This window comes from Paenibacillus tianmuensis, from assembly GCF_900100345.1.
GTDB classification, from domain to species: Bacteria; Bacillota; Bacilli; order Paenibacillales; family NBRC-103111; genus Paenibacillus_G; species Paenibacillus_G tianmuensis.
On the sequence record NZ_FMTT01000032.1, the window covers coordinates 1 to 57,671 of the forward strand.

The 57,671-nt window shown below is 52.0% G+C and carries 46 protein-coding genes and 2 pseudogenes (1 of these 48 running past the window's edge); 43 read left to right on the forward strand and 5 right to left on the reverse strand.

Annotated features, from left to right (window positions below):
- The 11 genes from BLO51_RS18890 to rbsK form a co-directional block, all read left to right on the forward strand.
- The coding region (locus tag BLO51_RS18890; RefSeq protein WP_174551273.1) for an S-layer homology domain-containing protein at window positions 1-2,196 on the forward strand (2,196 nt) is incomplete at its 5' end.
- Window positions 2,197-2,299: 103 nt separating this feature from the next.
- A complete protein-coding gene (locus BLO51_RS18895) occupies window positions 2,300-3,439 on the forward strand; it encodes a response regulator (protein ID WP_090674347.1) in 1,140 nt (379 codons plus the stop codon).
- Window positions 3,440-3,584: 145 nt separating this feature from the next.
- Entirely contained in the window at window positions 3,585-4,289 is a 705-nt protein-coding gene (locus BLO51_RS18900) for a FadR/GntR family transcriptional regulator (protein ID WP_090674349.1), read from the forward strand.
- 109 nt (window positions 4,290-4,398) lie between these two features.
- On the forward strand, window positions 4,399-5,766 hold the full coding sequence (locus BLO51_RS18905) for an acyclic terpene utilization AtuA family protein (protein ID WP_090674351.1): 1,368 nt from the start codon (window positions 4,399-4,401) through the stop codon (window positions 5,764-5,766).
- Between the two features lie 6 nt (window positions 5,767-5,772).
- Complete coding sequence (locus tag BLO51_RS18910) at window positions 5,773-6,084, forward strand: DUF4387 domain-containing protein (RefSeq protein ID WP_090674352.1); 312 nt, start codon at window positions 5,773-5,775, stop codon at window positions 6,082-6,084.
- A gap of 20 nt (window positions 6,085-6,104) precedes the next feature.
- Entirely contained in the window at window positions 6,105-7,007 is a 903-nt protein-coding gene (locus tag BLO51_RS18915; protein ID WP_090674354.1) for an ABC transporter permease, read from the forward strand.
- A gap of 12 nt (window positions 7,008-7,019) precedes the next feature.
- On the forward strand, window positions 7,020-7,904 hold the full coding sequence (locus BLO51_RS18920) for a carbohydrate ABC transporter permease (protein WP_090674355.1): 885 nt from the start codon (window positions 7,020-7,022) through the stop codon (window positions 7,902-7,904).
- Window positions 7,905-7,934: 30 nt separating this feature from the next.
- The gene (locus BLO51_RS18925) at window positions 7,935-9,386 is read left to right on the forward strand and encodes an extracellular solute-binding protein (protein WP_090674357.1); all 1,452 of its coding nucleotides are present in this window, start codon (window positions 7,935-7,937) and stop codon (window positions 9,384-9,386) included.
- Between the two features lie 57 nt (window positions 9,387-9,443).
- Window positions 9,444-10,601 (forward strand): ADP-ribosylglycohydrolase family protein, encoded by a 1,158-nt coding sequence (locus BLO51_RS18930; RefSeq protein ID WP_090674358.1) that lies wholly within the window; start codon window positions 9,444-9,446, stop codon window positions 10,599-10,601.
- A 29-nt stretch (window positions 10,602-10,630) separates the two neighbouring features.
- Window positions 10,631-12,736: an ADP-ribosylglycohydrolase family protein gene (locus BLO51_RS18935; protein ID WP_174551274.1), complete on the forward strand. Its 2,106-nt coding sequence runs from the start codon at window positions 10,631-10,633 to the stop codon at window positions 12,734-12,736.
- A 37-nt stretch (window positions 12,737-12,773) separates the two neighbouring features.
- Window positions 12,774-13,664, forward strand: coding sequence for a ribokinase (gene rbsK, locus BLO51_RS18940; protein ID WP_090674360.1), 891 nt, complete (start codon window positions 12,774-12,776; stop codon window positions 13,662-13,664).
- 50 nt (window positions 13,665-13,714) lie between these two features.
- On the opposite strand, the gene BLO51_RS18945 is transcribed toward rbsK, so the two are convergent.
- Window positions 13,715-15,412 carry a methyl-accepting chemotaxis protein gene (locus BLO51_RS18945; protein WP_090674361.1) on the reverse strand — a complete coding sequence of 566 codons (1,698 nt, stop codon included), beginning with the start codon at window positions 15,410-15,412 and terminating at the stop codon, window positions 13,715-13,717.
- Between the two features lie 331 nt (window positions 15,413-15,743).
- Between BLO51_RS18945 and essC the strand changes: the two genes are divergently transcribed.
- From essC to BLO51_RS18980, 7 genes are all read left to right on the forward strand, one after another.
- The gene (gene essC, locus BLO51_RS18950; protein WP_090674363.1) at window positions 15,744-20,363 is read left to right on the forward strand and encodes a type VII secretion protein EssC; all 4,620 of its coding nucleotides are present in this window, start codon (window positions 15,744-15,746) and stop codon (window positions 20,361-20,363) included.
- Entirely contained in the window at window positions 20,356-20,607 is a 252-nt protein-coding gene (locus tag BLO51_RS18955; RefSeq protein ID WP_090674364.1) for a methyltransferase, read from the forward strand. The genes essC and BLO51_RS18955 overlap by 8 nt, the downstream gene beginning before the upstream one ends.
- Before the next feature lie 28 nt (window positions 20,608-20,635).
- Window positions 20,636-20,938 carry a WXG100 family type VII secretion target gene (locus BLO51_RS18960; protein ID WP_090674366.1) on the forward strand — a complete coding sequence of 101 codons (303 nt, stop codon included), beginning with the start codon at window positions 20,636-20,638 and terminating at the stop codon, window positions 20,936-20,938.
- Between the two features lie 27 nt (window positions 20,939-20,965).
- Window positions 20,966-21,268: a pore-forming ESAT-6 family protein gene (locus BLO51_RS18965; RefSeq protein WP_090674368.1), complete on the forward strand. Its 303-nt coding sequence runs from the start codon at window positions 20,966-20,968 to the stop codon at window positions 21,266-21,268.
- 81 nt (window positions 21,269-21,349) lie between these two features.
- Window positions 21,350-21,541, forward strand: a complete 192-nt coding sequence (locus tag BLO51_RS18970) for a hypothetical protein (protein ID WP_090674369.1) — start codon at window positions 21,350-21,352, stop codon at window positions 21,539-21,541.
- Between the two features lie 23 nt (window positions 21,542-21,564).
- Window positions 21,565-22,347 (forward strand): hypothetical protein, encoded by a 783-nt coding sequence (locus tag BLO51_RS18975; RefSeq protein ID WP_090674371.1) that lies wholly within the window; start codon window positions 21,565-21,567, stop codon window positions 22,345-22,347.
- Window positions 22,348-22,360: 13 nt separating this feature from the next.
- On the forward strand, window positions 22,361-23,935 hold the full coding sequence (locus tag BLO51_RS18980) for an Mbeg1-like protein (RefSeq protein ID WP_090674372.1): 1,575 nt from the start codon (window positions 22,361-22,363) through the stop codon (window positions 23,933-23,935).
- A 92-nt stretch (window positions 23,936-24,027) separates the two neighbouring features.
- Here the strand turns inward: BLO51_RS18980 and BLO51_RS18985 are convergent, their stop codons facing one another.
- Window positions 24,028-24,894, reverse strand: coding sequence for a TIGR02452 family protein (locus BLO51_RS18985; protein ID WP_090674425.1), 867 nt, complete (start codon window positions 24,892-24,894; stop codon window positions 24,028-24,030).
- Between the two features lie 23 nt (window positions 24,895-24,917).
- The gene (locus BLO51_RS18990) at window positions 24,918-25,412 is read right to left on the reverse strand and encodes a riboflavin biosynthesis intermediates N-glycosidase (RefSeq protein WP_090674427.1); all 495 of its coding nucleotides are present in this window, start codon (window positions 25,410-25,412) and stop codon (window positions 24,918-24,920) included.
- Window positions 25,413-25,939: 527 nt separating this feature from the next.
- Here BLO51_RS18990 and BLO51_RS18995 point away from each other — a divergent pair.
- From BLO51_RS18995 to BLO51_RS19035, 9 genes and pseudogenes are all read left to right on the forward strand, one after another.
- On the forward strand, window positions 25,940-27,205 hold the full coding sequence (locus BLO51_RS18995; RefSeq protein WP_090674374.1) for a class I SAM-dependent methyltransferase: 1,266 nt from the start codon (window positions 25,940-25,942) through the stop codon (window positions 27,203-27,205).
- A gap of 3 nt (window positions 27,206-27,208) precedes the next feature.
- The gene (locus BLO51_RS19000; protein WP_090674376.1) at window positions 27,209-29,794 is read left to right on the forward strand and encodes a metallophosphoesterase; all 2,586 of its coding nucleotides are present in this window, start codon (window positions 27,209-27,211) and stop codon (window positions 29,792-29,794) included.
- Window positions 29,795-29,960: 166 nt separating this feature from the next.
- On the forward strand, window positions 29,961-30,851 hold the full coding sequence (locus BLO51_RS19005; protein ID WP_090674377.1) for an Rpn family recombination-promoting nuclease/putative transposase: 891 nt from the start codon (window positions 29,961-29,963) through the stop codon (window positions 30,849-30,851).
- A 180-nt stretch (window positions 30,852-31,031) separates the two neighbouring features.
- Window positions 31,032-31,932, forward strand: a pseudogene (locus BLO51_RS31240) (Rpn family recombination-promoting nuclease/putative transposase).
- A gap of 210 nt (window positions 31,933-32,142) precedes the next feature.
- Window positions 32,143-32,577 (forward strand): annotated as a pseudogene (locus BLO51_RS30445) (DIP1984 family protein).
- Window positions 32,578-33,314: 737 nt separating this feature from the next.
- A complete protein-coding gene (locus tag BLO51_RS19020) occupies window positions 33,315-34,430 on the forward strand; it encodes a slipin family protein (protein ID WP_090674379.1) in 1,116 nt (371 codons plus the stop codon).
- A gap of 286 nt (window positions 34,431-34,716) precedes the next feature.
- Window positions 34,717-35,439 carry an amino acid ABC transporter ATP-binding protein gene (locus tag BLO51_RS19025; protein ID WP_090674381.1) on the forward strand — a complete coding sequence of 241 codons (723 nt, stop codon included), beginning with the start codon at window positions 34,717-34,719 and terminating at the stop codon, window positions 35,437-35,439.
- Between the two features lie 41 nt (window positions 35,440-35,480).
- On the forward strand, window positions 35,481-36,284 hold the full coding sequence (locus tag BLO51_RS19030) for an ABC transporter substrate-binding protein (RefSeq protein WP_090674382.1): 804 nt from the start codon (window positions 35,481-35,483) through the stop codon (window positions 36,282-36,284).
- Between the two features lie 28 nt (window positions 36,285-36,312).
- Complete coding sequence (locus BLO51_RS19035) at window positions 36,313-37,029, forward strand: amino acid ABC transporter permease (RefSeq protein ID WP_090674384.1); 717 nt, start codon at window positions 36,313-36,315, stop codon at window positions 37,027-37,029.
- On the opposite strand, the gene BLO51_RS19040 is transcribed toward BLO51_RS19035, so the two are convergent.
- Window positions 36,996-38,651, reverse strand: a complete 1,656-nt coding sequence (locus BLO51_RS19040) for a PucR family transcriptional regulator (RefSeq protein ID WP_090674386.1) — start codon at window positions 38,649-38,651, stop codon at window positions 36,996-36,998. The two genes, BLO51_RS19035 and BLO51_RS19040, sit on opposite strands and share 34 nt — an antisense overlap.
- A gap of 197 nt (window positions 38,652-38,848) precedes the next feature.
- Between BLO51_RS19040 and BLO51_RS19045 the strand changes: the two genes are divergently transcribed.
- The 9 genes from BLO51_RS19045 to BLO51_RS19085 all read left to right on the forward strand — a co-directional run bounded on the left by BLO51_RS19045 (window position 38,849) and on the right by BLO51_RS19085 (window position 48,840).
- Window positions 38,849-40,114, forward strand: a complete 1,266-nt coding sequence (locus BLO51_RS19045) for a Glu/Leu/Phe/Val family dehydrogenase (protein WP_090674388.1) — start codon at window positions 38,849-38,851, stop codon at window positions 40,112-40,114.
- A 25-nt stretch (window positions 40,115-40,139) separates the two neighbouring features.
- Window positions 40,140-41,504 carry an aspartate aminotransferase family protein gene (locus BLO51_RS19050; protein WP_090674390.1) on the forward strand — a complete coding sequence of 455 codons (1,365 nt, stop codon included), beginning with the start codon at window positions 40,140-40,142 and terminating at the stop codon, window positions 41,502-41,504.
- 11 nt (window positions 41,505-41,515) lie between these two features.
- The gene (locus BLO51_RS19055; protein WP_090674392.1) at window positions 41,516-42,211 is read left to right on the forward strand and encodes a CoA transferase subunit A; all 696 of its coding nucleotides are present in this window, start codon (window positions 41,516-41,518) and stop codon (window positions 42,209-42,211) included.
- On the forward strand, window positions 42,196-42,861 hold the full coding sequence (locus BLO51_RS19060; protein ID WP_090674394.1) for a CoA transferase subunit B: 666 nt from the start codon (window positions 42,196-42,198) through the stop codon (window positions 42,859-42,861). Before BLO51_RS19055 ends, BLO51_RS19060 begins: the two co-directional genes overlap by 16 nt.
- Window positions 42,862-42,875: 14 nt before the next feature.
- The gene (locus tag BLO51_RS19065) at window positions 42,876-44,060 is read left to right on the forward strand and encodes a thiolase family protein (protein WP_090674395.1); all 1,185 of its coding nucleotides are present in this window, start codon (window positions 42,876-42,878) and stop codon (window positions 44,058-44,060) included.
- Window positions 44,061-44,077: 17 nt separating this feature from the next.
- Window positions 44,078-45,355 (forward strand): peptidase, encoded by a 1,278-nt coding sequence (locus BLO51_RS19070; protein WP_090674397.1) that lies wholly within the window; start codon window positions 44,078-44,080, stop codon window positions 45,353-45,355.
- A 79-nt stretch (window positions 45,356-45,434) separates the two neighbouring features.
- Complete coding sequence (gene gabT, locus BLO51_RS19075) at window positions 45,435-46,805, forward strand: 4-aminobutyrate--2-oxoglutarate transaminase (protein ID WP_090674398.1); 1,371 nt, start codon at window positions 45,435-45,437, stop codon at window positions 46,803-46,805.
- 30 nt (window positions 46,806-46,835) lie between these two features.
- Window positions 46,836-48,260, forward strand: coding sequence for an aldehyde dehydrogenase family protein (locus BLO51_RS19080; RefSeq protein WP_090674400.1), 1,425 nt, complete (start codon window positions 46,836-46,838; stop codon window positions 48,258-48,260).
- A 376-nt stretch (window positions 48,261-48,636) separates the two neighbouring features.
- Window positions 48,637-48,840 (forward strand): hypothetical protein, encoded by a 204-nt coding sequence (locus BLO51_RS19085; RefSeq protein ID WP_090674401.1) that lies wholly within the window; start codon window positions 48,637-48,639, stop codon window positions 48,838-48,840.
- Between the two features lie 35 nt (window positions 48,841-48,875).
- Here BLO51_RS19085 and BLO51_RS19090 read toward each other — a convergent pair whose 3' ends face one another.
- Complete coding sequence (locus tag BLO51_RS19090; RefSeq protein ID WP_090674403.1) at window positions 48,876-49,232, reverse strand: helix-turn-helix domain-containing protein; 357 nt, start codon at window positions 49,230-49,232, stop codon at window positions 48,876-48,878.
- Window positions 49,233-49,494: 262 nt separating this feature from the next.
- Between BLO51_RS19090 and BLO51_RS31245 the strand changes: the two genes are divergently transcribed.
- The 7 genes from BLO51_RS31245 to BLO51_RS19125 all read left to right on the forward strand — a co-directional run.
- Window positions 49,495-49,926 (forward strand): HEPN domain-containing protein, encoded by a 432-nt coding sequence (locus BLO51_RS31245; protein ID WP_425415819.1) that lies wholly within the window; start codon window positions 49,495-49,497, stop codon window positions 49,924-49,926.
- A 530-nt stretch (window positions 49,927-50,456) separates the two neighbouring features.
- The gene (locus tag BLO51_RS19105; RefSeq protein WP_090674408.1) at window positions 50,457-52,676 is read left to right on the forward strand and encodes an McrB family protein; all 2,220 of its coding nucleotides are present in this window, start codon (window positions 50,457-50,459) and stop codon (window positions 52,674-52,676) included.
- Entirely contained in the window at window positions 52,648-55,062 is a 2,415-nt protein-coding gene (locus BLO51_RS19110) for a restriction endonuclease-like protein (RefSeq protein WP_090674410.1), read from the forward strand. The genes BLO51_RS19105 and BLO51_RS19110 overlap by 29 nt, the downstream gene beginning before the upstream one ends.
- 13 nt (window positions 55,063-55,075) lie before the next feature.
- Window positions 55,076-55,225: a hypothetical protein gene (locus BLO51_RS29335; protein WP_167670260.1), complete on the forward strand. Its 150-nt coding sequence runs from the start codon at window positions 55,076-55,078 to the stop codon at window positions 55,223-55,225.
- 71 nt (window positions 55,226-55,296) lie between these two features.
- Window positions 55,297-55,554, forward strand: coding sequence for a hypothetical protein (locus BLO51_RS19115; RefSeq protein ID WP_090674412.1), 258 nt, complete (start codon window positions 55,297-55,299; stop codon window positions 55,552-55,554).
- 71 nt (window positions 55,555-55,625) lie between these two features.
- A complete protein-coding gene (locus BLO51_RS19120; RefSeq protein WP_245719736.1) occupies window positions 55,626-55,940 on the forward strand; it encodes an aspartyl protease family protein in 315 nt (104 codons plus the stop codon).
- Between the two features lie 133 nt (window positions 55,941-56,073).
- On the forward strand, window positions 56,074-57,671 hold the 5' portion of the coding sequence (locus BLO51_RS19125) for a TOTE conflict system archaeo-eukaryotic primase domain-containing protein (protein WP_090674414.1). It continues 859 nt past the right edge of the window; 1,598 of the gene's 2,457 nt are visible here — the first part of the coding sequence; the start codon lies at window positions 56,074-56,076; the stop codon falls past the right edge of the window.

The following is a 57,671-nucleotide window of genomic DNA, read 5'->3' on the forward strand; positions in this document are numbered from 1 at the left end:
GCATTGAAAGCGCTGGAAACAGCACGAAACGGTCTTGTCCTTGTAAGTGCAAGTGTGGACAAAGCCGCACTGCAAGCGAAAGCGAATCAAATTGATAGTGAAAACCTGAAAGAAGCCGACTATACGCCGACAAGCTGGCAAGCGTTGCAAAGTGCGCTGGCTAACGCGAAGAAGGTGCTGGACAATCCAAACGCCACGCAAGCGGAAGTTGAGACGGCTTTGGCTAAACTGACTGAAGCGCGCAAGCAATTAGACCTGTTGGATGCCGTGCTTGGTAATCTGGATGTTGTCGATTTGAAGAACGGCAAGCCAGTCGTATTGTCCCCGGTGTTTGACGGAAAGAAATCGAATTATGAAGCAGTGGTATCGAATGCCGTCTACGGTGTTGGCATCGCTCCGCAAGCGCTCCATCCGAATAGCAAGATGACGGTCACTTTGAACGGCCAAGAGGTTAACGCAAAGGATTGGGGCAGTCTGCCTCTCAAGGAAGGCAAAAATGTGATCAAGGTGGAAGTGGCCGATCCGAACGGGAAGAAGAAGACGTACACGATGGAAATTTTGCGCGTCTCCAGCAAGCTGGCTTCGCTGACACCTTCTACCGGAAGCCTCAATCCGGCCTTCGATCCGGACAAGGAAGCCTACACGATGAGCGTACCGAGCAGCGTTTACCAGCTTGGATGGACACCGGTGACGCTTGATCCGAAGGCCACTGTTGAAATTAGTGTCAACGGCGGGGCGTTTACAACCTTGACCAATGGAAAGGCAAGCCCGGATTATGGGCTGAATGTCGGCGCCAATACGATCGTCGTCAAAGTAACCGATCGGAACGGCGTAGTCAAGCAATACACGGTTACCGTAACAAGAGCGTATGACTCCAACTCCAACACCACATCGAGCGGAAGCAGTGGCAGTTGGGGAGGCGGTGGCGGAAGTGTTTCTAAACCGGCTGGTATCGGAACGAGCGTGAACGGCAAGGACGTTTCGTTCGCCAAGGGAACGACGGAGCGATCCGATGGCCGCACGCATACGAAGATTCAAGTCGATGCAAGCAAGCTGAACGATCTGTTGTCGCAAGGCAACGGACAGAAACTCGTCATCCGCATTCCGGAAGGCGATGCCCGGGTGGATGGCTTGACGGGAACGACCGTCAAGCGGTTGGTCGACACCGGCTCGAGCCTGGAAATTAGCAGCCCGCTCGGGATCTACCGGGTTCCTGGCAACCAGTTGGACTTGAATGCCATCGCGAAGCAATGGAATAATGCAGCGCTTGGCGATATTGCGGTCCATGTTGACATTAAGCGTGCTTCGGCCGTACAGATCGAAACTGCCCGCAGCAAGGCAACGGCAGAAGGGTATCAGCTGCTCGTTGATCCGGTCAATCTCGATTTGACCTTCACCCGTGAGGGACGGACGGTTAGAGCGGGACAATTGAACGGATATGCCGCGAAATACATTGCGCTGCCCGAAGGCGTCGATCCGAATCGAATCACGACAGGCGTTATCGTGTACCCGGACGGAACCGTATTCCATGTTCCGACGGTCGTTACGAAAATTGACAACCGATATTTTGCAATGATCAACGATTTGCGTAGCCATGGCACGTATTCCGTCATCTGGAATCCGCAGGACTTCGATGATGTAAGAAACCATTGGGCCAAAGCGGAAGTGAACAACATTGCAGCGAGACTGGATCTTGAGGGAACGGGGAACAATACTTGGTCGCCGGATCGCAATGTGAGCCGTTCTGAATTTGCGGCTATTGTCGTCTCCGGTCTGGGTCTCTTGCGCCAGGATGTGCCGCAGAGCACATTCCATGACGTGCTTTCGTCGGCCTGGCACCATAGTGCCGTAACCATTGCCAACGAATTCGGCATCGTGCTTGGCTATGAAGACGGCTCGTTCCGAGCTGATCAGCAGATCACCAGAGAGCAAGGGATTGCCATGATTGCCCGCGCTTATCGCGTGATCAATTCGCAAAAAGACATCAATTCGAGTGAGCTTGATGCGCGACTCTCGGCGTTCGGCGATGCGAAGAACGTTTCTTCTTGGGCGAAGGAAGCTGTAGCTATGATGGTTGCAGCCGGAATCGTCGAAGGAAAAGACGGTCAACTGCTGAAGCCGCAAGACAGCATGACGCGTGCGGAAACTGCCGCGCTTATTCAAAGGCTGTTGAAAGTAACGCATCTTATCGATTGATCCGTAAGCTAAACGACCACCGCCGGCGCTTCGAAACCGGCGGTGGTTGTTCTTTATAAAGTCTTAAGCCGAAATGCGAAATGGAAAAGGAGCGAGATCAAGGTTGAGAGCGATCCTGGTCGACGATGAACGATTGGCTTTGAGGCATCTCAAGCAAAAGCTGGAATGCGATGTGGGTGGTGTTGAAGTCGTCGAAACGTGTATGGACCCGAGCCAAGCGGTTGACATGGCGATCAAGCATCGGCCCGATGTTGTATTTCTCGATATCCAGATGCCTGGGATCAATGGTTTACAGTTGGGAGAACAGCTGCAATTGGCCGTTCCCGACATCGAGATTATTTTTGTGACCGGTCACGACCAGTATGCGATTCACGCTTTTAAACTCTACGCGCTGGATTATATTTTGAAGCCTGCTCGAACGGATCGTTTGCAGCAGACGGTACAGCGTTTGAGAGGAAAGCTGAAGGCGAACAAAGAAACTGGCCGGGAATCCCAAGCGCCGTTGATTTGCTGTTTTAATCAGATCCGATTTCAACTTCCCGGCAACGATTCACAAACCGTTAAATGGCGTACGAGCAAGGCACAGGAGCTGTTTGCCTACTTGCTGCATCATCGGTACCGAACGGTGGACAGAGGCACGTTAATTGAGCTTCTATGGCCGGATTTTGATGTGTCCAGAGCGGCACAGCAGCTGTATACGACGATTTACCATATCCGTCAAACCTTGAAAACGAGCGGGATGGGAACGGTATCCATCGCCAGCGCAGATTTGGAGGCCGGATACAGGCTTACCGTGGGCGAGGTAAGAATCGACACGGAGGAATGGGAAGCTCGCGTCAAGCAATTGGGAGTTCTCGACGTTCATACGATGGAGGCGCACGAGCATGTTCTCCAGTTGTATCAAGAGCACTATCTCGGAGACTACGAGTACCTGTGGGCCGAACACGAACGGGAACGGCTTCGCCTGCTGTGGCTGCACCATGCGAGAAGCTTGAGCGGATTTTATAGGGGACAAGGAAGAATACAAGCGGCCATTCAGGTCAATCTACGCATTCAAGAGCTGTTCCCGGATGAGGAGGAAAGCTACTTCATTCTGATGAAGCTCTATGATGCATTGGGGGACAGAGGCAGGGTCGAAGAACAATATTGGCTTCTGACCTTGAGAATGGAGCGGGAACTGGAGTCGACGGTCCATACGGATATTGCCTCATGGTATCAACGATGGAGGCAGCGTGATGTTTGAAGAAGATCAGGGGCGCCCCCTGGTCTTCAAGCTTAAAGCTATTCTTTTCTTGACACGCCTAATTATTGCGCTTAGTATAATGGTGTGGGCAATTGGGTGATCCAATTATCCGAAAGTAACGTAATTCGTGGAAAGGTAACGGACAATGACTATTAAGAAAATAAAATACCACCGGGTTTATGAAGATGTCATTGAGCAGATTGAAAATATCATTCTCGAAGGCAACCTTGCTCCGGGGGACGTGCTGCCTACGGAACGCGAGTTGGCCCAGGCGTTCGGCATCAGCCGCGGCACGCTGCGCGAAGCTTTCCGCATTCTGGAGCGGGAGGGACTGATCGAAACCCGTCCGGGAGGCGGCCGTTTCCTCAACAGAAATCTGACGAAGGCGGAAGATACGAAGCGCATCCTCGAAAATATCGAGCGGGCGACGATTATCGAGCTGCTGGAGGCAAGGGAAATTTTCGAGACGGGAATCGTGGAGCTGGCGGCGATACGGGCGACCGAGCAGGATATTGCGGAAATTGAAAGCGCTCTTGAGCGCTGGGGGACGATTGACAGCAGCTCCGACGATCCCGTCAATCCCGATCAGGCGTTCCATCTCTCGATCGCCAAAGCGACGCATAACGTCGTACTGGTGAATCTGATCGATCTGCACATTGATCTTTTGCAAAAAACGCTGACCAAGACGGTCGATATCCCCGGTCGCAAAAGCGAAGTGTACAAGGAGCATTACGCCATTCTTCAAGCGATCAAGGAAAAAGATCCGGCGAAAGCTAAAGCGGCGCTCCTGCATCATCTCCAGCAGGTGAAGCAAAATATTTCTGCGAACAAAGCGGAGTCAAACGGATGATCAGCATCCTTTTGACGTTTTAATTGGATCACCCAATTACCCAATATCCAAAATTTGTGTGTGTTTGTGAAATACAGATCATTGTTAGCGGATAAGGCGGAGGAGTCATATGGCAAAAGACGAGTTCAAAATTTTGGCCCCTTGCGGGATGCTGGGTTACGGGTTTCCGAAGTCCTCCTTTATGAACGGGATGGCTTGCGGCCCGGATGCAATCGTGGTGGATGCCGGCTCTACCGATGCAGGGCCTCATAAATTAGGCGCAGGCACGGCGATTGTTAGTAAGCAAGCCTGCAAGAAGGATCTCGAAATCATCATTAGCGAGGGCGTCAAAGCAGGTATCCCGATCATTATCGGGTCGGCCGGAGGAAGCGGCGCGGAGGTTCATGTGGAGTGGACCCGGTCGATCGTTCTGGAGATTCTGGAAGAGCACGGGATTCGCGGTCTCAAGCTAGCGACCATCTGGGCGGACATTCCCCGCGACGTGGTGGCGGCGAAGCTGGAGGCAGGCCAGTGCGAGCCGCTGGGCCTGACCGTTGCGCCGCTGACGCCGGAACGGCTTGCGGCGACCGACCGCATCGTGGCGCAGATGGGGCACGAACCGATTATTGCGGCACTGGAGGAAGCGGCAGACATTATTATTTGCGGCCGCGCGTACGACCCGTCGCCCTTCGCGGCCGTCGCCATGCATCATGGCTACGATCCGGCGCTTGCTTACCATCTCGGCAAAATTTTGGAGTGCGCGGCGCTGTCCGCCGAGCCGGGAACGACGAAGGATTGCATGCTCGGTACCTTGAAAGCGGATTCGTTTATCGTGCAGCCGCTCAATGAAGCCCGCAAATGTACCGCGGTGTCGGTGGCGGCGCACACGTTTTATGAGAAGGACCATCCGTACATTTTGCACGGGCCGGGCTTGGTGCTCAATCTGGAGCATTGCGTCTTTACCGAGCTTGGGAACGGCAGCGTCGAAGTGCGCGGCAGCCAAATCGCCGAGACTCCGGTGTACAAGATCAAGCTGGAAGGCGCGATGAAAGTGGCTTACCGCACGTTTGTCATCGCAGGGGTTCGTGATCCGCTGCTGATTGCGAAGATTGAAGAGGTTGAAGAGCTGGTCAAGCAGCAGGTGTGCGACTATTACAGCGAGGTTTCGCCGGACGACTATAAGATCCATTTTATCAACTACGGCCTCAACGGCGTGCTGGGGGAGCTGGAGCCGCAGCACAAACCGGCGCATGAGCTGGGCGTCGTGTTCGAGGTCGTCGCCAAGACGCAGGAGCTGGCCAATGCGGTATGCAGCTCGGTGAGATCGACGTTCTTGCATTACGGGTATGAAGGAAGAAAAGCGACCGCAGGGAATTTGGCGTTTCCGTTTGCGCCCAGCGATGTACCGTTTGGCGCGGTATACGAGTTCTCCGTTTACCACCTGATGGAAGTCTCGGACGGATTCGAAATGTTCCGGACCGATTATGAAGAGGTGTAAAAAGCGATGAAATTATTCGATGCGGCGGCCGTTCTGCGCAGCAAAAACAGCGGCCCCTTTGAAATTACGGTTGACGTGCTGTTCGACGATCCAATCATTTATTACAAGATCAAAGAGCAAGGCCTGATCAATAAAGAGCTCGTATCGCGGCTCTACAATATTGAGCAAGATCACATTACGCAGATCGTCTTCTTCGATCAGGCGCTCGGGTTCAAAATTACGTTTGCGAGAAAAGTTTCGTCAGGCACCTTCCTGGACCGGGACGTGTACGGGGCGCAGCAGCATGCGCCGTTGATGGAACTGGAGATCAACTTGTGATCCGTCAGGAGGTGTAACGGATGAAAGCGTATTCGAAGCTGAATCGAATATGGGCCGATAAAATGCTTTATCTCATGCTTCTCCCGTGTCTGGCGTATTTCGTCATCTTCCATGTGTGGCCGATTATCGGGATGAAGCTGGCTTTTTACGAATACCGCATTCTCGGAGACAACGTGTACGTGGGACTCAAATATTTCCGCGAGCTGTTCAGCACGCCCATTTTTTCCAACGTACTGGCCAATACATTAATCATTAGCGCGATGAAAATGTTTCTAATTTTTCCGATCCCGATTCTGTTCGCTCTGATGCTCAACGAGTTCGCGAACGGCAAATTTCGCAAGGCGGTGCAGGTCGTTTCGTACTTGCCCCACTTTCTGTCGTGGGTCGTTATCGCGGGCATTTGGTTCGAATTTCTGTCCCCGTCCACGGGTGCGGTGAACGATCTGATCAAGGCGCTCGGCTTTCCGCCTCAAGATTTCCTGACGGATAAAGGAAGCATCCGGTGGGTGTTGATTGCCAGCGAAGCCTGGCGCAGTATCGGCTGGGACTCGATTATTTTTCTGGCCGCGATTATGGGCATCAGCCCAAGCTTGTACGAAGCGGCTTATGTCGACGGAGCGTCGCGCTGGCACATTGTCACCCGAGTCGTGTTGCCGCATTTGTACGTTCCGATGGTCACGATCTTTATCCTCAATGTCGGCTTCATTATGAATGCCGGACTCGATCAGGTACTGAACTTCACCAACGATTCGGTCAACAGCCAGATCGATATTATCGATACGTACGTATACCGTGTCGGCTTGATCAACGGGCAGTATTCGTTCGCTACAGCGGCCAATCTGTTCAAGAGCCTGATTGGCGTCGTGCTCGTGCTGTCCACTCATTTTATATCGAAGAAATTGACCTCGAAAGGCGCATGGTAAGGGGGTGCCAAGATGGTTGGCAAAAAAATAACCGTTTCCAAAACGTTGATCGGCCTGCTGCTGACGCTGCTGACACTGACGATGTTCGTGCCGATTGTAAACTTGTTCGCCAGAGCGTTATCGCATCCCGACCAGGTTCATCAGCTGAAAGGCTACGATCTGCTGCCCAAGGGGATCTCGCTGATCAACTTTCAAGTCGTTCTCGGCAATCCGATTGTCGGCAAGGCGCTGATGAATTCGCTGTTTATTACGGTGGTGGGCACCGGCTTATGTATCTTTTTTACGACGATTGCCGCCTACGTCTTAACGCGAAAAAACTTGGTCGGCAAAACCCCGATCATGATTTTTCTGATCGTCATCATGATTTTCGAGCCGGGGATCGTTCAGGAATATATGGTCATGAAGGATCTGCATCTGCTCGACAGCTTATGGTCGATGGTGCTGTACCGGATGATCAATGTGTACTACTTGATTATAATGATGCGTTTTTTGGAAGAAATTCCGGAGTCCCTGCTGGAAGCGGCCAGAATCGACGGCGCTGGGCATATGACCTTGTTTATCCGCATCGTTATGCCGCTGGCGCGCATACCACTGCTGACGATCGGGATGTTCTACGCGATTGCGAAGTGGAACGAGTTTTTCAAATCCAGCATTTTCTTGTCCAGCCGCGAGAATACCGTGCTGCAGGTGCTGCTTAGACAATTTGTCGTGGAGCGGGACACTTCGGCGCTGGTCGGCGCAGCGAATCTGCTCCAAAACAACAATATCGCGCAGCTCGACTTCTCTTCGCTGAAAGCGGCTACAATTGTCATCGCCATGATTCCGATTCTCATGCTCTATCCTATTATTCTGAAGTATTACACCAGCGGAGTAATGGATGGCGGCGTCAAAGAATAAACCACACAAGACATTGGGGAGGAAATAGTAATGAGAAAAATGTTCACCCTGCTCGCTGCAAGCTTGCTGGTCGTCTCCGCCGCGTGCAGCTCCGGCAGCTCGAAAGCTCCGGGCGATTCGGCCGCGGCGCCGTCCGGCGACCAGCCGGTCACGATTACGATTGTCGACAAGGACCTGCAGCCCGACGATAAATTTCTCAAAGGCATCGAAGAAGGCATGAAGGCCGAAGGCAAAAACGTGAAGCTGCAGCTCGTTCCCGTGCAGAGCGGCACCTACTCCGAGAAGCTGGGCCTGCTGTTGCAAAGCGGCAACATTCCCGATCTGATTTATTTCCAAGGTGGCGATTACCAGTTCGCGGTCACCCAAAAAATTTTGGAAGACTTGACGCCGTACATCGAAAAATCGACGCATGTGAAAGCGTCCATGAACCCGTACAACCAGGAAAGAACGAAGAACTATCCATATCTGGTGTGGCTGTCGCCAACGAGCAGCTCGGTTCCGGTCGTGCGTCAGGACTGGTTTGACAAGACGGCATCGGGCAAGGAATTGCTGGTTAATCCAACCGTGGACAACTACTATACCTTCTTCAAAGAGCTGAAAGAAAAGAACGGCACCAAATTCGCCTATACGACAGCCGGTACGCTCGACGAGCTTGACGCCATGTTCGGGCAAGCGTTCGGACTGACCTCCACTTGGCTGAAGGGCGAGGACGGCAAGTACGCATTCGGCAAAACGACCTCCTTCGAGAAAGACAAGCTGGAGTTTTATGCGAAGCTGTACAAGGACGGCCTGCTCGATCCCGAGTTCCTGACCAAAAAATGGGATACAAAGGAAAAAGCGTTCTACGACGGTCAAGCGGCGGTTATCGCCGGGACGCAAGGGAAAGTCATCGACCTTTACAACACGAAATCGACGTCTCAGAACGGAGCCGCCGCGAAGGTAATGCCTCTGCCGCCGGCAAAAGGGAAAGGCCAAGGATACACCCCGGTTGACGTGAGCAAGGAGAGCCGCGGCTTCGCGATTGCCAAGACCGCGAAAAATAAAGAGATGGCGTTCGCCGTCTTGGAGTACCTGGCCAGCCCGAAAGGCCAACTGCTGGATAAGCTCGGCATCGAAGGCGAGCAATACACCGTCGTCGATAACAAAATCAAGCTGACGGCAAAATCGGCCGAGTGGTATCCGCGGTTCGTCGAGTCGACCGTGAACTTCAAGCCGGAATTCGATCCGTCGACGCCTTACTTGTCCGAATCGGCGGCGAAATCGCTGGAGATGATGTCCAAGCTGTCCAAAAAAGACAACAGCTTTATCATTCCTGCGGAGCTTTCAGCCAAGTGGGACGCCTGCAACGCGCTTTACAAAGAATTTGCCGCCAACGTGGTGATGGGCAAGAAAACGATCGTAGATTTCGACCAGTTCGTGCAAGCCTGGAACGCCGCGGGCGGCAAGGAAATGACGGATTACGCCAACCAAACGATAAAATAAACGGCTGGTAAAGTGCGGGGCGGTGGCCTCGCACTTCCTGCGGAGGGAGAGGAACCGATGCTGTCTTTTGCGGATCGGGTGAAAGGCGTCGTCTACGGGACGGCGTACGGCGATGCGATGGGCGCAGTTGTCGAGAAAATGACCTACGGTCAAATCAAAGAAAAATACGGGCGCGTCGAAACGACGAAGACGAAATGGTGGAAGGCGGATTGGCCGGAAACGACGCGGCTCGGCAGAATGCGCGGCCAAGGCATCGTGACGGACGACACGCTCATGACGCTGGCGCTGATGAACGTGTATTGCACGGAGCGCCGGCATTTGGACGCCTACGATATGGCGAACGAATTTGTGAAGGAAATTGCTTTCCGGCCGAGGTATATTCCGGAGTTCGGCCGGGAAGCGCTTATTTTGGACCGGTTGTTTTATCCGGAGAAGCATATTTTCAACCGGCATGTGCTTGCGAACTGCGAGCCCCGCGAGGGCGGCTACGGCAATATGGTCAACTGCGGAGCGGCGATGTATATCGCTCCCGTCGGGATCGTGAACGCCTGCAATCCGAAGGGAGCGTACGACGAGGCGATCTTGTTCGCCTCCGGCCATCAAATTAGCTACGGGCTGGAAGCGGCCGGCGTGATGGCTTCCTGCGTCGCCAAGGCATTCGAGCCGGACGCAACGGTCTATGATGTGGCGGAGACCGCGGTGTATTATGCCAAGGACGGCACGAAGCGGGCCATTTACGATCTTTGCGAGAAGGCCCTGCTCCTGCGAGCGGATAGAGCGGACCGGGACAAGGTTGTCCATGCTTTACACGAAGTGATGGCGGTCTACTCTCCGATGCGCGACGATGTCAACCGGAGCATCGATAAAGTCGGTATCCCTTCCAATCATTACACGCCAAGCCGGTTGTTCTCCATCGAGGAGCTGCCGATGGCGCTTGCGTATATGGTCCTGCACGACGGCAATTTCCTGGAGGCGGTCAAGGACGGCGTAAGCTCCGGCCGCGATACGGATTCGATCGGCGTCATGATCGGCGCCATTCTGGGCGCGATGCAGGGCGTGGCGGCGATCCCGGCCGACGAAATCGCGGTGCTGGAAGAGACGAATAAGCAGGATATGGCAGGGAGCTGCGACCGGTTTATTGAAGCGGCCGTGGGGATTATTCAAGAGGATCTGGAATTGAACAGCAAGCGGCAAAAGTTTTTGGAGGTCCGGTGAACATTATTTTTAAAGGCGGTGCACGGAACATGATTCCTTCGAATTATTTAGAGAAAGTTTATGCAGGTTATTTGGGCATGAATATTGGCATAAGGCTGGGCGCGCCGGTGGAGCCGACGATCTGGACTTATGAGCGGATCAAAAATACGTACGGCGAGATTACGGACTACGTGAAGGAATTCAAAAATTTCGCTGCCGATGACGACGCGAACGGTCCGTATTATTTTCTGCGTGCGTTGTATGACGACGCCGTCGACCGCGATATTACCCCGAACGATGTGGCTCGCGCCTGGCTGAACTACGCCCGCGAAGGGATCGGGATGTTCTGGTGGGGCGGCTATGGCGTCAGCACGGAGCATACGGCTTACATCAACCTGAAAAAAGGAATTCCAGCCCCGCAATCCGGCTCGATCGAGCAGAACGGGCTTATTATCGCCGAGCAGATCGGCGGGCAAATTTTTATCGATACGTGGGGCTTGGTCAATCCTTGCAATCCGAAGAAAGCCGCCGATTTCGGCGAAGCTGCGGCCCGCGTGTCGCACGACGGCGAAGGGGTGCTGGGCGCGAGATTTTTCTGCGCGGCGATCTCCAAGGCGTTCGAAACGCCGGATATCTGTGAAATTATCGAAGCGGGGCTCGGTCAAATTCCTGCGGATTCCCTCTATGCGCGAGTGTCGAGAGCGGTGCTGGAATTCCACGCACAGCAGCCGGACGACTTCCGGGCATGCCGCGACATGCTCGAAAGAGATTGGGGCTACGACAAATATACGGGCGTGTGCCACATTATTCCGAATGCCGGCGTCTGCGTACTGGCGATGATTTACGGTCAGGGGGACTTCAACCGGACGGTGGAAATCGCCACGATGTGCGGCTGGGATACCGATTGCAATGCGGGCAACGTCGGTACCGTGCTCGGTGTCGCCTGCGGCCTGGAAGGCATCGCGGACAAGTACCGTAAGCCGATCAACGACTCCATCGTGATGTCGGGCATTTCCGGCTACTTGAACATTTTGGATATTCCTACGTATGCCAAGGAATTGACGATTCTGGGCTATCGTCTGGCGAAGGAGCCGTGCCCGCAAGAACTCGTCGACAGCTTTACGGAGCGCGACATTTATTTTGATTTCGAGCTGCCGGGCTCGACGCACAATATCCGGGTTTCCGATCCGTTTTTCTGCCAGGCGCGGCATTCGACGGAGAGAGCCTTCCGCGGAACCGGATCGCTCGAAGTCGTCTTTGACCGCATGACCCGCGGCGAGAAATCGAAAATCTTTTACAAGCCTTTCTACACCCGCGCCGATTTCAGCGACGAGCGGTATTCGCCGACGTTTGCGCCAAGAGCGTATTCGGGTCAGAAAGTGTCGATGAACATTTATCTGGACCAATGGGGTGGCAACGAGACGATGGGGATTGCGCCTTACGTCCGGCTGCACAATAGCATGAAGGAGCTCGTCCAAGGCTATATCAAGCTCGTACATCAGGAGTGGATCGAGGTGGAGTTCGTCATTCCCGATTCAGAAGGCGAGCTGATCGACGAGGTCGGTATCGTGCTCGAATCGTATTCGACGCGTAAGCCGAAAAGCCTCGGCCGCATCTTTATTGACGAATTCCGCATTTCCGGCAAAGCGGACTACACGATCGATTTCCATAAGCAGTCCGTCGATTTTGGATGCGTGACGCCTTTCGCTCACAATAACGGCGCATGGAGCCTGACGGACGGTTCGATGTATCTGATGACCGCCGAGCCTAGCGAAGCGTATACGGGCAACTATTTTGCCACCGATTATACCGTAACCTTGGACCTTAATCCGCAAATCGGCGATTCGCATCTGGTGGCGATTCGCGCTCAAGGAGCGATGCGCGGGTATCACGCGGGCTTTGACGGAAAAGATCAAGTCTCCCTCTACCTGAACGATTTCGGTTATACTAAACTAACCGGAGTCAGTTACCCCTGGCAGCTTGGTCAAAACTATGAATTCAAGGTGACGGTGCAAGGGCAGGTCATCACGCTGTTCATCAACGGGGAGCCGATCCTGCAGCATACGGACGGTACGTTCGGCTACGGCATGTACGGAGTCAGCACCCTTGGCGCGGCGAGAGCCTACTACAGCAATATTCGAGTCACGGAGCTCTAGAAGTCCGGTGAATTTGTAACGAAGAGGGCGAATTTCGATGAAAATTATGGTTGTCGGCAGTGCAAATATGGATATGGTCATGCGAACGAGCCGTCTTCCCGAGATCGGGGAGACGATGCGGGGCGACGGATTTTTCCTAGCTCCCGGCGGCAAAGGGGCCAATCAGGCGGTAGCTTGCGCCAAGATGGGCGCCGAAACGTGGTTTATGGGGAAGGTGGGCGACGATATTTTCGGCCAGTCCCTGATCGACCGGCTTAGCGGCTTCGGTGTGCGCACGGACTTCCTCAAGCGTGAGCCGAATGTGACGACAGGCGTGGCGGCTATCACGGTATGCAACGGAAATAACAGCATCATTCTCGACGGCGGCGCCAACAACGAAGTCTCTCCCGGCTATATTCAAGGCTACAATCAGGAGCTGCTTTCGGCCGCGGCCGTCATGCTGCAGCTGGAAATTCCGATGGAGACGGTTTACGAGGTGATTCGTTTGGTGAAAGGCCAAGTGCCGATTTTCCTGAATCCGGCGCCTGCGGTTCCGATCGAGGATGCAGTTTTGCAGGGAGTGGATTATTTTACGCCGAACGAAATTGAATGCCGCATCTACACGGGGGTCGAGATCCGGAGCACCGACGATGCTTTGGAGGCTTTGAACAAGCTGCGGGCCAAAGGAATCCATTATCCGCTCATTACGCTCGGAGATAAGGGCATCGTGTATTATAACGGAACGGAGAACGTATACAAGGAAGCGCGCAAGGTTCAGGCCGTCGATACGACGGCGGCCGGGGACACGTTCTCCGGTACGCTGGCCGCGATGATCATCGCCGGCAAAAGCATGGACGAAGCGGTGGATATCGCCCAGCGCGCCTCGTCCATTGCGGTGACCCGTTTGGGAGCGCAGGATGCGATTCCCATGTTGTCGGAAGTATTATAGGTTGTCATAAGCACTTGCTTGCAAAAGCAGGTGCTTTTTTGCGAACAGCCCTACAGCCGGAATCGGCGAATGCTCTCGCGAAGCTCTCCCGCAAGCAGAGTAAGCGACTCCGCGCTGCCGGAGATGCGTTCCATCGAAGCGAACTGCTCGTTCGAAGCGGCGGCGACGCTTTCCGTGCTGTCGCTGGAGGTCTGGGCGATCATCGCCGTGGACGTGACCGAGGCGGTAATCTGCTCGGTGGTTGCCGCCATTTCTTCCGCCGTGGCGGACACTTCCACAATATGTCCGTTCAATTGCTCGATCGAAGCGGCAATGTCCCGGAAGCTGCGGCCGGAGTCGCTCACCAGATGGATGCCTGCCGTGACTTGCTCCGTAACTTCGTGAATCGCCCCGGCCGTTTCTTTTGTTTCCTCTTGAATCAAGTGGATGCGCTGGGCAATTTCCTTGGCGGCCGCTTCGGATTGGGTGGCCAGCTTCTTCACCTCGGCCGCGACGACAGCGAAGCCTCTGCCGCTTTCCCCGGCTCTTGCCGCTTCAATCGAAGCGTTCAATGCCAGCAAATTCGTCTGGTAAGCGATCTCGGAGATCAATTTCACAATGCCTCCGATTTCGTCGGACCGTTTGCTTAGCCGTTCCATACGTTCCGAGGTCTGCTTGGCTGTTGTGGAAATGGCGTTCATCTGCTCCTCCGCTTCGTCCATCGATTCCGTGCCTTTCACCGCATTGGCGGCTGTCGTTTGGAACTGCTCCGCCATGTCCGAGGTCGCCTCCGAAATCCGGCCGATCCCTGCCGCCATTTCTTCCATGACGACGGCGGTTTCTTTCGAAGTGGTCAGCTGTGCCTGCGCTCCACCGGCTACTTGCCGGGAGGCGTCGGCAATCTGCTGCGCGGCGATCGTCGTTTGACCGGCATCGGCCGCCAGCGAATGGGCGAGCTGCGTGACTTGGTGCGAAGCTTCCGAAGAGCGGCCGACCGCCGAATGAAGCTCGCGGACCATGCGGTTCAGGGCGTCAGCCAGTTGGCCGGTCTCATCGCGGCTTTTCAGGGACAGCGGCGGAACGGTCAGGTCGCCGTCTGCGACCCGTACGATACTGCCGGTAACCAGACGCAGCGGGCGGGCAATCAGGAGGAGGAACAGCGTGCTGATTCCGATGGCGACAGCCACGCTGATCCCGAGAATGACATATACCCATATCAAGCTATCCTTGTAGGCTTTTTTTGCTTCCAGTGCGGAGATTTCAGCCTGCTTCTGGTTCCATTCGACCAGACTGGTCAAATGCTCCTGCATTTCGTCAAAAATTCGGTGGCCGGCATCGATCAGGATCATGGCCTGCTGAGGGTTACTGCGGCTGGAGACTAACGTTTTTTGCGTGTTTTTTTTGAATTCTTCCCAATTTTCCTTGAAGGAAGCAAAATCCTTTCGTTCTTCGTCGGCTGTCATCTGGGACTCGTACTGCTGCATGGTCGATTCGACCAAGGCGTAGCTTGCGCCGATTTCATCCTCAAGGGTTTTGCGTGCCGGAGCGTCGGTACTATCTTTGTGACGGAACACCAGATTAAGCACATACTCCGTCTCGAAGTAAATCCGGTTGATTCCATTTACCTTGGGCATCGAGTTTTCGGTAACTTGTTCAACGCGGTTTTGGATATACATCATTCGGCTTAAAGCAAGAACGGCGGTGATCGTAGTAAGAAGCAACATGGCAATAAACCCCAAAGCAAGCTTTCTACTGACAGTCCAACGCATCGAACGAGCCCCCTCGGCTATGCTATTTTATCTTGGATATGGTATTTAGGATTAAACTAATTCGACAATCCAATGGTAAATTCCTTCTTATTCCAATTCGCTCGCGAAGGAAATTTAGGGAAATATGGAGAAAAAAGCGTGCATCGGTCAAATCAAAATCGCTATTGCAGAATGTGGCAGAAAATGATATCATACAACCAATGATCGAAAGCGGAAGCACCGCCTTATTCATGTGTATTTAGCCATGGATAGGGCGGTTTTTTTGTGTTCTGGAATAGAAAATTTTGTAAATATTTGTCTGATTATCCGTTCGAAAGAAGGAGAGTGACCAATGCAGCTGTCCTTGTTAAAGGAAAATGAAGTCTATACGTGCGTGCTGCCTGAAAAGACGTCCGGGCAGTATTGGGTCACTCAAACGAATCTTCTGGGGTATGAGGAACGGGTGATCGGGGTCGAAGGCGTGGAAGGCCAATGGATTCTCAAGTCGAATCGACATGCGGTCGTTATGGATGCCGGCAGCCGCAAAGTAAAGGAGCTTGCCGTCGAGCCTCTGACCATCTATAGCATCCTTCTGAAGAAAACGGATGAAATTGCGATTCTTTTCGCCGAACCGGTATCTGCCGATCGCAGAATATTCCAAAGGTACAGCTTGCCAAGTAGGGGGAAAATAAAGATCGGCCGTGCGGACGGCTGCGAGATCAGGTACGCGAACAGGTACACGTCGTCCGTTCATGCGGAGCTGTTCGTTTCCGAAACGTCCATAACGATACGCGATACGGGAAGCTCGAACGGAACGTTTGTGAACGGGAAGAGGACGACGGAGCAGATCCTTAAACCGGGAGATATGATCTATATCGTCGGCTTGAAGATCATTGTCGGCAACGGAATTGTTGCCATGAATAATCCGGACGGTCAGGTGAGCTGTAATCCCGATGTCCTTAGACCATGCGTCAAGTCGTATCCTGCGGTTCCGAATACGGAGGATGAAATCGACGAAGAGGCGCCGGAAGGCGATTTGTTTTACCGTTCTCCAAGGTTTATCAAGGACATGGACCGGGTCGAGATCAAGATTGACGCACCGCCGTCCCAGGTGAATCTGGAACAAACTCCGCTTATGCTCATGCTCGGTCCATCCATTACGATGGGCATGGCGTCATTGTTCACCGGGCTATATTCTCTGCATAACGCGTTGCAATCCAACGGAAAAATCATGAACGCCATGCCGACTCTCGTCATGTCATTCAGCGTGCTGCTGGGTACGATTCTATGGCCCGTTTTGACAAGACGGCACGAGGCTAAGAAGAGACTCAAGCAGGAGAGAATCAGACAGGAGAAGTACAAGCTTTATATTCAAGAGATTCGTCAGAAGATACGGGATGCCGGAGAACGCCAACGCCAGGTCCTGCATGAAAATCTGGTTACTCTTGAGGAGTGCGTTTCGCGAATCAAGCTGCGCAAGCGGACCCTATGGGAGCGAACCCGCAGACAGAACGATTTTTTGAAGGTTCGTCTTGGACTGGGCAATCTGCCGCTTCAGGTTCTGCTGAAATTTCCGGAGAAAAGATTTTCCCTCGAAGACGACGGGCTTCAAGAAGAGCTGTATCGGCTCATGGAGGAGCCGAAAATGTTGGAGCAGGTTCCTATTCCGCTTTCGCTAACGGAAGATTGGATTAGCGGGATGATCGGCACAAGGGTCGAAGTTGTGGCTGCGGTCAAAGGATTGATTGTCCAGCTTGCGGCGCTCCATAGCTATGATGAATTAAAGCTGGTCTTCATCTATGACAAGAAGGGGGGGAAAACGTGGGAGTTCGTAAAATGGCTGCCTCACGTTTGGAGCGACGATAAGTCCATTCGCTTTATCGCGACGGAGCCGGGCGAGGTAAAGGAGCTTTCCGTCTTTTTGGAAAAAGAAATTGCCAGAAGAGAGAGCATCGCTTCGGAGGAAGAGCTTAAGGAGGTCATACCTCATTATGTCGTCTTCGCAATCGATAAGAGCCTGGCCGGCAAGGCGGAGATGATGAATGGGATACGGAAGCAAAAAAACAATATAGGCCTTAGCGTGATCCATCTTTACGACGAGTTGAAAAACTTGCCCAAAGAGTGCTCGCTGGTCGTGGAGTATGAAGGAAATCACTCGAAAATATATGATAAGGACGATACTTCCGGGAAGCATATTGCGTTTCAACCTCATCCGTATACCATTCAGGATGAGCTCCAGCTTGCCGTGCAACTGGCCAATATTCAACTGGATCGTTCGGGATCGGGCTATACGCTGCCTGCCATGCTGACGTTTCTCGATTTGTTCGAGGTAAGCAAGGTCGAGCATCTGAATGCGCTGACGAGGTGGCGGGATAACGATCCTGCCTTATCCCTCCAAACTCCGATCGGGGTAGATACGACCGGAGAACGGTTTTATCTGGACCTGCATGAGAAATATCACGGTCCTCATGGCTTGATTGCGGGGATGACCGGTTCCGGGAAAAGCGAATTTATTATGACGTTCATTCTTTCGCTCGCTGTAAACTATCATCCGCATGAGGTGGCTTTTATTTTGATCGACTACAAAGGCGGCGGTATGGCTGGCGCATTTGCGAGTTTGCCTCATCTGGCGGGAACGATTACGAACTTGGATGGTGCGGCGGTGAAGCGGTCCTTGGTTTCTATCCAAAGCGAGTTAAAGCGGAGACAAGCGATCTTTAGCGAAACGAGCAAGCGGTTGAACATAAGCAATATGGACATCTACAAATATCAGAGGCTGTTCCGGGATGGGAAAGTCACGGAGCCATTGCAGCACTTGTTTATCATTTCGGACGAGTTCGCGGAATTGAAGACGCAGCAGCCTGAGTTTATGGAGCAGCTGGTTAGCGCGGCGCGTATCGGCAGAAGCTTGGGTATTCATTTGATCTTGGCAACCCAAAAGCCATCCGGCGTTGTGGATGATCAGATTTGGAGCAACAGCAAGTTTCGAATCTGTCTTAAGGTGCAGGAGAAGGCCGATAGTATGGACGTGATCAAAAGGCCGGATGCGGCCGAGCTGTCCGTTACCGGGCGCTTCTATGTCCAGGTCGGCTTCAACGAGCTGTTCGAGCTTGGTCAATCCGCATGGGGAGGGGCGCCTTATTATCCGACGGATCGGATGGAGAAAGCCAGGGATGCGAGCGTGACCGTTATCGATAACCTGGGACGTATCGTGAAACAAGTCAAGATTGATAAACGAAAGACACGATTTCACAACCCGGCCAAGCAATTGGATGAGGTGAACCGCTATTTGGCGGCCATTGCCCAAGAAGAACGCATTCGCGTCCGTCCGCTTTGGCTGGACCCGCTTCCGGAATTCATTTATCTTGACGAGCTCAGAGAGAGTCATCCGGTTTCGCAACAATCCCACGGTGTGCTGAATCCCGTGATCGGCCAAGTGGACGACCCTGCCAACCAGCGGCAGTTTACGATGACATTTCCGCTATCCAAGGAAGGAAATGCTGTCATTTATGGTGCGGCGGGAAGCGGGAAAACGACCTTCTTGACCACGTTACTATATTCGCTGATGGAGGAGCATACGCCGTCCGAGCTCCATATCTATATTCTGGATTTCGCTTCCGAGACCTTGCGCGCCTTCGCCAAAGCGCCGCATGTGGGCGATGTCGTGCTCTCGCATGAAGCGGAGAAAGTCAATAATTTGTTCAAGATGCTGTATAAAGAAGCCGCGGACAGGAAAAAGCGGTTCGCAGATTATGGCGGCGATTATCAATCTTACATAAGATCGGAAGAGACTGCCATTCCTTCTATTGTCGTTGTCGTTCATAACTACTCGGCGTTCGCGGAGCTGTTCGAGGATAAGGAAGAAGCGGTGGCCTATCTAACGAGGGAAGGTTTAAAGTACGGGATTTACTTGATCTTGTCCGCATTGAATACAGGCGCGGTCCGGTACCGGGTTTTGCAGAACTTTAAACAATTGTACGTGCTGCAGCTTAACGATGCCGCCGACTATTCCAGTGTGCTCGGGAATGTGGAAGGCGTTTATCCCTCCAAGTTTAAGGGGAGAGGCATTATGAAATCCGATCGGGTATATGAATTTCAAATCGCACACACGCATCGCGATGCGGAAAACCGCTTCGAGCTTATTCGCAAGTATGGCGAAGATTTCGCCGCCGGATGGACGGAGCCGGTCGCAAGAAGAATTCCGATCCTGCCTGAGCTCATTGATGCGAATTTCTTAATGGATGAGATCAAGTATGGCAGGGCCGGGAAGATTCCGGTGGGCGTGGAGAAGAACAGTTTGCAGACAGCCTGCTTTCATTTTGACCAGCATGACATCCAGCTTGTGCTGTCTCAAAATAACGACAATGTGGGCTTTATCCAAGGGCTGGCCGAGGTCCTGTTGGCTAAAGCGGAAGCCGAAGTTGCCGTCATCGATCCGGACAACAAGCTGGTGGATGACGTGTCCAAGAACTATACCCATTATGGAAATCCAACGGATTGGGACCAAGTGGTTGTACAGTTATTTAACACCCTCGTCCACCGCAACAATACGTACAAGGATGCGATGGCCGCCGGCGATCCGGTTCCCGCCTTTGCCAAACAGACTTGGATCATTCATTCCCTGGCAAGCTTGAACTCGCGAATCTCCGAGGATTCCAAGGATAAGCTCCGGGTTCTTCTGGAGAAAGGCGAGGCGGCATATCAGGTGAACTTCATTATCTGCGAACGTGTTTCGTTGATTTCATCCGTATCCTACGAAGCTTGGTTTAAGACGAAGGTAATCCCCAACGAGGGGATCTGGCTGGGGAACGGCATAGCGGATCAATATCAGCTCAAGATCGGGAAGCTCACAAGCGAGCTGTACCAGGATATTGGAGACGATTTCGGCTATATCGTGACGAATGGGAAACCGGTTCTCATGAAGCTGGTGACTTCGCCCTTGCATCTTAAGGAGGACGATTCCGATGGATAAAATACTGATTGAGGTTTTTGTACCGGCTCTAGCCCGGACCTATGACGTATACATCCCTCTCACGACCAAGCTTTGGGAAGTCGAGACGTTATTAACGGGTGCGATTGAGGAGTTGTCGAACGATTATTTTGCTGCAACCCGCGATACGGTTTTATGCGTGAGAACAACCGGGTCCGTTTTGGATATTGGCATGTCAGCTCAAGAATCGGGGCTTCATCACGGTTCCAGGCTGATGTTAATATAAAACCTTTATTACCGAGAGGAGAATTTGCATGGCAAGAAAAATTGTCGTAGATCCCGCTAAGCTGGAAGCGGCAGCTAAAAACATGGATGGGCATGCCGCCGAGTATCAGCGTTTGTACGATCAACTGTTTAATGAAGTGAAGGCCATGGGCAATGCGTGGAAGGGGCAGGATAACGTCGCTTATACGACGCAAATCGAAGGCTTCCGTGATGATTTTGAAAATATGAAAAAGCTGATGGAGCAATATTCCGAGTTCTTAAAGCATAGCTCCCAAACGTATCGGACAACGCAAACTGAAATTGCAAACTCCGCCAAAAAATTAGCGAACTAATCTATTCCCTTTAAGGAGGCCACCCCTATGTCTATTGAAGGAATCAGCATATCTACCGCAGAGGTGACGCAAACTGCGACAACGATCCGAACACTTAACGGCAGCTTGACCGCCAAGCTCGAAGAGATTAAGAAAGAAATGAACAGCTTGACGAGCTCTTGGGATAGCGATGCCTCCCGAACCATTCAGGACAAATTCAACGCGAATTCCCAAAAGTTTAGCGATTATCGGGCAGTTGTCGACTCTTATGCGGCTTTTTTGGATAATACGGTTTCGAACTACGATGCAACCGAAACGACCATTAACAGCAACGCCAGCCAATTTAAATAATACATGCTGCGGTATGGAGGGTGACAGGGAGTTCCTGTCGCTCTCCGTCGTCTACAATCTTGGATACAAAGAGGGATGCGCATGAACGAGGCGGCAGATTGGGAAGCAACCGCCATTATTGAAGAACTCAACAGAATCAGACGAGAATTGGAAAGCGTAGCGTTGGAATTAAAAGGTTCGAAAGGAATTAGCATCGAATATTGCTCCAGAAGTTTGACACAAATTTCAAGCGAATACGGCGAGGTCGTTCAAATGCTGTATCGATTGAGATAACGATGGAGGGTACAGAGCGGGAAATGAACTTGAATGGAAGGCTGGTGCTTCGAATCGTGATGTTGCTATCGCTAGTCACGCTTATGGGATGCGGTCAGGAGTACAAAGATGCGGGAGAAAAAATGACGCGGTATTTAAATGAAAAGTATGGCGAAGAGTTCGTGATTGAAAACGTCGGAGGCGGATATGGGACAGGGATATTTTCAACCGATACGATCAAAGCGGAGGCGTATCCCAAACATTCCCCGAGGCATCGGTTTAGAGCCGAAATCACGAAAGATTTTAACAAAGTATGGGACAACTATATGAACATGATTATGGCCGACAAGTTCGATGAAAAGATGATGAAGGTATCTCAAGAAGTGTTTGAGCAGAAGGACATCTGGGTTAAATCATATCTGAATTCGGGTGGCTTATCTTTTCCGACCCGCGATTTGAATAACAAAAACATGAGTATTGAGGATTACTTTAAGGCCGAGGAGCTTTATGGGATAGCTATTGATGTGTTTATTAAAAGCGAGCCTGATATTGACAAGGAACGTGAAGCCGAAAAAGTAGATCAACTGGTAGCTAAAATAGTAGAACTACAGGAATTTAAAAACGGAGCTATTGATGTTTATTATTTAAAACCGTCTTCATTCGAACGAGTGAGTACGGATTTTTTCACGGTGAAAGTACCGATTGATTATTACAGGCAGAAAGAAGTCAGTTATGCCCATACGTTCGCAGAAATTTCCGATGCGAAAAAAGAATATACCGTAAAAGAAATTTTAAGCCATTTTGATCGGGGATCTAAGAACTCTTAAGAAGGGGGATATAATGACCACGACCATTACCGAAGTAGATAAACAAGTTCTCTCAGAACTCATATACCTGAATATTGCAAAAAATGAAGAGTTATTCAAGCATTTGAAAAACGGGACATTAACCGTAGGCGAACTCGCAAGAACCTACAAGAACGATCTGGAATCATCATTTAAAGATGTTGAAGGCCAATTTAAAACAAAAGAACAGTTCGAGGAATTTAAGCGTTCAATTGAAAGTTTATCTCAGGAACCTTCCAAATATTATAATTGGAAAATAAGCCATATCGATGATGATAATGCAGAAACAGGTTTTGTAGCATACACGTTCGAGCCGGAGCCCGGTCAAGCGGTGTTTGCCTTCCGAGGAAGCGAAGATATCACCAAAAAAGAGTTTCGGAACGATTGGAAAAACAATACGTCGACTTCGTATGAAGAGGAAAGTGTCCAGCAACATAAAGCCAGATTGTACATGGAATCGCAAGCGAAGCTGTACAATAATATCACGATAACGGGTCATTCTCTCGGAGGGAACCTTGCCCTATATGCAACCCTAACGGCGCCTGGTGAAACTCAAGAAAAAATAGCCAATTGTTCTACGTTTAACGCTCCTGGCTTTAACAAAGAATTTACCGTTACCTATCAACATTCGATCCGGCATATGAGGGAGAAAATTCAGGAATTTCAGAACAGATACGATGCCGTGTCTTCCCTTTTCTACAATCCGACGAAACCGATCATGATCGAAACTTCGGCGAAAAAAGGAACGCTGCCTGATTTATTAAATATGGACCATCACGCCCTTAAGCATCTTGTGAACGATAATGGTACCTTAATCAGGGACAATGTCCAAAGCAAAGATTTTGAATATCGAATGTTGTCCAATCTTACGCAAGGGATTCAAATGCTGCCTAATCCGATGCTTTACGAAACGACGGAGCTCATTTTTGCCGTTTGGAATGGCGATATCGATCCGGTTCCATTAATGAAAACGGCAGGTATTCTAGCGGCCACCAATATTCCCCAAACGATGGTTACTGTAGGAGCGATACTCAAAGCTGTAGAAATTACGTTTGTAGCTGCCGCGTTTGTAACAGCTGCCCAGATTGCTGCCGAAGTGGTGGATGATAAGATTGCTCAATTTAAAACGTGGGTGATTCGCAAGTTCGACGATCTGTTTGAACAGGCCGGACTTGGAGCCATCCTGAAAGAGAGGTTTCACGACTTTAAGCAGCGGGTTTATGCTGAAGTGCATGATATCGTCAGCAGGGTCTCGAAGTTCGTCAAGGATTCTTGGTATACGTGGAAACAATCCGGCATACAGCATGAGGATATTCGCGTGAACATGATGGAGCTCAGAAATTTGGCTTCCCGCTTACAAGCGGTTCAAAACCAGATCGTCCATGTGGACCGCAGACTCGATACGCTGGCAAGTCTTGTCGACTGGCAGACGCGCATATCGGTAACTTGGATCGATTTCAAAGTGGGCTATAACCAGGATTTAAGAAGATGCATCGATTATTTGCACCGTACGGTAGACGAGCTTGAACAATGCGAGCGCACGATCACGCAAAAAGCGTATGCGTTTTAAACGGTATCTGGGTGTCGTGCTGGTGTCGCGAGGCGGAAAATACAAAAGCGCCGGCACTTCCCGGGCCGACGCTTTCACATATTTCCTAGTTGCTATAGCTTCAATGCCGTTTTGAATTTGTTCAACGTCCGCTTGTCTGCCGAATTATCGAGGATGGCGAAGACAATTTTGTCAAACCAGACGGCACGACCTTCGTCGATTAGCGCTTGTTTGAAAAGGCGGGCGACATCCTTCGGGTCATTGCGGAAGACGCCGCATCCAAAGGCGCCGAGAATAATGGCACGCTGTCCATGGGCAGCCGCAACCGCTAGAATAAAGCGAATCCGCTCCAGCATGACCGTATCGATCTTTGCCGTATTTTCCGGTTCGCGCTCCCGCACAACCCCCGCATTTACCGCAGGAGCGGTGAGCATAGACACCAAGTAAGGCTTCGGCAGGAGGTTGCCGCGATCCTCCCGGAAGACCGGCACTTTCGGAGAGTAGACCATATAGTCCGAATAAAGGCAGGTCTTGAGGCTCCGGTTATGGTCGTACATTTGGGTCATCTGGGAAATACACGGATACAAGGCGGAGGAGCGGGCCAGACTTTCTTCCTGCGCCTGACTTCCCCCGAGGAAGCCTCCACCGGGATTTTTCGCGGAGGCAAAATTCAGACAAACGGTTTCCGTAATTCCTTCTTGCGCTACGAGCCGTTGCGCCGCTCCCAAGGTCGATTCGTTCGTCACCTCAATGCGAGGGGCGTTCTCTCCTTTACGGTCGATGAGGGCACTTGCTTCTTTCAAAATATTCGGCAGCTGATCGGGCGCGTAGAGAACGGACTTCACAACGGCCGTTTCCACTTCGTCCCGGATGGCTACTTTTGTCCCGGAGGGGCTGGTGTAGAAGCCCTGCTCCAAAATATCCAAGGTTTCTTTGGCGATCTTGGATCGGATTTCTCTGCTATGACTAGATGTGTTCATCTTGTTCACTCCATTCATTCTGTTCAGGTTGCTTCTTGATTCTCCTTCAGCAGGTTCTCGCGCAGCTGTGTCAAAATGTGACCCAGTGCATTTTTGCCCTGCCAGGTTCTTCGGTTTTGAATCCTCGGGTCGTCTTCGGATAACCCTACTCCCCAGATCCGGTCCGTAGGGCTCGCTTCGACCAAGGTTGTTCCTTTCGTCTCAAGCAATTGCTCCAGCAGCTGCGGGTTTTGTGTAAATTTCGCATGGTTGCCGTCATAAACAAATTTCTTTCCGTAATTGTCCCATTTATCCTTGTTAAAGTTCTGGACCAAACGGCCCAGCTTCTTTTGCTCGCGGGGCGTTTTGGCCTGTAAAATTTTTTTCGCCGTCTTTTGATCCCCGAACAGCATCGCTTTTTGATACATCATGTACTGCTCCGCGCAGTTGAACTTCACTCCTTTCACAACAAAACGTGAAGGATGCCACTGGGAAAAGGGGGATTCGGTGTGGTAAAAAAACGTAAATTTCTCTGTCATCATTAGATCTCGCTTTCACTTTACAATTTGAATGTTTCGAAATGCCGTTGCCATCATCGGCTACGCTCCAAGGGTGGGCCGACCTTGTAGTTGCTTGAGTATTGACTATTAGGATATTTGCGAATTGATAATATCATAATGACATTATATAACGATAGCAGCACCCTATGTCAATATCCATTCGAAAAAATGTTAAAACCCTAGAGATTTTCTTGACAAAATATGGACCGCCGCTTATGATTTCACTAACTATTTTTATTATCAAAGGAGGTCGGATGAGGGTGCTTAAGGGTCAAAAGTATGATTACAGTTCCAATAATGACAAGTGCAATACCTTTCATCAACAGCATATGCACAAGCGCACCCTCATCGGCCTTCCCGGTCTGTCTTTAAGTGAAGCTTTATGCCGACTCCAAGCCAGTTGACATCAGGCTCGTTTATCCAATCCGGCCATGGACCTCTGAGTCCGTGGTCTTTTTTGTGCTTACCGCGACCGGTCACAATTTCATTCCAAGGGGAAGATGCAGATGGCGATCATTCAAGTGAGATCCACCAACCCGAAGCTTTCGTTTATCATCAAAAAAAATCCGGAGTCCGGCATGATTCTCCGTTCGATCCGCAAGGGGATGGCCTACGGCTGGTATACGGACGACTTTACCTACAACGTGTACTTTAAGGATGCGGACAATGAGATTTCCTATAAGCAGCATGAGCATGAGGATTTTGAATATTTGAACGTATCCCGCTATAACACGCCGTTATTTCCGCTGAACGCGCTGAACGAGTTTTTCTCTGCGCCGCTGAAAGCGCAGGACGAGCGGGACGTCGAAGGATACGAGCATTCGTTCCATATCAACATGATCCATATCGAGCTGGTGCGCTACATCGAGTTTTTTGAGAAGCATCTGACCGATTTTACGTTTGAGCTTAAGCATCACGCTCACAAAAGCTACTCGCTCACGATTACAACGCGCAAAAGCCTGCATCAACTGCTGCATGTCGTCAGTGTGCTGTGCCTGTTCCTTTCCATGTTCGGCAACGAAAACATCGATATTTCCGACAGCATTCTGGACAAATACATTAAGAGCATTCAAGCGATTGACGCGCCGTTCTACATTCGCAGCTTGTTTGTGCGGAATTTCTTGTCCTCCAAGGAACGGTTCAAAAAATACAAAGGCGAGCTTGAGAAAACAAGCCGGTACGCGATCCGGTTCGATTACGGAGGTACCGCTCTTCAACGAAGAAACTATATCGCCGGCGCCTTGCCTTTTAATAAATCGATTCTGGACGTTGGCTGTGGAGAAGGCTTCTATGCGCTTCCTTTTGCCTCGAAAATCGAGGGCAGCTACTATGCTGTTGATATCGACGAACAGCTGCTGGAATCCGTCAGCCGCAAGGCTCAAGCACGGGAGCTCGACAACCTGATTACGTTTCGTTCGATCGATCATTTCTTGGAGGAATACAACGGCGAGCAGGTCGATGTCATCCTGACGGAGGTTATCGAGCATATGAGTCAGGACGAGGCCAAGGCGCTGATTGAACGGATCTGCAAGCAGGTGAATTTTGAGCATTTTATTATTACGACGCCGAATTCGGACTTTAATCCGTTCTACGACTTAAGCGGGTTCCGACACGACGACCACAAGTGGGAGATGGGGCAGCAGGAGTTCCAAGAGTGGTTTCTGGAGATCATCGGGGAAACGAGCCTGCACTATGAATTCGTCTCCGTCGGTGACGGGGTCAACAACATCCAGACGACGCAAGGCGTCATTCTTAAGAAAAAGGGGGCCTAGCCAATGGAGATCCAAACGAGGGTTCATACCATTTTTATGATGATCGGATCGACGGAATGCGGGAAAACGACATTCGCCAACGAAGTGCTGATTCCCGGGCTGCGGTTCGAGGATGAGTCGAAACATTTTAAAGCCAACATCCAATATCTGTCTTCCGACAGTATCCGCCAAGAGGTTCTAGGCTTTGCTTACGATAAATACGATCAAATGATGCTGGAGGCGAGCGGGCAGGCGTTCCATCTGTTGTTCGAGAAGCTGAAGATGGTGACCTCGTATCCCGTCAATGCGGAATTCGTGATCGTGGATACGACCGGATTGTCGGAGGACTTCCGGGCGAAGGTTCGCGAGATTGCCCATGAGAATAACTACAACCTGGAGGTTATCCTGTTCGATTACCGCAAGCGAGAGGATTACTACGCCTCGGAGCGGTCGAAGAAGCTGATCACCAGCCACATTAACCGGCTGCGCAAAGATGTTCTCGGTTCGCTGGCCAAGGAAAAGTACGCCAAAATTCATAAGGTGCGCGCCAAAGATTTTTATTCGGTAACGGAGCAGCGGGCCAATCCCGATTACACAGTCGTCATTGAAGATCAAGAGGAGTATCTGTCGACCATTCTCCCGCAGGATCAAAAGGTGATTATCGTTGGCGACGTTCACGAGTGTGTGGATGCGCTGCAAGGTCTGCTGCTGAGCTACGGCTACCAGATCGAAGCGGGGAAACTGGTATTAACGGATAAAGTGCGGAATACGAAGGTGCTGTTAGCCGGCGACTGGATCGATAAGGGGAAACGCACAAGAGAGATCGTGGAGTTTTTGTACGACAATCAGGAGCATTTCTTATTCGTCCTCGGGAATCATGAGAATTTCGTCTATAAATATTTGCGAGGCGAAATTCAGGGCGTCGATTCGGAGCTTCTTCGCACGTATTTCGACTCGACGGAAGTACTGCGCAGCGATTCGGAGCTGCTGGAGAAATTTAATCGTCTCGTTTCCATCTCGAAGCCGTTTTACCGGTCGATCGGCACCAGAGGGCCATCCTTCTACGTGACCCATGCGCCGTGCCGGAACAAATATATCGGAAAGCTGGATGCAAATTCGATGCGTCATCAGCGCAGCTTCCGCATCAACCGGGAGGCGCCGCTGGAGGAGCAGCTGGATTTTCTTACCGAGGAGGCAGTGAAAAATCATCCGTACCACGTGTTCGGGCACATTGCGGCGAAGCAGGCGTTCCGCATCAAAAGCAAGCTTCACCTCGATACGGGATGTGTGCACGGGAACGCGCTGACTTCGGTCAGCATTACGTTCAAGCCTTTCTTTAAAGCCCACAAGTCCGGGCAAGCAGTCATGACGGACGAGCTTCCGACCCTGTTCCGCGAAGAGAAAAAAGTATCCGTACAGGAGCTGGGCGACGAGGAAATTCGCAGACTGCGCTATGTATCGCGCAATAAGATCAACTTTATCTCGGGAACGATGTCCCCGGCCGATAAGGACGTGGCCGCAGGCGAGCTGGAGTCTTTGCAGCGCGGCTTGGATTATTTTGCCGAACGCGGTGTCTGTCAGGTGGTGCTGCAGCCGAAATATATGGGCTCCCGCTGCAACATTTATTTGCATAAGGACCGGGAGCGGTGCTTTGCCGTCAGCCGGAACGGGTACAAGATCAATCAGGTGGATCTGACCGGCATTTACGAGCGGCTGCTGCAAAAATTCGGCGGCTACATGGAGCAGAATGGCGTCGCCGTGATGCTTTTGGACGGAGAGCTGCTGCCATGGAAAGCGCTCGGGGACGGACTGATCGAGCGGCAGTTCAAGCCGATCGGGAAGGCATTGGAGAGCGAGTTGGATTTTCTGAAGCGAAACGGTTTTGAACAAGCTTTTGGCAAGCTGACGGAGGAGTACCGTGCCAGCGGGTTTGAAAAGGACCAATTCCACCTCTCCAAAGCCGCCCTGAGCGACAAATACGGGGCAAGCGTGTATCAAAATTATAAATATGTCCATAACATTTTGGAAACCTACGTGCCGCTGGAGGAACATGAGGCCGCCTATGAAACGTATAAGAAGCAATTGGAGCTGTATGCGGGGGACGGAGAGCTGGAGTACAAGCCTTTTGCCTTGTTGAAAGTGGTGTATGTCAGCGGCGAGGAGCTGTTGCCAGATTGGAGCACTTCGGAGATGTACCGTTTTCTGTCGGACGACGAGTTTGTTGTGCTGGATCTGTCCGAGCCGGAAAGCCGCGGGAAGGCGGAGCAGTTCTTCGCGACGTTAACCGTCGGGAACCATATGGAAGGCGTCGTGATCAAGCCGGAGGTCATGGAAGACCGCTCGGTCCCGTATCTGAAGGTCCGCAATCCGGAGTATTTATCGATCATCTACGGATACGATTACCGGTTCCCGCATAAGTACGGCAAGCTCATGAAGCAGAAAAACATTCACTCGAAGCTGCGCACCTCTATGAACGAATATAGGCTCGGCAGCAAGATGCTGTCCGTGAGGTTCGATGAAATCGCGCCGGACCATGAGACGTATAACGAAATCGTCGCCAACCTGCTGTTTGAAGTGGCCCGGGAGAAAGAAATCGATCCCAGGCTGTAAGGGAAGGAGCGGGCTGCATAAAGCTTGCTTGACCGGAGGACCTTGGCGCGTGTTGAGGGCATTCCTTGCAGTCGTAGGCGGCTCACCTGTCTACGGTCTGCCCCTTTTGTGGTATAATGGAAGTAGAAAACTGAGGCGAAAAGCAAGCCGTTGGAGCTGAGAACAAATGACCGAACTGCTGGAACCGTCCGTTGATTTCGTGTTTAAACAAATCTTTGGCAGCGAAGAAAATAAGGACGAAGTGCTGTTGAATTTCCTGAACGAAGCGCTGCGGGAAACCGAGCCGAAGCCGTTTGTCAGCCTGACCTTGCTTAACCCACAGCTGGATAAAAATGCGCTGACCGACAAACAGGCCATTCTCGATGTCCGCGCCCAGAACGAAGACGGCAAACAGGTGAATCTGGAAATCCAGGTCAGCAATAAATACGACATGCCGAAGCGTAGCTTATACTACGCGGCGAAGATGTACGAGGAGCAGTTAGGGGAAGGCCAGTTCTACAAAAGCTTGAAGAAGGTCATCTCGATCAATATCCTGACCTTCAATCAAATCGCGAACGATCGGTTCCACAATATCTATCACCTGCGAGAAGACCATACGAGCGAGCTGCTGCTTGACGATATCGAAATTCATTTTATGGAGCTGCCGAAGCTCAGTTTGAAGCCACAAAAGATGGACGATCGGCTGGTGAACTGGCTGATGTTCATCGACGGCGCACCAAAAGAGCGATGGGAGGATCTTGCGATGGATACACCGGGACTGAAAAAGGCGATGACAACGCTGGAATTTTTAAGCCAGAACAAGGAAGCGCGGGCGCTGTACGAGATGCGGAAAAAGGCGCTGCTCGACGAGCAGTCCGCGCTGGACTATGCGGAATCGCGGGGCAGGGTGGAAGGAAGACTTGAGGGCAAATTGGAAGGGAAGCTGGAAGGAAAGCTGGAAGGAAAGTTGGAGATTGCGGCAAGTATGTTGCAAAAAGGCTTGCCTGTCTCTCTGATTGCCGAAGTAACGGGCTTATCAGAGACGGAGATTGCAGTGTTGAATAAAAGACTGCATTAGAATCCCGAATTCGTTTCCCTAGATGACAAGATCGGAGCCGTAGCTCTGGTCTTCTTTTTATAATGTCGTGAACGAGGTTTGAGGAAGAACAAGCAGGTACCGAACTACGGTCTGCTCCTTTTGTGGTATAATGGAAGTAGAAAACTGAGGCGAAAAGCAAGTCGTTGGAGCTGAGAGCAAATGACCGAACTGCTGGAACCGTCCGTTGATTTCGTGTTTAAACAAATCTTCGGCAGCGAAGAAAATAAGGACGAAGTGCTGTTGAATTTCCTGAACGAAGCGCTGCGGGAAACCGAGCCGAAGCCGTTTGTCAGCCTGACCTTGCTTAACCCGCAGCTTGATAAAAATGCGCTGACCGACAAGCAGGCCATTCTCGATGTCCGCGCCCAGAACGAAGACGGCAAACAGGTGAATCTGGAAATCCAGGTCAGCAATAAATTCGAGCCGAAGCGTAGCTTATACTACGCGGCGAAGATGTACGAGGAGCAATTGGGAGAAGGGCAGTTCTACAAAAGCTTGAAGAAGGTCATCTCGATCAATATCCTAACCTTCAACCAAATCGCGAACGATCGGTTCCACAATATCTATCACTTGCGGGAAGACCATACGGGCGAACTGCTGCTTGACGATATCGAAATTCATTTTATGGAGCTGCCGAAGCTTAATTTGAAGCCGCATAAAATGGACGATCGGCTGGTGAACTGGCTGATGTTCATTGACAGCGCACCCAAAGAGCAGCGTATGCTTCCGAAGCGAGTTTGCTAAAGCAAACTTTGAGGAGGATCTTGCGATGGATACACCGGGACTGAAAAAGGCGATGACGACGCTGGAATTTTTAAGCCAGAACAAGGAAGCGCGTGCATTGTACGAGATGCGCAAAAAAGCGCTGCTTGACGAGCAGTCCGCGCTGGATTATGCGGAATCGCGGGGCAGGGCGGAAGGAAAGCTTGAGGGAAAAACAGAAAGAGACAAGGAGATTGCGGCAAGTATGCTGCAAAAAGGCTTGCCCGTCTCTTTGATTGCCGAAGTAACGGGTTTATCAGAGACGGAGATTGAAGCTTTGAATAAAAAACTGCATTAGAATCCCGAATTCGTTTCCCTAGATGACAAGATCGGAGCCGTATTTCCGGTCTTTTTTTTATTTAATGAAAAACTTCCCAATCGTCGTAATACTTTCGCCATGTTCGTTTCGCCGCAAATCAGCGAAGATAAGATACATAAGGTGTTGCCAACCATAAAGATAAAAATTCAATACCTAAAGGTGATAACGATGAAATTAGCCGAAGCTTTAATGAATAGAGCCGATTGCCAAAAGCGCATCGAACAATTGAAAGTCCGCCTGAACCGTAGTGCCAAGGTGCAGGAAGGAGAGCATCCGCCGGAGGAACCGAAAGAGTTGTTCCAAAAAATGAACGACACGCTGTAAGAGCTGGAGTCCTTGATGACCGCGATCAACCGGACGAACGCCCAAACGGTGCTGCACGACGGGGTTGCGCTTGCCGATGCTTTGGCTAAGCGTGATATTCTGGCGATGCGCCGAACGATGATCCAAGAGGTCATCAATGCCGCGGCCGTGAAGCAGGACCGCTATAGCAGGTCGGAAGTGAAATTCATTCCGACGGTCCATATTGCCGAACTGCAAACGCAGGTCGACCAGCACTCGAAAGCTTACCGGGAGCTGGATACGGGTATTCAGGAAATGAACTGGAAAACCGAACTGCTGTAAGCAACGAATATCAGAGTTAGTTGGTAGCCTTTTGTCTGAAGGCGAGCACCACCCGCCAACTGGGCAAGTTGGACTCCTTGGTGGATGTGAGGGGCCATGTCCGCAGGTTCGATTCCTGCATTAACGATTGAAGCCCAGAACATCTTACAAGAGTACCAATTCTTGTGATTGTAACGACCGGGTGCTGGTTCAGACAAAGCGGCGAGGGTGGGAACGGGGAACTAACGGTGATACGCGTCTGAGACGCTCTATCATACATTTAGGTTGATGTACGGAGGCGTACCAAGGCTGGGATTTCCTACAGTTCCGCAGTGCTCGCGCATCCTATGTGCTGGTATCCTGTACGGCCGATCCGGCATAAACTTGCCATTTATTTTGGGTTCGAATCCCAAATCGTGTGGGACGATTACGCTCCGTGGGGAGCACTCGAATGAAAATCGAGCGAAAATGACATGCTGTGACTTTCAAAGGAATCCTCAGTGGCTTCCAAAGCACACTGCGGCCGGGCTTTGCAATCCGCGGATACCGGACGAAGAAACCGGCGCGACCGCTAAGGAGAAAGCGAACGGGAGAACGGCTGCAATGGAGCCGATCCGAAGTTCGTCAGCTTCGAAGCCGGAAGCCCCGGCTCCTCCGTTCTTAAGCGGGATTCCGTCAGGGGCGCAGGAGGGTTCCTTTCGCAGGTCACCAACCAAGGAAAGGCAGCTTAGCGATGAGCTGATGAAGGAGGGTTTACCATGTTTAAAAAAGTAACGATTCAAACCGACGAGCGTGGCTTGCTGTTCCGCAAAGGAAGCTACGATAAATATTTGCAGCCCGGCACGTACCGCCTCTCGCCTTTTTCCGACGAGACGGTCGTGATTCTGGATATCACGAAGCCTTTTGCGGTGGAGGGGAAGGACTTGCAGCTGTTCCTGCACGATGACCAGCTCTTGCGGGAGCTGGATGTCATCGAAGTGCAGGACCACGAATATGTGCTGCATTACGAGGACGGCAAATTCGCCGCGCTGCTGACGGCCGGAAGATATGTGTTCTGGAACATGTTGAAGAAGCACGCCTATGTTCGGGTGGATATTCGCCAGCCCGAGCTGCCTGCGGAGGTCGATCTGGCGGTCCGGCCCAAGCTGATGGGGTATTGCCAGACGTTCGAGGTGAACAGCTATGAATCGGGTATGCTGTTCTATAACCATGTGATGCAAAAAGAGCTCAAGCCCGGCAAATATTATTTCTGGAAAGGGCCTACCGCCGTCACCGTGAAGACCGTTGACCTGCGCCAGCAGCAAATGGATATGACCGGTCAAGAGATGATGACCGAGGACAAAGTGACCTTGCGGCTCAATTTCGTGTGCCAGTACAAAATCGTGAACCCTCTGCGCGCTCTGGAGATCAAATCGTTCGAGGATCAGATGTATATCCAACTGCAGCTCATTTTGCGCGAGTACATCGGCACCTTGAAGCTGGACGATCTGCTGAAAATGAAGCAGGAAATCGCGGCGTTTGTGCTGACCCGGTTGAACGAGAAGAGCCAGGATTACGGCGTTGCCTTCGTATCGGCCGGCGTGAAGGATATTATCCTGCCCGGCGATATCAAGGACATCTTGAACACGGTGCTCCTTGCCGAGAAGAAAGCTCAAGCCAACCTGATCACTCGCCGCGAGGAAACGGCATCGACGCGCAGCCTGCTCAATACCGCGAAGCTGATGGACGAAAACCAGACGCTGTACCGGTTGAAGGAGCTGGAGTTCCTGGAAAAAATCTGCGAGAAGATCGGCTCGATCTCGCTCACCGGCGGCGGCAACCTGCTGGAGCAGCTGAATTCGCTGCTGGGAGAGAAGAGCACAGGAAAAGTGTAATCGATAAGTTATTACGGGTCGCCTCGGCGGCCCTCTTTTTATGCCCGGAGGGGCTTATTTTTGCTCCTTTCCAGCGGTTTCCACAGCAATCGGCCCTTGAAATCGGGTATGATTTATATACATGGCGTATAAAAAGAGGGAAGCTTTTTTCATACTGTCGGCGAATAGATTGTAAGCGGTTTCTATATTACGATTTAATCAGGTAAACTTTTGAGGACCAAGCTGCAAGTTTAAAAGAATGCGCTTTCTTCCGCACCATAGACCACTCCCGTAAGGAGGTTACTTCATGATTCAAGTGAACACCTTGGTCAAGTCATTCGGCTCCGTTAACGTCCTGAGAGGTATCAATTTAAACGTACGGGAAAAAGAAGTCGTCGTCATGCTCGGCGCGAGCGGTTCGGGCAAAAGCACGCTGCTGCGATGTCTGAACTTCCTCGAAATTTATGACGACGGGGAAATTTATATTTTCGGCGAGAAGCGAGATCCTCACAAGTCGAACCTGAATCAGATCCGGCAAGAGGTCGGCATGGTGTTTCAGCATTTTAATCTGTTTCCCCATAAAACGGTACTGGAGAACGTGATCGAAGCTCCGATCCATGTGAAGAAGATCAAAAGGAAAACGGCCATCGACACCGCCTACGACTTGCTGGACAAGGTGGGGCTGAAGGATAAGGCGCACGATTATCCCGGCATGCTGTCCGGCGGGCAGAAGCAGCGCGTCGCCATCGCCCGGGCGCTCGCCATGGCGCCGAGAGTGATGCTGTTCGACGAGCCGACCTCGGCTCTGGACCCCGAGCTTGTCGGCGAGGTGCTCCAAGTGATGAAGCAGCTGGCCAAGGAAGGCATGACGATGATCGTCGTCACCCATGAGATGGGCTTCGCCCGCGAGGTAGCAGACCGGGTCGTTTTCATGAGCGACGGAAAAATATTGGAGGAAGCCCATCCCGAACAATTTTTTGTTAACCCACAGACGGAACGGGCTCAGCAGTTTTTGCGCAGCATCCTTTAAAAGCAATGCAACCTAAGACCAACTTACAGGAGGAATGTGTGATGAAAAAAGGGTTGATCGTTTCCTTGTTGTCGATGCTGGTAGGGGGTATGCTGCTCGCCGGTTGCGCTTCGACAGGCAACACCCCGTCTGCGGCTTCGGCCGACGGTAAAGATTCCGGACAATTGAAAGCGTTTCATTTTGCAATGAGCGGGCTGTACAAGCCTTTCAACTACAAGGAAAACGGCAATCTGATCGGCTTTGACGTCGAATTCGGGAGCGAGCTGGCTAAGAAAATGGGCGTGAAGGCCGAGCCGGTCACGAACCCGTGGGAAACGATCATTCCCGGTCTTCTCTCGAAAAAATACGATGCGATTCTGGGCAGTATGGCGATTACGCCGGAACGCCAGAAGACAGTCAACTTCACGACGCCTTACTACCGGTCGGGCGCGCAAATCTTCGTTGCCAAGTCGAATGAGACGATCAAATCCGCGAACGATCTGAAAGGCAAGAAGATCGGCGTGCTGAAAGCAAGCTTATTCAAAAGTCTAGCCGTCGAACGGACGGATGCGGGCAACATTACCGAGTACGATAGCGATCTGACGGCGCTGCTGGATCTGCCGACGGGACGAGTGGATGCGGTCATTACGGATGACTTGGTCGGCTTCCGCATGATCAAGGAAAGCGCTACGGCGATCAAGGCCGTAGGGGAGCCGCTGACAATGCAGGAAATGGGAATTGCGGTCCGCAAGGAGGATCAGGCCCTGCTGGATCAATTGAACAAGGCCATTGACGAAATGGTCAAGGATGGGACATACGACAAGCTGAGCGAGAAGTGGTTCGGCAAAAATATTTTGCAAAAGTAACGAAACGAAATTCAGATGAGGTGACCCGATGATCGAAATCTTGCTGTCCAGTTACGACGTGTTTCTGAAAGCGACCTGGTTGACCGTTCGCATAACGTTGGTTTCTCTTCTGCTTGGAAGCGTCATCGGTCTTGTATTTGCCTTTTTCCGGCTGTCGAAGAGCCGCGTCTTGAACGCCGTAGCGACATTCTACATTACGTTGATCCGCGGAACGCCGCTCATTATCCAGATCGCCGTGCTGTATTTCGGCATATCCAACATCATTTTGCTGTCGCAATTTTGGGCGGGGGTGCTCGCGCTGGCGATTCACGGCGGTGCGTACATCGCGGAAATTTTCCGCGGCGCGATTCAATCGATCGACCGCGGTCAGATGGAGGCGGCCCGCTCGCTCGGGATGACGTATCCGCAGGCGATGCGCAGAATTATTTTGCCGCAGGCGTTCAAAATCGCTATCCCTCCGCTCGGTAACCAGTTCATTCTGGGACTGAAGGAATCGTCGCTCGTCGCTTATGTCGGCATGTCGGATTTGTGGGGATCAGCGTTAAGCGAAGCGGCTGCGAACTTCAAACAGTTGGAGACGTACGTTGTGGCCGGGTTGTATTATTTGGCGCTGGTTATGCTCTTTACGTTTGTGGTAGGCAAGCTGGAAGCGAGACTCGACGTCAACGCGAAAGCGAAAAGCAGGGAAGCGAGCGCCAAGCCGCGCGCCCGCTACAGCTCCTCGGAAGAAACGGTCAGCTTGTAGGCCATGATCGCGATCTCCAGCTTCAAGCGGTTTTCCGACGATTGAAGATTGCGCCGGGTTTTCTTCTCGATCTGGTTCAGCCGGTATTTCAGCGTATGGCGGTGAATGAACAGCTCGGCCGCGGTCACGTGCAGGCTCTGGTTATGGTACAGGTACGTTTCCAGCGTTTGAAGCAGGTCAGTTCCCTGACGCTTGTTCTGCATCAAGGCTCCGAGCTGTTCCTCCGCAAACTGCTGCAAGTCTATGCCGAGCTCCTGCATTTGGATCAGGAAGTGGTACAGTCCCAGATCGTCATAATGGACGACGGACTTCGGCTTGTGCAGCAGCTTGGCGAAGACGAGAGCACGGTGCGCTTCCTGCGCGCTTTTGGCCAGGTCAGCCAGGTCAGTATAGCTTTTGCCGATGCCGATCCGCAGCGGGTATTCGGGATAGAACACGCTCCACTTGTCGGCGATGTCCCGCACGGACAGAAGCGAAGCTTCCTCTGCGGCTTCGGGAGCCATTCCTTTGCTTCCCGTTCCCATGAGGACGACGCAGCCGTCCAGCCGGTTGCGCAGCAGAAACTGGCGGTTATGCTTGCTCATCATCTGGTTCACGACCTGATACAGCCGGTCCAGCATGTTGTCCAGCGTACGGCGTTCGAGGTCGGGCGGAAGGTTCTCCACCTTGATTTGCAGCACGGCCTGACTGCCGCTCGGATCGAAGCCCAGCTTTTTCCCGCGCTCAATGACTTCGGCTTTATTGGTGAAATTTTTGCTTAATACTTGATCGAGAAATTCGCCTTGAAAACGGATTTCCGTATCCAGAATCGCTTTATGCCGCAGAAACTCGATCGCATACACAGTTGCCGCATGCTCGACCGCGATCTGGTCGATGTCTTTCCATCGCTCTTTATCCTTGATGGCCACAATCCAGCCGTAGTTCGTCTGATTCGCCATGACCGGATACAGCGATATTGTGTATTCGCTTTCATGATTCTGGAAGTGAAGAAGCTGCTGTTCAAAAGGCGGCAGCAACGGCTCGGAGAAGAGCAGGAGCCGATCTTGACCGGTCCGGCGGACCGCGTCATGAACGATCCGATCCGAGACGATGGAGGCATCCGCATCGAACAGTACGATGCTGCCCTCCGTCAGCCGCGACAGCGTTTCGGTGATCGCCTGGATTCCTTGGTTGTCCAAGACCAGACGGGTAAATTCCTTGTGGATATTGATTGAATGCTCGAACATGCGGAATTGGTTGTTGACGATCTGCTCCAGAATCGCCTTGGTAATGACCGAAAAGTTGATATCCGTCGGGATTTCCAGCAGCGGAAGGGCGGAGCGGTTCGCAATGTCGATGAACGATTGGGGAATTTCGCGCAAGTAAAACCCGGTGTACATCGCAACGCCGGACAGCTTCTTGTTGGACAGCAGCTTGTGGAACTGGTTCCGTTTCTCTTCGCTTTCCATCAGGCCGAAGCCGGTCGTAATCAGGAACTCGCCTTCCTGCAGCCGGTCGATGTCTTCGATGACTTCGACGATTGTGACCCATTTGATGATATTGTTCATGCCGTCGAATCCGGCGACCAATTTCGTCTGCGACATTACGGGCAGCTGAATCGCTTCTTGAATGCTAATTCCCATAGGAATGATCCCCTTTTCTGTGCGGATTGGCTTGAGTCAGTTATATCATGGCCCGAAACTTCGAGCAAGTTGGAATTTATACCTCATGTATAAAAAAGTGCGCTCATTTTGGATTCGTCGGTCGAATAGATCGAGCGCTTTAGCTGGTATAAACTACAAGTAATGGCAGCTATAACGCGTAGGCTGGAGGTGGAACGATGGCAGTCGAAACGGTACCGCATACGGAACAACCTGACGTTTTGGAGCAAACGCAGCAGCTCATCAAGAAAGCGCTGGAGCATATGGGCTGCGCAGAATCGTTCTACGAGCTGCTGAAGCGGCCCCTTCGCTTGATGACGGTTCGTATTCCTATACGTATGGACGACGGCTCCATCCGGGTCTTCACCGGGTACCGGGCCCAGCATAACGATGCGGTGGGGCCGACCAAGGGCGGCATCCGGTTTCATCTCGCGGTGACGCCGGAGGAAGTGACCGCTTTGTCGATGCGGATGAGCATCCAATGCGGCCTGACCGATCTCCCGTACGGCGGGGGCATGGGAGGCATCGAGTGCGATCTGCGCACGATGTCCGCCGCCGAGCTGGAGCGGCTGAGCCGGGAGTACGTCCGGGCAATCAGCCGGATCGTCGGCCCGACAAAGGATATTTTGGCCCCAGATATGTACACGAATGCGCAAATGATGGCTTGGATAATGGACGAGTACAGCCGTCTCCGCGAATTCGATTCGCCCGGCTTTATTACTAGCAAGCCGCTCGTGCTGGGCGGTTCGGCGGGCAGGGAGTCCTCGACGGTCAAAGGCGTGACGATCGTGCTGCGTGAAGCGGCGAAGGCGGCCGGCGTGCAGATTGGCGGCGCGAAGGTGATCGTTCAAGGGTTCGGCCATGCCGGAGGCTATCTGGCCAAGTTTCTGCACGACGCCGGAGCGAAGATTGTCGGGATTTCAGACGCCAGCGGCGCTCTGTACCACCCCGACGGCCTCGATGTCGATTATTTGCTGGAGAAACGGGATGCGTACGGCGCGGTCACTCATCTGTTCGCAAGCGCGATCTCCAACCGGGAGCTGCTTGCGCAAGCTTGCGACATTCTCATCCCGGCGGCCATTGAGAACCAGATTACGGAAGAGAATGCGGCCAACATTAAAGCGAACATCGTCGTCGAGGCGGCGAACGGACCGACGACCGCGAAGGCCACGGAAATTTTCGCCTCCCGAGGCGTGCTGCTCGTCCCCGACGTGCTGGCAAGCGCAGGCGGCGTTGTCGCTTCATACTTCGAGCGGGTTCAAAACAACCAGGGCTGCTACTGGTCCGAAGCGGAAGTTTATCGGAAGCTGGACCATGTTTTGGTCAAAGCCTTTCGCGAGGTCCATCAGATTGCGCTAGAGAGCAAGGTGGATATGAGGCTGGCCGCCTATATGGCAGGCCTCCGCAAAATGGCGGAAGCCATGCGCTGGAGAGGCTGGGTTTAACACAAGCGTAAAGAGGGGAACCGACATGACGGATACACATTTGATCAAGCCGATTCTGGACTACGACTATCCAACGGTGGCCAGCGGACAAGGAATTTACCTCTATGACACGGACGGCAAAACGTATATCGACGGCTGCTCCGGCGCGGTAACGGCCAGCATCGGCCACGGGGTGCCGGAAATCGTCGAGGCGATGAAGGCGCAGGCGGAAAAAGTATCGTTCGCGTACCGAGCCCAGTTTACGAGCGAACCGGCCGAAGAGCTTGCCCGCCGGTTAAGCGAATGGTCCGGAGGACGCTGGAACTGGTCCTTTTTCGTCAACAGCGGCTCGGAAGCGACGGAGACGGCGATGAAGATCGCGATCCAGCATTGGCAGGAGAAAGGCCGCGAACGCAAAAACCGCTTCATTTCCCGCTGGATGAGCTATCACGGCATCACGATGGGCGCCTTGTCCATGTCCGGCAATATTTTGCGGCGCAAGCGGTTTATCCCGCTGCTCGAAGATTATCCGTCCGTCTCCGCGCCGTACTGCTACCGGTGTCCGCTGAAGGAAGCGCATCCCGGCTGCGGCATGAAGTGCGCGCAGGAGCTGGAAACGTCGATTCTGCGCATCGGGCCGGAGCATATCGCCGGATTTATCGCGGAGCCGATCATCGGCGCTTCGGGAGGGGCGGTGACGCCGCCGGAGGGTTATTACCAGGAGATCAAGCGCATCTGCGACAAATACGATATCCTGTTCATCGTGGACGAGGTAATGACGGGGCTCGGCAGAACCGGCAAGAAGTTTGGTATCGAGCATTGGGAGGTCACCCCGGACATCGTCGCCTTGGGAAAAGGTATGAGCGCAGGCTACACGCCGATGGCGGCGACGCTGGTCAGCGACAAGGTGATGGAGCCGATTCTGCAAGGGTCCAAGTCGATCATGGCGGGACATACGTACAGCGCCAATCCGCAATCCGCTGCCGTCTGCCTGGCCGTGCTGGACTATATGGAAAAGCACGATCTGGTTCGCGCGGCCGAAGTGAACGGCGAGTATCTTCTCACCAAGCTGCACGAGATGGCCAAGCGGCTGGATATCGTAGGCGATGTGCGCGGCAAAGGGCTGCTGCTCGGACTGGAGTTCGTGCCGGATGTACGGACGAAGGGGATTTTCCCACTATCGCTCGGCGTGACGGCGCGGGTCATCAAGCGCGCTTTTGACAAAGGGCTGCTCGTGTACCCGGCATCGGGAGGCATCGACGGAGTGGCCGGAGACGTGATTATCGTCTCTCCGCCATTAATTATCACCCCGGAACAAATAGATAGCCTAGTAAGCATATTGGAAAAAAGTATTTTTGAAGTGCAAGAGGAACTTCGGGCGGAAGGCCATTTGAATAAAGCGGCGGTATAGGGGGGAAACGCATGGAGCTTGTAAAAAAGCGAAGCAAGGTCGCTGGGCTGGAGGACGCGCTTCAGCATATTCGCGACGGGATGACCCTGATGTACGGGGGCTTCGGAGGCGTGGGCAATCCTCCGTCATTGTGCCAAGGCATATTGGATAAAGGCGTGCGCGATCTTGTCCTGATCGGCAACGACTGCGCGTTCCCGGATATCGGGATCGGGCGGCTGGTCACGGCGGGCCGGGCCCGGAAAGTCATCGTCTCGCATATCGGCTCCAATCCGAACGCCGGCCGGCTTATGAACGAGGGCGCGCTGGAGGTCGAGTTTAGCCCGCAAGGGACGCTGGCCGAGCGCATCCGTGCCGGAGGCGTCGGGTTGGGCGGCATCTTCGTCGATGTCGGCATCGGCACGATTGCCGAAGAGGGCAAGCAGCAGATCGTGCTGGACGGCAAGCCGTATTTGATCGAGACGGCGCTGACCGCGGAGGTCAGCATCGTGCACGCGCAGAAGGCCGACCCATACGGCAACTTAATTTATGACAAAAGCGCCCGCAATTTCAATCCGTTCGTCGCGATGGCCGGAGATTACACCATTGCCGAGGTTGACGAAATCGTGCCGCTCGGCGAACTGGACCCGGAATGCATCGTCACCCCGGGGATTTATGTCGATATGGTCATACCGAGTCAAGGAGTGAACTGGACATGGGCGTGGGAGTAGAAGACAGCCGTTACCGGATCGCCCGGCGGGCGGCGCAGGAGATTCAAGACGGGATGCTCGTGAACCTCGGTATCGGGATTCCGACCTTGGTGGCCGATTATGTGCCGCCGGAGATCCAAGTGTTTTTTCACGCGGAGAATGGCATTCTGGGCACCGGTCCGAGCCCGGCCAAGGGGAGCGAAGATCCCGCGCTGTGCAATGCCGGAGGCTTTCCGGTGACTATCGTGCCGGGCGCATCGTATTTCGACAGCGCGACCGCGTTCGGGATCATTCGCCGCGGCTACGTAGATATCACGATTCTGGGCGCGCTCGAAGTGAGCCAGCACGGGGATTTGGCGAACTGGATCGTTCCCGGCAAACGGGTGCCCGGCATGGGCGGAGCGATGGAGCTGGCGCAAAAGTCGCGCAAGGTCATCGTCCTGATGAACCATACCAACAAACAGGGCGAGTCAAAAATATTGAAGCAGTGCTCGCTTCCGTTAACCGCGCCGCGCTGCGTGGACCTGATCATTACCGAAATGGCCGTGATGGAAGTGACGGACGAAGGACTTGTTTTGCGGGAAGTGATGGCCCCCTTCACAGCAGAAGATGTCATCCGGCAGACGGAAGCGGAATTGATCGTTCCGTCCGTGGTGTCCACGATTCAATAAGGGAGGCATCCGTGATGAATGAAGTCGTTATCGCGGCAGGGGTCCGCACGGCGGTCGGAGCCTTCGGCAAGTCGCTGCGGGATATGCCCGTCACCGAACTGGGACGTCAAGTGCTGACGGGCTTGATGGCGAAAACGGCGCTGCCGAAGGAAGAGGTGGGCGAAATTATTTTCGGCCACGGCTATGTGCACGGTGGGGGGCTCAATTCGGCGCGAATCAGCTCGCAGCAGGCGGGCTTCCCGCTGACGGTGCCGGGTCACGTCGTCATCAAAGCATGCGGCTCGGGCCTTAAGGCGATCACAAGCGCGGCGCTGGCGATTGCGGCGGGGCAAGAGGAAGCCGTCATTGCGGGCGGCGTGGAGAGCATGAGCAACGTGCCCTATTTGGTCCGAAACCGCTGGGGCACGAAGTTCGGCCATGTTGCAATGGAGGATGCGCTGCTCGCCGACGGGTTGATCTGCTCGCTTGGGAACGAGCATATGGGCATGACCGCGGAGCGATTAGCCGAACAGTACGGCATTTCACGGGAAGAGCAAGACCGGTTTGCCTTCGAAAGCCACCAGAAGGCGGCTGACGCCGTCCGCAGCGGGCGGTTCAAGGACGAAATCGTACCGCTGGAGCTGCAGGAACGGCAAGGCGTCCGGCTCTTCGACAGGGACGAGTCGCTGCGGGAAGATATCGAGCTGGCGAAGCTCGTCAAGCTGCCCGCCGTCTTCAAACAAGACGGCACCATTACCGCAGGCAACGCTTGCCCGATGAACGACGGCGCAGCCGCCGTGCTGCTGCTGTCCCGGAGCAAAGCGGAGCGGGCGGGCATCCAGCCGCTGCTCAAGGTCAAAGCGTTCGCCAGCGCCGGAGTCGATCCGGGCGTGATGGGCATCGGGCCGGTGCCCGCCGTCCATAAGGCGCTGCACAAGGCCGGGCTGACGCTCGACGACATCGGACTGATCGAGCTGAACGAGGCGTTCGCCGCACAAGCGCTGGCCGTGATCCGCGAGCTGAAGCTGAACCCGGAGCGGGTCAACGTCAACGGCGGCGCGATTGCGCTGGGGCATCCGGTAGGCGCGACCGGAGCGAAGCTGACCGTCACGCTAATGCACGAAATGCTGCGGTCTGGCGTGAAGTATGGCATGGTGACGCTGTGCATGGCCGGAGGCATGGGTATTGCGGTGATCTACGAGAACGTGAGTGAGGCGTAGAAATAAGGAGGAGGAACATGTCAGAGCTCCAAGCACGGATTAAGCAGTGGATGCGCACGAACAGCGAGGAAGGTATGGCCTTCCTGCAGCGGCTGGTGCAGGTGCCAAGCACGCAGGGCCATGAGGCGGCGGCGCAGGCTTTGGTCGCCGAAAAGCTGCGGCAGATGGGCTTAGAGGTGGACGTATGGGAGCTGGATGGGGAAGCTTTGAAGAAGCATCCGTACTTTTGCTCCTCGCGGCAGGATTTCGATAACTGCCCGAATGTGGTCGGCATTCTGCGCGGGTCCGGCGGCGGCAAGTCGATCATCCTGAACGGCCATATCGACGTCGTCCCGGAGGGAGAGCGCGAGCAGTGGTCGGACGATCCTTACAGCGGCGCGATCCGGGACGGCAGGATGTACGGCCGCGGCGTCACGGACATGAAAGGCGGCAACGTCTCCCTGCTGCTGGCGATCCAGACGATTCAAGGGCTGGGCCTCCGGCTGAAAGGCGACGTCATCTTTCAGAGCGTCGTCGAGGAGGAAAGCGGCGGGGCCGGTACGCTCGCGACCGTGATGCGGGGCTACCAGGCCGATGCGGCGATCATCCCGGAGCCGACGAATATGCGTATTTTCCCGAAGCAGCAGGGTTCGATGTGGTTCCGGGTCCAAGTGAAAGGCCGGGCGGCGCACGGCGGTACCCGGTATGAGGGAGTCAGCGCCATCGAGAAAAGCATGCTCGTCATCCGCCACATTCAAGCGCTGGAGGAACGGCGCAACGCCCGGATCACCGATCCGCTGTATCAAAATACGCCGATTCCGATCCCGATTAACATCGGGGTTATCCAAGGCGGCAACTGGCCGTCCTCGGTTCCCGATCTCGTCCGCTTGGAAGGACGGATGGGTGTCTCGCCCGAGGAAACGATCGAGGAAGCGAAGCTGGAGATGGAGCAGTGGCTGGAGCGGCTTGCCGAGCAGGACCCGTGGTTCAAGGAGCACGCTCCCGTCTTGGAATGGTTCGGCGCCCGTTGGATTCCCGGGTCGATGGACATGGAGCATGAGCTGATGCACACCTTGGCGGAGCAGTACTGCAAGGTCGCAGGAGCGGAGCCGGTGATCGAAGCGTCCCCGTGGGGAACCGACGGCGGCCTGCTGACCCAAGCAGGCAAGACGCCTGCTATCGTGTTCGGGCCGGGGGTTACGGAGGTCGCTCATTATCCCAACGAATATATCGAACTGGACAAAGTGACGGAAGCGGCGGAAATCATTGCTTTGACACTCATTCAGTGGTGCGGACTGGACGAAACGAACGGTTAAACCGGCGTTTTTTTACGGTAAGGTAAGGTAAGGGACCTCATCACTCATATGTATTTTAAGCCGAAAGGGGAACAAACCAATGACAGCCCAACGAAAATTCGTATCGGTTGCTGCCGAATTGCCGGGAGCGAAGACAAAAGCGCTTTTGGAGCGGAGACAGCAAACGGTATCCAAGGGAGTAGGTAACAACCATCCTTTGTTTGTCGAGAGAGCGCAGGGGGCGCTGCTGTACGATGTGGATGGCAACGTGTTCCTGGACTTCGTCGGCGCGATCGGCACCATCAACGTGGGCCACAGCCCGGCCGAGGTCGTAGACGCCATCAAGGCGCAGGCGGAAAAATACATTCATACGTGCTTCCATGTCGGAATGTATGAGCCATATGTGGCGTTGGCGGAAAAGCTCGCCGAGATCACCCCAGGCGATTTTGCGAAAAAAACCGTGCTCTTGAACAGCGGCGCGGAGGCGGTTGAGAACGCCGTGAAGATCGCGCGGAAATATACAGGCAGAACGGGCATTGTCTCGTTCACTCGCGGCTTTCACGGCCGGACCCTGCTCGGCATGTCCTTGACCAGCAAAGTGAAGCCGTACAAATACCAAATGGGGCCGTATGCCCCGGCGATTTATAAAGCGCCTTTTCCGTATCCGTACCAACGTCCCGCGTCGATGACCGAAGAAGAGTACGGGGACTTTTGCCTGAAGCAGTTCGAGGACTTCCTGCTGACCGAGGTCGCCCCGGAAGAGCTGGCGGCGGTCATTATGGAGCCGGTGCAGGGCGAGGGAGGCTTCATCGTTCCGCCGAAATCGTTCGTGCAGGGCGTCTTTCAGATTTGCAAGAAGCATGGTATTTTGTTTATTGCCGATGAAATTCAGACCGGCTTCGGGCGAACTGGAGAAATGTTCGCTTCGACGTTGTTCGAGATCGAGCCGGATCTTATCACGCTTTCCAAATCGATCGCCGCAGGTCTTCCGATCAGCGCCGTTGTCGGCAAAGCGGAGATTATGGACGCCCCGAACCCGGGCGAAATCGGCGGAACCTACGGCGGCAGCCCGCTCGGTTGCGCGTCGGCATTGGCGGTCATCGAGATGATGCAGCGTGAAGACCTGCCGGGAAAATCGCGGGTCATCGGCGAGACGATTCGCAATCATTTCCACAAGCTGCAGGATGAGTTTAAAATCATCGGAGACATTCGCGGCTTAGGCGCGATGTGCGCTGTGGAGTTTGTCGATCCGGCGAACGGCAAGCCGGTAAAAGAGTTCGTTGCAGCTTTGCTGCAAGCTTGTTACCGAAAAGGAGTGGTCCTGCTCGGCGCAGGAGTTCACAGCAATATTGTCCGTTTCTTGACCCCGCTGGTCATCACGGAGGAGCAACTGCAAGAAGGGCTCGACATTATCAGCGAAGCTATGGCGGAGCTGAGTGCCGTATCGGCTGGCGCGGGCAAGGCGGACTGATCGTATCGCATAAGGAGGCGGATTCACTTCATGAAAAAGCATGCATTCATCGACGGAACCTGGGTTGAAACGAAAAACTACACCCCGCTGCACTCGCCGTACTCCAAAGAGAAGTTAGCCGAAATCGCTTCGGCCGACCTCGCGGAGACCGAGCTGGCGATCGAAGCAGCAGTCCGCTGCAAGTCGGTCATGCGAAGCATGCCAGCCCACCAACGGGCTCGCATTCTGGAAACCGTGTCCCACCTGCTGGAACAGCGCCGCGAAGAAGCGGCCCGCCTCATCGCGCTGGAAGCCGCTAAGCCGATCAAAGCCGCTTTGATCGAGGTGGACCGCACGATCCAGACGTATAAGCTGGCCGGCGAGGAAGCGAAACGGATTCACGGCGAAACCTTGGCGATGGACGCCGTTCCCGGAGGAGAAGGGCGTTTCGCTTATACCGTAAGAGAGCCGCTGGGCGTGGTCGGGGCGGTCACTCCGTTCAATTTCCCGATGAATCTGGTCGCCCACAAGCTGGGCCCGGCGATTGCCGCGGGCAATACGGTCGTCCTGAAGCCTGCGGGCCAGACGCCGTTATCCGCGTTCTTCATCGCGGAGCTGTTTATGGAAGCCGGGCTTCCCGCCGGCGCTCTGAACGTCGTCACCGGCGCCGGCAGAGTCATCGGCGATAAAATCGTCGAGGACCCCCGCGTCGATGTCATTACGTTCACGGGAAGCCCGTCTGTCGGCAAGAGCATCCGCGCGAAAGCCGGATTGAAGCGGGTCACGCTGGAACTGGGCTCCAACTCCGCGGTTATCGTGGACAGCGACGCCCGGATCGATTCCATTATTGCACGCTGTGTCACAGGCGCTTTCTCGTTCCAGGGCCAAGTCTGCATCTCCTTGCAGCGGGTGTACGTGCTGGAGGACAGGTATGACGAATTTGTCGAGAAATTCGTCGCAGCTGCCAAGCAGCTCAAGCTTGGAGACCCGCTGGATGCCGAGACGGACTTGTCCGCGATGATCTCCGAACGCGAAACGGAGCGGGCCGTGGCATGGATTAAGGAAGCCGAGCAGCAGGGAGCAACTGTTGCAACGGGGGGAACGATGGAAGGCGGGATTCTCTCGCCGACGGTGCTGCTGAACGTCTCTCCTGACGCGCAAGTGTCCTGCAAGGAAGTGTTCGCCCCGATTGTGCTGATCAATAAGGTCCGCTCGGTGGAAGAAGCGGTAGACTGGGTCAACCATTCCGTCTACGGGCTTCAGGCCGGGATTTATACCGATAACCTGCACACGGCCATGAACGCGATCGATAAGCTGCATGTCGGTGGCGTCATGATCAACGACATTCCGACCTTTCGGCTCGATCACATGCCCTACGGCGGCGTGAAAGAAAGCGGCGTCGGACGCGAAGGCGTCAAGTATGCGGTGGAGGAATTGACAGAGCTGAAGCTGGTGGTGTTTAACCGGAGTCGGTAAGGTGGGAAGGAACTAATCAAGATTGCTGTCGATTTGCATCTGCAAGGAATTGTGTATCCTGAGGACGCTACTGATTAGGCTGAAACGCCTATGAGTAGTGTCCTCTTTAGTTATTTTCAAAAGGAGTTGTCAGATCGGGAAGTTTTTTGAGGAAAGATTTCTTTCATTATTCGTAGAATTATCTTTAACACAGCTTAACCAAGTTGAATATGCCACTCTGATAAGTGAAAAATATTATATTTTACACTTATATTGGGATTCCGATTTTTTCTATGATTTCATAAACTTATTTTAAGTTGATTTTACTAAACATGAACATAAAAAACACTATCGGGTCTAGGGTTAGAAAAAAGATTGAAAAAAGAGGTGATACGATATGAACGGATCAAAAATCCGATGGCTACTCCCGGATGACGAATACATTGAAAATCAGGTTAGCAATATAGTAGAGTTTTTGCCGCTTCTTCAAATGGTAAATGCCGTCTCGTACAAAGCCTTGAGCTACAAAGTCGCTCATATTGAATTGATTCTTGACGACGAAATGTACATTTCCGTCGTTCTTGAAGGAGCGGCGAAATAGGATTATCTATAAAAGATAAGGTTAAAACGAAGCGATTATTTGTTTGACTTGTTATCATAGCGCTCGAAAATTTCAAGTAGAACATTCCTTGCCATGTCCAGATCTCGCGAATCACGATTTTTCAATATAGTTAGAATCTCTTTAATCCGGGATTCGTTTTCTGTAAGGTCTTCATACTCCCGAACGTATGAAAAAAGTTGATGTACGCCAACATTCAGAGCTTTTGCTATTTTTTCGAGATTGATCAATGAAATATTTCTCTCTGCTCTCTCCACGAATCCAATGTAACTAGGATTAAACCCGGATTTTTCAGCCAGAGCTTCTTGAGATAACCCTCTCGATTTTCGAATATCTCTGATCCTTGTGCCGACCAACTTGAGAATTTCCGACATCTCTACACCTCTTTCTACTAGAAGTGTAGGTAAATTTTGTTCAAGAAATAACTCATCGTTAGTAAGTAATCTGAATATAAAACTACTATATAGTAAGATTTCGGTGTATAATGACTCCGAGTGATTGGAATTTATTGTTTGTTTGAGGGGCGGAGCTCGAAAGTGAGGTATTTTGGTTAGGAAATCCTTTGTTGGATGTCTGCCAGGAGGGGATCAGAAGTTGGCTCTAAATAATCTATTTGGCTGGTCGAATCTATCCAGCATGCATAACCATCCATTTTATTTGTCGTCAAGTTTGCAATACTGGCATGAAAAATCCCAAAGACACATGGAGATGGCTGTGGCATTCCTACACCATGGAATGTACGAGGAGTGTTTCTCTTTTGTTGGTATGGCAGTGGAAGCTATGCTCAGAGCGTTCTATATTGAGATTAACGGCCAACTTGTACATGCTCAGCCTTCATACGAAATCTTAATAAAAACGCTCCGGTCATACGGCGAGGTGGATTTGGATACGGAGCTATTTTTATATTCTATCCTTGAGCTTGCCAGTCATTACAATAGCTTCATCACAAGTCCGCCGACCGAGGAATGTGTACGAAAGCTTTTACTTAGAATCGATAAAATTTTGCACTATCTATCGGTAAAGATAGGGGACGATCCTAAATGGTCATATCATCGTATTTTGACTTAAACTTCGAGAAGAAGCGGAATCTTGTGAAGACCATGCTAATCCTCCCTATCCTCCAAGATCTGATCAATGATTAATAAGTGTTGTGTAATCCGCTTCTTCCGATAATGCTTGCACCAATTCTGTACGATAGATAACAAAAACAAAGAAGTGACAATAACAGTGATTGGAGCAAAAGACCCAAAAATCGATGAAAATAATTCATTAATGCTGCTTTCATCAGATGACGTGGTAGATCCACTTGATTCCAACTCTTCGTGTGCTGCGCAATCGGACCTTCTAGACGTGACTTGAACATCTCTAATAGAATGGCTTCAATCGTTACGAATAAACAATCGATAATGATTACAATCAGTGTAGTTTGACCCATGGTTGACCTCCGAAAATGGAAGAAGATACATACACTATACGATATAAAGGACTTTGGTTCTAATAATTTTGCATAGATACAGGAAAATGTAAATATCTGTCGAATGTATCTGAAGAGCGGAAAAACCGCTCTTTTTTCTATATCCTCTTATGGAGGCGTCATCATGATAAAGAAGGTCCGTAGCTGGTCTAAAGATAGCAGTATCCTTAACTTGATTGGTAAGAAAAAAGTTGATTGGTCGGTGTTCGAATACGGTTCGCATATTCCTATTGAATTTCATATTGACTTTATCGAAGCGAACGGCAGCGAGAAGATTGAAGTTGGCAAGAGTAAGAGGATACAGCTTATATTCGGGACGCATACATACGATGCTTCGTTATCCAATATTGATCAAAGATCAGCCAATCGAGAGGCGCTACAGCTAAGATACGATTCCAACAAAGAGTTAAAAGCCTTAATGATGAGCACCTTTAAATCGACCTACGATTACATAGCCGCAGCGAGATCCAAGAGCAGTGGAAGCCCAAAAGCAGCATCAAGATCGAGAAGCAATGGAGATAGTCCAAAAGAGCAAATTAAGGTTCCAGATGAACAGGCAGAATACATCGAATTTTATGCGACGGGTGTTCCGTACCGTTATGAAATAAAGTTCATTACTGGAAACACCACACTATTAACCCAACACGATCTCCCGGGCATTTGGTGGGTAAATCAAGGGGCTACACTATCCGCAGGGCAAGCGGAAGGCAATCTATGGGCGCCGCTCAAAGCGAGCAATGGACGCGCCATGTATCACTGGGACACGATGGATGAGGTGAAGGTTGGAGATATCATCCTGCACTATGCCAATGGAGCGTTGAGAAGTGTGAGCCAGGTATTTGAAGCCGCTGTGCGTGCACCTAAGCCAGCATCGTTTCAAAGTAGTGGTGATGGGTGGGAGCAGGAGGGGCGTTTAGTGCGAGTCCAGTACCATGCACTGGAGCCTGCGATCCCTTTGCAGCGATTTTCACAAGCCCTAATTCCTTTGGACATTGATCAAGGTCCGATTCATACAGGAGGGGGCGTAAAGCAGGGGTATTTGTTCCGTTTCACCCTTCAAGCGATGCAAATCATTCAAGCGAGGTCCGCAGATACGGCATGGCCCGATTTTACGAAGCTTTCAAGCGTTATAGATCCGATGAAAGGTGGGGAGCTCGTCGAGATGGAACCTATCCCAGATTCAGATGTCGCAAGTACCGTACAAATCATCCAAACCTATATCCGGCGCAAAGGCTTCCAATTTCCCGACCATCTCATCGAGAACTTCTACCTATCTCTCAAAACGAAGCCGTTCGTTATTCTCGCAGGAGTTTCGGGGACGGGCAAAACGAAGCTGGTCAAGCTGTTCGCCGAGGCGCTTGGAGCAACAAGTACTAATCGCCAGTTCACTTTAATCCCGGTACGGCCGGATTGGAGCGATCCTTCCGATCTGCTTGGCTATAAGGACTTGTCCGGCGCTTTTCGCCCCGGTCGGTTGACGGAGGTGCTGCTGGAAGCGACCAAGCCGAGCAATAGGCACAAGCCTTATTTTATTTGTCTGGACGAAATGAATCTGGCGCGGGTGGAGCATTACTTTAGCGACTTGTTGAGTGTGCTGGAGACGCAGGAATGGCACGACGGCCGTATCATGACGGCTTCGTTAATCGGGAAAGAATCGCTCACGACGGACCAAGATCAGCAGACCTTCGGAAATATGTATTTGCCGGATAACGTGTACCTCGTCGGGACGGTCAATATGGACGAGACCACGCATCCGTTCAGCAAGAAAGTATTGGACCGAGCCAATACGATCGAATTCAACTACATTAACCTGGCTCAGTACCCAGACGAGGCGTTGGCCGACGATGACGAACTGGCGACACAGGTATCCAATAGCTTTTTGCGGAGCGATTATTTGCAACTGGTTGATGTATATGGAGAGTACCGGGACCTCGTACACCGAACGACGGATATGCTGGTGAAGATCAATACCATTCTCGAAGAGATTCATTCCCATGTCGGATTCCGTATTCGGGATGCGATTTGCTTTTATCTGATATACAACGAGCGCTTCCAATTGCTTAGTGAGGACGCTGCACTGGATATGCAGCTTTTGCAAAAGATTTTGCCTCGGATTCAAGGAAGTGGGGGCTCGGTGAAGCGAGCGTTGTTGCAATTGATGGAGGTGGCACTGGATAAGAGCCTGCCAATTCAGAAGATGATGGACGATCCGACGGAACCCAATTTCAAGTGGAATGCCGGATCATCGTCCGAGATCGTGAGATACCCGCAAAGCGCGCGGAAAATAGCCTTTATGTTGCGGAGGTTGGAGGAAGATGGGTTCACCTCATACTGGCTCTCTTAATCAGAACGTGGAGCTTCTACGCGTGGAGACGAATCTGTTCGACCTCTATATCAAAGGCAAACCGTTTCATCCGGCGGTGGAGACGCTACAGCTTCATCGCAATGAGGGGGAGGAATGGGTGAGCGCTCATTTTCATGTAGCCGCTCCGTCCGTGTCGGTAGCTATCGAATCGATGGCTGTCTTTTCCCCGGTAACGAAGGAACTGGTGCCGTGGGGCCAAGGAGATCATGGTTATCCGATCTTTTTCGAGACTCAGTACTATGAGCTGGTCATCGAGAAGAAGCAGGAGGTCGAGCTGACCTTTTACCATGAGAACGTTCATTTACGTGAAGCGGTGAAGCCTCTGGGCAAGAGCCAAAAGATTCTGTCCGGCATTCTCAATTTTCAGAACGAAGTCGGGCATACCGAGCTGGAGCTGCGCGTGCATGGGCAGACTGTGATGCAGCTTCAACTGGAGATTTTTCCGATCAAGATGGATTACAAGCGCGACTACGAGATGATCCTAAAGGACGTGAACGAGCAGATATATAATCTGTCCTTTGACTTCTTGCGGAAGACGTATCACCTGACGGGGCTCAGGGAGACGAAGAATCAGAGCTTGACGGAGTTTTTCACAATCCTCCAGCATGTGTTCACGCAGCTCATACAAGCCGTGGAGCGGATCAAGCAGGCGCCTCATACTCAGCTTCAAGTGGACAAGCGAGTCGTTGACGCGGCGCGAGTGAAGAAAGCGGGCAAAGAAAACGTCGCATTTCTGGTGAAGCGGCCTCATTTGCTCCGTCCGGACGAGCGACTCGGTTTTATTCCTGTTCAAGGGCAGCAGATGGTCCCGAGCCATGTGCTGGAGACAAAGCGGCAGGTACATTACAACACGCCTGAGAATCGGTTCGTGCGTTGGGTGCTGCTGCGCATCCAGCAGAAGCTGAAAGGGCTGAAAAAGCGTCTGTCCGAAAAAGGCCGCGACCGCGATCCACAGTTGTTGACGCGTCTAGAGCTTATGCAGACACAGCTTCAGCGGGTGCTGGCGCATGATTTTCTGAACGTAGGCGACATGACGCATATGTCTGTTTCGCTAGTGCTTCAGATGGCGCCGGGTTACCGGGAGGTATACCGTTATTATCTGATGCTGATGAAGGGTTTGTCGATCCAGAGCGATTTGTTCCGTCTGTCCATGAAGGACTTGGCGAAGCTTTACGAGTACTGGTGCTTCTTGAAAATCCACCATTTGCTGAGCAAAAAGTACGAATTGTTGAACCAGGACATCATTCGCGTGAACCGGACGGGGTTATTTGTGACGCTGGATAAAACGCAGCAAGCGAGGATGGAATACCGCAACCCGAGCAATGGGGAAGTGTTTACGTTGTTCTATAATGCTCTGCCGAGCGGAGATACGAGCCCGACCTTGGCTCAGCGGCCGGACAATGTATTAACTCTTAAGAAGAAGGATGCTGCTGCGGAGTACAAATATATTTTTGACGCGAAATACCGCTTGAACCCGGCTTACGAAGGCACGTCGTATTACAAAAAATACCGGATGCCCGGGCCGGAAGAGGAAGACATCAATACGATGCACCGTTACCGGGACGCCATCGTGTATATGGACAAGCAGGAGCACGAATACGAGCGAAGCATGTTCGGGGCTTATGTGCTGTTTCCGTACCCCGACGAAGAGCGGTTCCAGGAGCATAAGCTGTACAAAAGCATCGAGCTGATTAACGTAGGAGCGTTCCCGTTTTTACCGAATGCAACTTCGTTGATGGAGCGGTTTTTGGATGAAATTATTTTGGACAGCCCGGAAAAAGCCTACGAACGCTCTACGCGGCCGCGGGGAACGAAGCAGTATTACCAAGATCGTCTGGTCGGGAAGAATGTGCTGGTCGGCTCGTTAAGGGAGGTTTCGCAGCTAGAGGTAGCTCGGAAGCATCGCTTTTACCACGTGCCGCTGGAGAATATTTCGGATCATAAAATTTTGAGTCAGATCGAGTATGTCGCCGTTTGTCAGTCTCGGAAGAAGTTCGGATCGGAGGGGGAGACAGGGATTCAATGGTACGGCAAGGTTATGGATTGGAAGGTGCTGCGGCGTAAAGAGATCACCGAGAGGCCGGCGAGACAAGGGACGGAAGAGCAGTTGTACGTAAAGTTCACTGTGGAGGAGTGGCTGCGGCGGGAGAAACCGATTCAGCTTGGCGGACACAGGATTTATAGGTTGCTGTATACGTCGAAGTATTTGTTCGATCGGGCGCTGAACATTGCGGAGCTGAAGTTGGATAGCGCAACGGATTTGAAGGAGTGGCGCGAGAAGCGCAGGCACGGGCAGGTTCACGTGAAGCTGGATAACGAGCATGTGGACTTGGCGCAATCGGTGCTGGGGATGGAGCTTAGGTGAGGGGGAGAGCAGGATGGAACCGGTATCCATCGCTAAGGAAATCCGTTCAAATCCAGATCTTAAACTAATGATGGATCAAAGCATGGAAGCATATAAGCATGGAAAAGCCATAATTACATCCGAGTTTGTAAAACTATTGTCTCCTGCTGATTTTACAAAATGAATTCAACGATTAAGGTAACTGAGGTTCTATGTTATAATGATTTTAACTTTTATTGTAAGGGGCTGCATGAAATGAAATGGTCGGAGGTTTGTAACCATTACCCCAGTCGTTTTGTCCTGGTGGAAGCCCTCAAGGCTGTATCAAACAATTGCGTACGGACAATTGAAGAAATGACGGTTGTGAAAGAATACGATAACCCTATGCAGGCTTGGGAAGGATATAAACACTACCATAAGGAAAATCCCGAACGTGAATTTTATGTATTCCATACCAGTAAACAGGAAATTGAAGTTATCAAGGAATACTTTACAGGGATTCGTAGATCATGATGAGACTTAGACTGGAACATGGTCTTCCGTTGGTTTCATTTTCATGCACATGTCAAGAGAAGACCATTGAAATGAGCAATGTTTCGTTTGATACAGGATGTGCTTCCACCATATTTGATACGGATTTATTGGCAAAGATCGGACTATACCTTGATATGATCAATGGAACTGCCAAACGGATGTATGGTGTTGGCGGTGCGAGTGAGTTATGCTATGGACAAATTGTGGAAAGCTTACAAATTGGAAACATCATGTTACCATCTTTTAAAGTCCAGTTGGGTATGACAAGAGAACCCTATGGTTTTGATGGAATCCTGAGTATAGATTTCATGACAGCGGTTGGGCTTAAGGTTGACTTCAAAACTATGAATATCGAGCATTCATAAACAAACCCTATCTTAATGGATGGGGTTTTCTCTGTTTTGTTCATCAGTAAAAAATGGATATTTATGTATTTACTGTGTTACAATGTTTAATAGACTTCTCATTGTTTTTAGCACTGTATTATACGGAGGGAACATGGAAGAACTTGAAAACAAGCTTGCGCTCGCACTACAAGAAATTGAACGACTCAGGCTTGAAAATCAGCAGCTCAAGCAAAAATTACAGTTGTTTGCAACGGAAGAACGATTACAAAATTTAAGCGCTACAAATACCATACCCGAGTTCCCTCCATCCGATGTAGTCCAAGAACCTGTGCCTGTTCGTTCCCATAAAAATGAAAAAGGGAGCGTTCATAATTACTCTACGCCCGACGAGAAGATTGCTTTGTTCCGCAGTCTGTTCCGTGGACGGGAAGATGTGTACCCGGTCAGATGGGAAAGCAAGAACGGAAAGTCAGGCTATTCTCCAGCCTGCCAACGTGAGTGGTCCGTGGTTTGCAAAAAGCCGCAAATCAAATGCTCGGAATGCTCTCATCGGGAGTTCCTGCCTGTAACGGATGAGGTGGTCGCAGGACACTTGGATGCCAAGGTAAATCGAATCATCGGGGTGTACCCGATGCTTACAGATGAAACCTGCTGGTTTCTGGCAATCGATTTTGACAAACAAAATTGGCAGCAGGATGCCAGCGCAGTGATGAAAACATGCAGAGAAATGAACGTCCCGGCCGCTTTGGAAAGGTCTCGTTCTGGGAATGGAGGCCATGTATGGATTTTTTTCGAGCAGCCGACTGAAGCAAGCCTTGCTAGAAAGCTCGGCTGTGCTCTCTTGACTAAAACCATGGAGAGAAGACATCAGCTCGGTTTGGGATCGTATGATCGCTTGTTTCCGAATCAGGATACATTACCCAAAGGCGGCTTTGGCAATTTGATCGCTTTGCCGTTGCAAGGAGCTCCTCGTAAGGAAGGTAACAGTGTCTTTGTAGATGAATACTTCCTGCCATATGAGGATCAGTGGAGCTTTCTATCTACACTGCCTAGGATGACCTTAGCCGAAGTTGAAAAAGTGGTTCGGGAAGCTGCGCACAATGAGGCCTTGCTGAATGTCGGTCATTGGGGTGAAGATAATGATGAGGCCAAGCCTTGGGATCAAGCTGCGTTTTCATCTGATGATCGAGAGCAATTCGAGTTACCCCCAACCGTCAAAATTGTGCTAGCCAATATGATATATATCGAGAAAAATGGTTTGCCAGTCAAGATGTTGAACCACCTTCAGCGATTAGCTGCTTTTCAGAATCCCGATTTTTATAAAACACAGGCCATGCGCTTACCGACTTACGGGAAGCCGCGTGTTATCGGTTGCTCGGAGGATTTTCCTAACCATATTGCGCTTCCGAGAGGATTGTATCAAAAGGTTATTCATCTGTTTAATCGACATCAAGTCGAACTGTTGATCACCGACGAGCGTAATACGGGAAAGCATGTTGATGTGGTTTTTCTCGGAAAACTTTCCATGCTGCAAGATACCGCGGCAAGATCGATCTTGGCTCATGATACAGGAATTCTTTCGGCTACGACTGCTTTTGGAAAAACGGTAGTAGCCGCTTCCATCATTGCTTCTAGACAGGTAAATACGCTGATTCTTGTCCATAGGCGGGAATTGATGGATCAATGGAAGGAGAGACTCAGCACTTTTTTGAATCTGAGCCCCAAGGATATTGGAGTCATCGGCGGCGG

What these genes read in the sequence shown, in the direction of transcription:
- BLO51_RS18900 (WP_090674349.1), top strand. Translation starts at nt 3,585, where the DNA reads ATGACTATTAAGAAAATAAAATACCACCGGGTTTATGAAGATGTCATT.
- BLO51_RS18905 (WP_090674351.1), top strand. Translation starts at nt 4,399, where the DNA reads ATGGCAAAAGACGAGTTCAAAATTTTGGCCCCTTGCGGGATGCTGGGT.
- BLO51_RS18910 (WP_090674352.1), top strand. Translation starts at nt 5,773, where the DNA reads ATGAAATTATTCGATGCGGCGGCCGTTCTGCGCAGCAAAAACAGCGGC.
- BLO51_RS18915 (WP_090674354.1), top strand. Translation starts at nt 6,105, where the DNA reads ATGAAAGCGTATTCGAAGCTGAATCGAATATGGGCCGATAAAATGCTT.
- BLO51_RS18920 (WP_090674355.1), top strand. Translation starts at nt 7,020, where the DNA reads ATGGTTGGCAAAAAAATAACCGTTTCCAAAACGTTGATCGGCCTGCTG.
- BLO51_RS18925 (WP_090674357.1), top strand. Translation starts at nt 7,935, where the DNA reads ATGAGAAAAATGTTCACCCTGCTCGCTGCAAGCTTGCTGGTCGTCTCC.
- BLO51_RS18930 (WP_090674358.1), top strand. Translation starts at nt 9,444, where the DNA reads ATGCTGTCTTTTGCGGATCGGGTGAAAGGCGTCGTCTACGGGACGGCG.
- BLO51_RS18935 (WP_174551274.1), top strand. Translation starts at nt 10,631, where the DNA reads ATGATTCCTTCGAATTATTTAGAGAAAGTTTATGCAGGTTATTTGGGC.
- rbsK (WP_090674360.1), top strand. Translation starts at nt 12,774, where the DNA reads ATGAAAATTATGGTTGTCGGCAGTGCAAATATGGATATGGTCATGCGA.
- BLO51_RS18945 (WP_090674361.1), bottom strand. Translation starts at nt 15,412, where the DNA reads ATGCGTTGGACTGTCAGTAGAAAGCTTGCTTTGGGGTTTATTGCCATG.
- essC (WP_090674363.1), top strand. Translation starts at nt 15,744, where the DNA reads ATGCAGCTGTCCTTGTTAAAGGAAAATGAAGTCTATACGTGCGTGCTG.
- BLO51_RS18955 (WP_090674364.1), top strand. Translation starts at nt 20,356, where the DNA reads ATGGATAAAATACTGATTGAGGTTTTTGTACCGGCTCTAGCCCGGACC.
- BLO51_RS18960 (WP_090674366.1), top strand. Translation starts at nt 20,636, where the DNA reads ATGGCAAGAAAAATTGTCGTAGATCCCGCTAAGCTGGAAGCGGCAGCT.
- BLO51_RS18965 (WP_090674368.1), top strand. Translation starts at nt 20,966, where the DNA reads ATGTCTATTGAAGGAATCAGCATATCTACCGCAGAGGTGACGCAAACT.
- BLO51_RS18970 (WP_090674369.1), top strand. Translation starts at nt 21,350, where the DNA reads ATGAACGAGGCGGCAGATTGGGAAGCAACCGCCATTATTGAAGAACTC.
- BLO51_RS18975 (WP_090674371.1), top strand. Translation starts at nt 21,565, where the DNA reads ATGAACTTGAATGGAAGGCTGGTGCTTCGAATCGTGATGTTGCTATCG.
- BLO51_RS18980 (WP_090674372.1), top strand. Translation starts at nt 22,361, where the DNA reads ATGACCACGACCATTACCGAAGTAGATAAACAAGTTCTCTCAGAACTC.
- BLO51_RS18985 (WP_090674425.1), bottom strand. Translation starts at nt 24,894, where the DNA reads ATGAACACATCTAGTCATAGCAGAGAAATCCGATCCAAGATCGCCAAA.
- BLO51_RS18990 (WP_090674427.1), bottom strand. Translation starts at nt 25,412, where the DNA reads ATGACAGAGAAATTTACGTTTTTTTACCACACCGAATCCCCCTTTTCC.
- BLO51_RS18995 (WP_090674374.1), top strand. Translation starts at nt 25,940, where the DNA reads ATGGCGATCATTCAAGTGAGATCCACCAACCCGAAGCTTTCGTTTATC.
- BLO51_RS19000 (WP_090674376.1), top strand. Translation starts at nt 27,209, where the DNA reads ATGGAGATCCAAACGAGGGTTCATACCATTTTTATGATGATCGGATCG.
- BLO51_RS19005 (WP_090674377.1), top strand. Translation starts at nt 29,961, where the DNA reads ATGACCGAACTGCTGGAACCGTCCGTTGATTTCGTGTTTAAACAAATC.
- BLO51_RS19020 (WP_090674379.1), top strand. Translation starts at nt 33,315, where the DNA reads ATGTTTAAAAAAGTAACGATTCAAACCGACGAGCGTGGCTTGCTGTTC.
- BLO51_RS19025 (WP_090674381.1), top strand. Translation starts at nt 34,717, where the DNA reads ATGATTCAAGTGAACACCTTGGTCAAGTCATTCGGCTCCGTTAACGTC.
- BLO51_RS19030 (WP_090674382.1), top strand. Translation starts at nt 35,481, where the DNA reads ATGAAAAAAGGGTTGATCGTTTCCTTGTTGTCGATGCTGGTAGGGGGT.
- BLO51_RS19035 (WP_090674384.1), top strand. Translation starts at nt 36,313, where the DNA reads ATGATCGAAATCTTGCTGTCCAGTTACGACGTGTTTCTGAAAGCGACC.
- BLO51_RS19040 (WP_090674386.1), bottom strand. Translation starts at nt 38,651, where the DNA reads ATGGGAATTAGCATTCAAGAAGCGATTCAGCTGCCCGTAATGTCGCAG.
- BLO51_RS19045 (WP_090674388.1), top strand. Translation starts at nt 38,849, where the DNA reads ATGGCAGTCGAAACGGTACCGCATACGGAACAACCTGACGTTTTGGAG.
- BLO51_RS19050 (WP_090674390.1), top strand. Translation starts at nt 40,140, where the DNA reads ATGACGGATACACATTTGATCAAGCCGATTCTGGACTACGACTATCCA.
- BLO51_RS19055 (WP_090674392.1), top strand. Translation starts at nt 41,516, where the DNA reads ATGGAGCTTGTAAAAAAGCGAAGCAAGGTCGCTGGGCTGGAGGACGCG.
- BLO51_RS19060 (WP_090674394.1), top strand. Translation starts at nt 42,196, where the DNA reads ATGGGCGTGGGAGTAGAAGACAGCCGTTACCGGATCGCCCGGCGGGCG.
- BLO51_RS19065 (WP_090674395.1), top strand. Translation starts at nt 42,876, where the DNA reads ATGAATGAAGTCGTTATCGCGGCAGGGGTCCGCACGGCGGTCGGAGCC.
- BLO51_RS19070 (WP_090674397.1), top strand. Translation starts at nt 44,078, where the DNA reads ATGTCAGAGCTCCAAGCACGGATTAAGCAGTGGATGCGCACGAACAGC.
- gabT (WP_090674398.1), top strand. Translation starts at nt 45,435, where the DNA reads ATGACAGCCCAACGAAAATTCGTATCGGTTGCTGCCGAATTGCCGGGA.
- BLO51_RS19080 (WP_090674400.1), top strand. Translation starts at nt 46,836, where the DNA reads ATGAAAAAGCATGCATTCATCGACGGAACCTGGGTTGAAACGAAAAAC.
- BLO51_RS19085 (WP_090674401.1), top strand. Translation starts at nt 48,637, where the DNA reads ATGAACGGATCAAAAATCCGATGGCTACTCCCGGATGACGAATACATT.
- BLO51_RS19090 (WP_090674403.1), bottom strand. Translation starts at nt 49,232, where the DNA reads ATGTCGGAAATTCTCAAGTTGGTCGGCACAAGGATCAGAGATATTCGA.
- BLO51_RS31245 (WP_425415819.1), top strand. Translation starts at nt 49,495, where the DNA reads ATGCATAACCATCCATTTTATTTGTCGTCAAGTTTGCAATACTGGCAT.
- BLO51_RS19105 (WP_090674408.1), top strand. Translation starts at nt 50,457, where the DNA reads ATGATAAAGAAGGTCCGTAGCTGGTCTAAAGATAGCAGTATCCTTAAC.
- BLO51_RS19110 (WP_090674410.1), top strand. Translation starts at nt 52,648, where the DNA reads ATGGGTTCACCTCATACTGGCTCTCTTAATCAGAACGTGGAGCTTCTA.
- BLO51_RS29335 (WP_167670260.1), top strand. Translation starts at nt 55,076, where the DNA reads ATGGAACCGGTATCCATCGCTAAGGAAATCCGTTCAAATCCAGATCTT.
- BLO51_RS19115 (WP_090674412.1), top strand. Translation starts at nt 55,297, where the DNA reads ATGAAATGGTCGGAGGTTTGTAACCATTACCCCAGTCGTTTTGTCCTG.
- BLO51_RS19120 (WP_245719736.1), top strand. Translation starts at nt 55,626, where the DNA reads ATGAGCAATGTTTCGTTTGATACAGGATGTGCTTCCACCATATTTGAT.